This is a genomic window from Pseudomonas sp. AM8, assembly GCF_036346475.1.
In the GTDB taxonomy this organism is placed as follows: domain Bacteria; phylum Pseudomonadota; class Gammaproteobacteria; order Pseudomonadales; family Pseudomonadaceae; genus Aquipseudomonas; species Aquipseudomonas marginalis.
In genome coordinates, this window is sequence record NZ_JAOTNX010000014.1 from 112,453 (window position 1) to 166,249 (window position 53,797).

General features: G+C 55.5%; 61 protein-coding genes, 4 tRNA genes and 1 pseudogene (1 of these 66 cut by a window edge). 19 read left to right on the plus strand and 47 right to left on the minus strand.

The genetic code is table 11. The features are described from left to right. A protein-coding gene (locus V3W40_RS28390; RefSeq protein WP_330216120.1) for a GspH/FimT family pseudopilin crosses the window boundary here: on the minus strand, window positions 1-439 show its 5' portion. Its footprint begins 143 nt before the window's first position; only the first 439 of its 582 coding nucleotides appear in the window; the start codon lies at window positions 437-439; the stop codon falls past the left edge of the window. Between the two features lie 203 nt (window positions 440-642). On the opposite strand from V3W40_RS28390, the gene pilV reads away from it, so the two are divergent. From pilV to thiO, 5 genes are all read left to right on the plus strand, one after another. Beyond that, window positions 643-1,128 carry a type IV pilus modification protein PilV gene (gene pilV / locus V3W40_RS28395; protein WP_330216121.1) on the plus strand — a complete coding sequence of 162 codons (486 nt, stop codon included), beginning with the start codon at window positions 643-645 and terminating at the stop codon, window positions 1,126-1,128. Next, window positions 1,125-1,826 carry a prepilin-type N-terminal cleavage/methylation domain-containing protein gene (locus V3W40_RS28400; RefSeq protein WP_065924076.1) on the plus strand — a complete coding sequence of 234 codons (702 nt, stop codon included), beginning with the start codon at window positions 1,125-1,127 and terminating at the stop codon, window positions 1,824-1,826. Before pilV ends, V3W40_RS28400 begins: the two co-directional genes overlap by 4 nt. Window positions 1,827-1,833: 7 nt before the next feature. After that, a complete protein-coding gene (locus V3W40_RS28405; RefSeq protein WP_065924077.1) occupies window positions 1,834-2,364 on the plus strand; it encodes a pilus assembly PilX family protein in 531 nt (176 codons plus the stop codon). Between the two features lie 11 nt (window positions 2,365-2,375). Further along, the gene (locus V3W40_RS28410; RefSeq protein ID WP_065948457.1) at window positions 2,376-2,777 is read left to right on the plus strand and encodes a type IV pilin protein; all 402 of its coding nucleotides are present in this window, start codon (window positions 2,376-2,378) and stop codon (window positions 2,775-2,777) included. Between the two features lie 62 nt (window positions 2,778-2,839). Further along, window positions 2,840-3,949, plus strand: coding sequence for a glycine oxidase ThiO (thiO, locus tag V3W40_RS28415; protein ID WP_330216122.1), 1,110 nt, complete (start codon window positions 2,840-2,842; stop codon window positions 3,947-3,949). Here the strand turns inward: thiO and V3W40_RS28420 are convergent. Together V3W40_RS28420 and V3W40_RS28425 are read right to left on the minus strand one after the other, a co-directional pair. Next, window positions 3,936-4,169, minus strand: coding sequence for a PP0621 family protein (locus tag V3W40_RS28420; protein WP_027606845.1), 234 nt, complete (start codon window positions 4,167-4,169; stop codon window positions 3,936-3,938). The genes thiO and V3W40_RS28420 overlap by 14 nt on opposite strands. A gap of 125 nt (window positions 4,170-4,294) precedes the next feature. After that, window positions 4,295-5,320: an outer membrane protein assembly factor BamD gene (locus V3W40_RS28425; RefSeq protein ID WP_027606844.1), complete on the minus strand. Its 1,026-nt coding sequence runs from the start codon at window positions 5,318-5,320 to the stop codon at window positions 4,295-4,297. Window positions 5,321-5,469: 149 nt separating this feature from the next. On the opposite strand from V3W40_RS28425, the gene rluD reads away from it, so the two are divergent. The 7 genes from rluD (at window position 5,470) to V3W40_RS28460 (ending at window position 10,676) form a co-directional block, all read left to right on the plus strand. Further along, window positions 5,470-6,432, plus strand: a complete 963-nt coding sequence (gene rluD, locus V3W40_RS28430; RefSeq protein ID WP_027606843.1) for a 23S rRNA pseudouridine(1911/1915/1917) synthase RluD — start codon at window positions 5,470-5,472, stop codon at window positions 6,430-6,432. Further along, the gene (gene pgeF / locus V3W40_RS28435) at window positions 6,429-7,154 is read left to right on the plus strand and encodes a peptidoglycan editing factor PgeF (RefSeq protein WP_065924078.1); all 726 of its coding nucleotides are present in this window, start codon (window positions 6,429-6,431) and stop codon (window positions 7,152-7,154) included. Before rluD ends, pgeF begins: the two co-directional genes overlap by 4 nt. A 146-nt stretch (window positions 7,155-7,300) precedes the next feature. Further along, a complete protein-coding gene (clpB, locus tag V3W40_RS28440) occupies window positions 7,301-9,865 on the plus strand; it encodes an ATP-dependent chaperone ClpB (RefSeq protein WP_027606841.1) in 2,565 nt (854 codons plus the stop codon). Between the two features lie 303 nt (window positions 9,866-10,168). Next, window positions 10,169-10,244 (plus strand) — tRNA-Asn (locus tag V3W40_RS28445). Window positions 10,245-10,253: 9 nt separating this feature from the next. Then, a tRNA-Pro gene (locus V3W40_RS28450) sits at window positions 10,254-10,330 on the plus strand. A 5-nt stretch (window positions 10,331-10,335) separates the two neighbouring features. Continuing rightward, window positions 10,336-10,411 (plus strand) — tRNA-Lys (locus V3W40_RS28455). 188 nt (window positions 10,412-10,599) lie between these two features. Continuing rightward, window positions 10,600-10,676: transfer RNA gene (locus V3W40_RS28460), tRNA-Pro, on the plus strand. 171 nt (window positions 10,677-10,847) lie between these two features. Here the strand turns inward: V3W40_RS28460 and V3W40_RS28465 are convergent. Both V3W40_RS28465 and mobH read right to left on the minus strand, forming a co-directional pair. Beyond that, window positions 10,848-12,182: a site-specific integrase gene (locus V3W40_RS28465; protein WP_330216123.1), complete on the minus strand. Its 1,335-nt coding sequence runs from the start codon at window positions 12,180-12,182 to the stop codon at window positions 10,848-10,850. Further along, a complete protein-coding gene (mobH, locus tag V3W40_RS28470; RefSeq protein ID WP_442962870.1) occupies window positions 12,179-14,077 on the minus strand; it encodes a MobH family relaxase in 1,899 nt (632 codons plus the stop codon). The genes V3W40_RS28465 and mobH overlap by 4 nt, the downstream gene beginning before the upstream one ends. Before the next feature lie 193 nt (window positions 14,078-14,270). On the opposite strand from mobH, the gene V3W40_RS28475 reads away from it, so the two are divergent. Next, window positions 14,271-14,759 (plus strand): hypothetical protein, encoded by a 489-nt coding sequence (locus V3W40_RS28475; RefSeq protein ID WP_033899063.1) that lies wholly within the window; start codon window positions 14,271-14,273, stop codon window positions 14,757-14,759. Window positions 14,760-14,994: 235 nt separating this feature from the next. Continuing rightward, entirely contained in the window at window positions 14,995-15,336 is a 342-nt protein-coding gene (locus V3W40_RS28480; RefSeq protein WP_033899060.1) for a hypothetical protein, read from the plus strand. A gap of 28 nt (window positions 15,337-15,364) precedes the next feature. On the opposite strand, the gene V3W40_RS28485 is transcribed toward V3W40_RS28480, so the two are convergent. Genes V3W40_RS28485 through V3W40_RS28505 form a run of 5 tightly spaced genes read right to left on the minus strand, consistent with a single transcriptional unit; the run spans window position 15,365 to window position 20,012 of the window. After that, entirely contained in the window at window positions 15,365-16,876 is a 1,512-nt protein-coding gene (locus V3W40_RS28485) for a conjugal transfer protein TraG N-terminal domain-containing protein (protein ID WP_033899058.1), read from the minus strand. Then, the gene (locus V3W40_RS28490; RefSeq protein WP_033899055.1) at window positions 16,873-17,253 is read right to left on the minus strand and encodes a hypothetical protein; all 381 of its coding nucleotides are present in this window, start codon (window positions 17,251-17,253) and stop codon (window positions 16,873-16,875) included. Before V3W40_RS28490 ends, V3W40_RS28485 begins: the two co-directional genes overlap by 4 nt. Window positions 17,254-17,263: 10 nt before the next feature. Beyond that, on the minus strand, window positions 17,264-18,625 hold the full coding sequence (locus V3W40_RS28495) for an integrating conjugative element protein (RefSeq protein ID WP_033899053.1): 1,362 nt from the start codon (window positions 18,623-18,625) through the stop codon (window positions 17,264-17,266). 20 nt (window positions 18,626-18,645) lie between these two features. Continuing rightward, window positions 18,646-19,587: a TIGR03756 family integrating conjugative element protein gene (locus V3W40_RS28500; protein WP_033899051.1), complete on the minus strand. Its 942-nt coding sequence runs from the start codon at window positions 19,585-19,587 to the stop codon at window positions 18,646-18,648. Then, on the minus strand, window positions 19,584-20,012 hold the full coding sequence (locus V3W40_RS28505) for a TIGR03757 family integrating conjugative element protein (protein ID WP_082461571.1): 429 nt from the start codon (window positions 20,010-20,012) through the stop codon (window positions 19,584-19,586). Before V3W40_RS28505 ends, V3W40_RS28500 begins: the two co-directional genes overlap by 4 nt. 348 nt (window positions 20,013-20,360) lie before the next feature. Here V3W40_RS28505 and V3W40_RS28510 point away from each other — a divergent pair, with 348 nt between their 5' ends. Both V3W40_RS28510 and V3W40_RS28515 read left to right on the plus strand, forming a co-directional pair. Next, window positions 20,361-20,534 (plus strand): hypothetical protein, encoded by a 174-nt coding sequence (locus V3W40_RS28510; RefSeq protein ID WP_184744837.1) that lies wholly within the window; start codon window positions 20,361-20,363, stop codon window positions 20,532-20,534. Then, window positions 20,534-21,139 carry a hypothetical protein gene (locus V3W40_RS28515; RefSeq protein WP_082461568.1) on the plus strand — a complete coding sequence of 202 codons (606 nt, stop codon included), beginning with the start codon at window positions 20,534-20,536 and terminating at the stop codon, window positions 21,137-21,139. The genes V3W40_RS28510 and V3W40_RS28515 overlap by 1 nt, the downstream gene beginning before the upstream one ends. 182 nt (window positions 21,140-21,321) lie before the next feature. On the opposite strand, the gene V3W40_RS28520 is transcribed toward V3W40_RS28515, so the two are convergent. The 20 genes from V3W40_RS28520 to V3W40_RS28615 form a co-directional block, all read right to left on the minus strand. After that, window positions 21,322-21,969 (minus strand): DsbA family protein, encoded by a 648-nt coding sequence (locus V3W40_RS28520; protein ID WP_033899048.1) that lies wholly within the window; start codon window positions 21,967-21,969, stop codon window positions 21,322-21,324. After that, window positions 21,966-22,262 carry a hypothetical protein gene (locus V3W40_RS28525; RefSeq protein WP_033899046.1) on the minus strand — a complete coding sequence of 99 codons (297 nt, stop codon included), beginning with the start codon at window positions 22,260-22,262 and terminating at the stop codon, window positions 21,966-21,968. The genes V3W40_RS28520 and V3W40_RS28525 overlap by 4 nt, the downstream gene beginning before the upstream one ends. Further along, entirely contained in the window at window positions 22,259-25,222 is a 2,964-nt protein-coding gene (locus tag V3W40_RS28530; protein ID WP_033899045.1) for a conjugative transfer ATPase, read from the minus strand. Before V3W40_RS28530 ends, V3W40_RS28525 begins: the two co-directional genes overlap by 4 nt. After that, a complete protein-coding gene (locus tag V3W40_RS28535; protein WP_051422035.1) occupies window positions 25,222-25,659 on the minus strand; it encodes a TIGR03751 family conjugal transfer lipoprotein in 438 nt (145 codons plus the stop codon). The genes V3W40_RS28530 and V3W40_RS28535 overlap by 1 nt, the downstream gene beginning before the upstream one ends. After that, window positions 25,637-27,127: a TIGR03752 family integrating conjugative element protein gene (locus tag V3W40_RS28540; protein ID WP_033899041.1), complete on the minus strand. Its 1,491-nt coding sequence runs from the start codon at window positions 27,125-27,127 to the stop codon at window positions 25,637-25,639. Before V3W40_RS28540 ends, V3W40_RS28535 begins: the two co-directional genes overlap by 23 nt. Continuing rightward, window positions 27,117-28,016, minus strand: a complete 900-nt coding sequence (locus tag V3W40_RS28545; RefSeq protein WP_442962871.1) for a TIGR03749 family integrating conjugative element protein — start codon at window positions 28,014-28,016, stop codon at window positions 27,117-27,119. The genes V3W40_RS28540 and V3W40_RS28545 overlap by 11 nt, the downstream gene beginning before the upstream one ends. After that, window positions 28,016-28,669 carry a PFL_4703 family integrating conjugative element protein gene (locus tag V3W40_RS28550; protein ID WP_033899038.1) on the minus strand — a complete coding sequence of 218 codons (654 nt, stop codon included), beginning with the start codon at window positions 28,667-28,669 and terminating at the stop codon, window positions 28,016-28,018. Before V3W40_RS28550 ends, V3W40_RS28545 begins: the two co-directional genes overlap by 1 nt. Beyond that, window positions 28,666-29,046 (minus strand): TIGR03750 family conjugal transfer protein, encoded by a 381-nt coding sequence (locus V3W40_RS28555; protein ID WP_027606826.1) that lies wholly within the window; start codon window positions 29,044-29,046, stop codon window positions 28,666-28,668. The genes V3W40_RS28550 and V3W40_RS28555 overlap by 4 nt, the downstream gene beginning before the upstream one ends. Before the next feature lie 12 nt (window positions 29,047-29,058). Beyond that, on the minus strand, window positions 29,059-29,397 hold the full coding sequence (locus tag V3W40_RS28560; RefSeq protein WP_027606825.1) for a TIGR03745 family integrating conjugative element membrane protein: 339 nt from the start codon (window positions 29,395-29,397) through the stop codon (window positions 29,059-29,061). Window positions 29,398-29,415: 18 nt separating this feature from the next. Then, entirely contained in the window at window positions 29,416-29,655 is a 240-nt protein-coding gene (locus V3W40_RS28565) for a TIGR03758 family integrating conjugative element protein (protein WP_027606824.1), read from the minus strand. After that, window positions 29,652-29,960, minus strand: a complete 309-nt coding sequence (locus tag V3W40_RS28570) for an integrative conjugative element protein, RAQPRD family (protein ID WP_241495499.1) — start codon at window positions 29,958-29,960, stop codon at window positions 29,652-29,654. The genes V3W40_RS28565 and V3W40_RS28570 overlap by 4 nt, the downstream gene beginning before the upstream one ends. 158 nt (window positions 29,961-30,118) lie before the next feature. Beyond that, window positions 30,119-30,430 carry a hypothetical protein gene (locus tag V3W40_RS28575; protein ID WP_033899032.1) on the minus strand — a complete coding sequence of 104 codons (312 nt, stop codon included), beginning with the start codon at window positions 30,428-30,430 and terminating at the stop codon, window positions 30,119-30,121. Between the two features lie 39 nt (window positions 30,431-30,469). Next, window positions 30,470-31,945: a UvrD-helicase domain-containing protein gene (locus tag V3W40_RS28580; protein ID WP_033899030.1), complete on the minus strand. Its 1,476-nt coding sequence runs from the start codon at window positions 31,943-31,945 to the stop codon at window positions 30,470-30,472. 9 nt (window positions 31,946-31,954) lie between these two features. Beyond that, on the minus strand, window positions 31,955-32,710 hold the full coding sequence (locus V3W40_RS28585; protein WP_033899028.1) for a TIGR03747 family integrating conjugative element membrane protein: 756 nt from the start codon (window positions 32,708-32,710) through the stop codon (window positions 31,955-31,957). A gap of 18 nt (window positions 32,711-32,728) precedes the next feature. After that, entirely contained in the window at window positions 32,729-34,957 is a 2,229-nt protein-coding gene (gene traD, locus V3W40_RS28590; RefSeq protein WP_033899020.1) for a type IV conjugative transfer system coupling protein TraD, read from the minus strand. 11 nt (window positions 34,958-34,968) lie between these two features. Beyond that, complete coding sequence (locus tag V3W40_RS28595; RefSeq protein WP_033899017.1) at window positions 34,969-35,211, minus strand: hypothetical protein; 243 nt, start codon at window positions 35,209-35,211, stop codon at window positions 34,969-34,971. A 9-nt stretch (window positions 35,212-35,220) separates the two neighbouring features. After that, window positions 35,221-35,724 carry an integrating conjugative element protein gene (locus V3W40_RS28600; RefSeq protein ID WP_033899014.1) on the minus strand — a complete coding sequence of 168 codons (504 nt, stop codon included), beginning with the start codon at window positions 35,722-35,724 and terminating at the stop codon, window positions 35,221-35,223. Beyond that, window positions 35,721-36,278, minus strand: a complete 558-nt coding sequence (locus tag V3W40_RS28605) for a lytic transglycosylase (protein WP_033899010.1) — start codon at window positions 36,276-36,278, stop codon at window positions 35,721-35,723. The genes V3W40_RS28600 and V3W40_RS28605 overlap by 4 nt, the downstream gene beginning before the upstream one ends. Then, window positions 36,263-37,051: a TIGR03759 family integrating conjugative element protein gene (locus tag V3W40_RS28610; protein WP_330216126.1), complete on the minus strand. Its 789-nt coding sequence runs from the start codon at window positions 37,049-37,051 to the stop codon at window positions 36,263-36,265. Before V3W40_RS28610 ends, V3W40_RS28605 begins: the two co-directional genes overlap by 16 nt. 10 nt (window positions 37,052-37,061) lie before the next feature. Then, a complete protein-coding gene (locus V3W40_RS28615; RefSeq protein ID WP_033899006.1) occupies window positions 37,062-37,772 on the minus strand; it encodes a hypothetical protein in 711 nt (236 codons plus the stop codon). A 177-nt stretch (window positions 37,773-37,949) separates the two neighbouring features. On the opposite strand from V3W40_RS28615, the gene V3W40_RS28620 reads away from it, so the two are divergent. The 3 genes and pseudogenes from V3W40_RS28620 to V3W40_RS28630 all read left to right on the plus strand — a co-directional run. After that, the gene (locus V3W40_RS28620) at window positions 37,950-38,312 is read left to right on the plus strand and encodes a hypothetical protein (protein WP_027606813.1); all 363 of its coding nucleotides are present in this window, start codon (window positions 37,950-37,952) and stop codon (window positions 38,310-38,312) included. Window positions 38,313-38,338: 26 nt separating this feature from the next. Then, on the plus strand, window positions 38,339-38,890 hold the full coding sequence (locus V3W40_RS28625; protein ID WP_033899001.1) for an N-acetyltransferase: 552 nt from the start codon (window positions 38,339-38,341) through the stop codon (window positions 38,888-38,890). A gap of 28 nt (window positions 38,891-38,918) precedes the next feature. Next, window positions 38,919-39,205, plus strand: a pseudogene (locus tag V3W40_RS28630) (site-specific integrase); the annotation flags it as partial. 52 nt (window positions 39,206-39,257) lie between these two features. Here V3W40_RS28630 and V3W40_RS28635 read toward each other — a convergent pair. The 17 genes from V3W40_RS28635 to V3W40_RS28715 form a co-directional block, all read right to left on the minus strand. Beyond that, on the minus strand, window positions 39,258-40,349 hold the full coding sequence (locus V3W40_RS28635) for a hypothetical protein (RefSeq protein WP_033898998.1): 1,092 nt from the start codon (window positions 40,347-40,349) through the stop codon (window positions 39,258-39,260). A 275-nt stretch (window positions 40,350-40,624) separates the two neighbouring features. Further along, the gene (locus tag V3W40_RS28640; RefSeq protein WP_330216127.1) at window positions 40,625-41,323 is read right to left on the minus strand and encodes a hypothetical protein; all 699 of its coding nucleotides are present in this window, start codon (window positions 41,321-41,323) and stop codon (window positions 40,625-40,627) included. 41 nt (window positions 41,324-41,364) lie between these two features. Beyond that, the gene (locus tag V3W40_RS28645; RefSeq protein ID WP_033901315.1) at window positions 41,365-42,111 is read right to left on the minus strand and encodes a hypothetical protein; all 747 of its coding nucleotides are present in this window, start codon (window positions 42,109-42,111) and stop codon (window positions 41,365-41,367) included. Window positions 42,112-42,213: 102 nt separating this feature from the next. Continuing rightward, a complete protein-coding gene (locus V3W40_RS28650) occupies window positions 42,214-42,453 on the minus strand; it encodes a hypothetical protein (protein ID WP_156717507.1) in 240 nt (79 codons plus the stop codon). A gap of 322 nt (window positions 42,454-42,775) precedes the next feature. Beyond that, entirely contained in the window at window positions 42,776-43,786 is a 1,011-nt protein-coding gene (locus V3W40_RS28655; protein ID WP_330216128.1) for a hypothetical protein, read from the minus strand. 9 nt (window positions 43,787-43,795) lie between these two features. Further along, window positions 43,796-44,122 carry a hypothetical protein gene (locus V3W40_RS28660; protein ID WP_033901318.1) on the minus strand — a complete coding sequence of 109 codons (327 nt, stop codon included), beginning with the start codon at window positions 44,120-44,122 and terminating at the stop codon, window positions 43,796-43,798. A 58-nt stretch (window positions 44,123-44,180) separates the two neighbouring features. Next, window positions 44,181-44,420 carry a hypothetical protein gene (locus V3W40_RS28665; RefSeq protein WP_033901319.1) on the minus strand — a complete coding sequence of 80 codons (240 nt, stop codon included), beginning with the start codon at window positions 44,418-44,420 and terminating at the stop codon, window positions 44,181-44,183. A gap of 298 nt (window positions 44,421-44,718) precedes the next feature. Further along, window positions 44,719-45,381: a tyrosine-type recombinase/integrase gene (locus tag V3W40_RS28670; RefSeq protein ID WP_033901321.1), complete on the minus strand. Its 663-nt coding sequence runs from the start codon at window positions 45,379-45,381 to the stop codon at window positions 44,719-44,721. Window positions 45,382-45,485: 104 nt separating this feature from the next. Beyond that, on the minus strand, window positions 45,486-45,683 hold the full coding sequence (locus tag V3W40_RS28675; protein ID WP_027606802.1) for a hypothetical protein: 198 nt from the start codon (window positions 45,681-45,683) through the stop codon (window positions 45,486-45,488). A 53-nt stretch (window positions 45,684-45,736) separates the two neighbouring features. Next, entirely contained in the window at window positions 45,737-46,378 is a 642-nt protein-coding gene (locus V3W40_RS28680; RefSeq protein WP_330216129.1) for an SOS response-associated peptidase, read from the minus strand. A gap of 27 nt (window positions 46,379-46,405) precedes the next feature. After that, window positions 46,406-47,695: a translesion error-prone DNA polymerase V subunit UmuC gene (gene umuC, locus V3W40_RS28685; RefSeq protein ID WP_330216130.1), complete on the minus strand. Its 1,290-nt coding sequence runs from the start codon at window positions 47,693-47,695 to the stop codon at window positions 46,406-46,408. Continuing rightward, the gene (locus tag V3W40_RS28690) at window positions 47,692-48,126 is read right to left on the minus strand and encodes a LexA family protein (protein WP_033901324.1); all 435 of its coding nucleotides are present in this window, start codon (window positions 48,124-48,126) and stop codon (window positions 47,692-47,694) included. Before V3W40_RS28690 ends, umuC begins: the two co-directional genes overlap by 4 nt. Before the next feature lie 139 nt (window positions 48,127-48,265). Continuing rightward, complete coding sequence (locus tag V3W40_RS28695) at window positions 48,266-50,506, minus strand: DEAD/DEAH box helicase family protein (RefSeq protein ID WP_159932929.1); 2,241 nt, start codon at window positions 50,504-50,506, stop codon at window positions 48,266-48,268. Between the two features lie 96 nt (window positions 50,507-50,602). Next, window positions 50,603-52,060, minus strand: coding sequence for a DUF6094 domain-containing protein (locus tag V3W40_RS28700; RefSeq protein ID WP_330216131.1), 1,458 nt, complete (start codon window positions 52,058-52,060; stop codon window positions 50,603-50,605). 22 nt (window positions 52,061-52,082) lie between these two features. Next, complete coding sequence (locus V3W40_RS28705; RefSeq protein ID WP_033902863.1) at window positions 52,083-52,682, minus strand: hypothetical protein; 600 nt, start codon at window positions 52,680-52,682, stop codon at window positions 52,083-52,085. A gap of 72 nt (window positions 52,683-52,754) precedes the next feature. After that, window positions 52,755-53,036 (minus strand): hypothetical protein, encoded by a 282-nt coding sequence (locus V3W40_RS28710; RefSeq protein WP_033902862.1) that lies wholly within the window; start codon window positions 53,034-53,036, stop codon window positions 52,755-52,757. A gap of 65 nt (window positions 53,037-53,101) precedes the next feature. Next, the gene (locus V3W40_RS28715; protein WP_033902861.1) at window positions 53,102-53,719 is read right to left on the minus strand and encodes a DUF3275 family protein; all 618 of its coding nucleotides are present in this window, start codon (window positions 53,717-53,719) and stop codon (window positions 53,102-53,104) included. Between the last annotated feature and the right edge of the window lie 78 nt (window positions 53,720-53,797).

A 53,797-nucleotide genomic window follows, 5' to 3' on the forward strand; every position in this document is an offset into this window, starting at 1 on the left:
GGCTCTGTACCGAGTCCGTGGCGCATATATGTACAGTGCCGGCACGAAAACCTCCCCCAGCAAATACCGGCTCGCCCAATCCGCTGAAGCGTACCTGGCTTTTGACCGGTCCATTCCCGACGATCGGCACCCGTCCGCTGCCCTGGCGCTCCAGTAACACCGGGTTGTCGTCGTCCAGATGGCCACGCCCGCTTACATCCAGCACGACCCGCCAACCCCGGCTCCAGTCATCGTTCAGTGCGTGGATGACCACCGCGCGGTTACGCGTGATGGCTTCAGTGCGTGCGAAGCGAAATCCGTTTGTCAGTGATTGCGCCGCGCTTTGTCGCTGCTGTGATTCCAGCAGGCCGGTGAAACTGGGCGTAGCCAGATGCGCCAGGATGCCGCTCACGATCAGTCCGAGCAGCAGTTCGATCAGGGTGAAACCTCGTTGCTCCATAGGCCGTCCCTCCGTGGGCGTGTGTACATACAGGGTTGAAACATAGGTATAGCGTCCGGCTCGGAGTGTCGAATGATGGCCTTTATGTCCAAAGTATTTCCCTTTGTTCCGTAACCGGCGCCGGCGAAAAACCGACGCTAGTCTTGGGTCTCACAGCAGGGTTTTCCTGCTTTTTTCGGCCCTCGACACGGATGACGACGGTAATGCCTGCCTGCCTGAAAACCTGTTTCTTCCCGACTTTTCCTCGGTACCAAATCGGCATGACATTGATTGAAGTGCTGGTGGCGGTGCTGATTCTCGCGGTCGGGCTGTTAGGTGCAGTGATGCTCCAGCTCAACGCCCTCAAGTACACCGACAGTTCGAGGATGACCAGCCAGGCCAGTTTCATCGCCTACGATATGCTCGACCGAATCCGTGCCAATTCCGGTGCCGACTACTCGTTGCGTCGTGGCGCTCGAGCGCCGGCCCGTACCGCGACCACCAGCGTGCGTGACGTGGACCTGCATGATTTTGAAGCCAATATTCGCGGTTTTGCCGGGGAGAGCGGCAAAGGCTCTGTGGCGGTCAGTGCAGATGAAGTGACTGTCAGTATCAGTTGGGATGACAGCCGGGGTGCAAACACGCCTGGCGCGCGGGAAACCTTCACCCTGACCAGTCGCATCGATAATGAGCCGGGGGTGATGCAATGAGGCATCGGGTTAGAGGTTTCAGCCTGGTGGAATTGTTGCTGGCCCTGGCCGTCGGTTTGGTGCTGGTGCTTGGCGGGAGCCAGGTGCTGATCAATTCCCGAGCGACCCACGCCAGCCAGCAGGCAGCCATGTTGCTGCAGGATGATGCGCGGTTTGTGCTGGGCAAGATGATCCGGGATATTCGCCAGGCGGGTATGTTTGGCTGTTTGGCCCCGGCCTTTATCGAGAATGCCCCGCCAGCCTTTGAAAGGCCGGTCAGCTGGAATGCCGGGGGCAGTTCAAAGTCGCTGACGCTGGTCACTGCCGATGTCGGTGGCGGCAGGCCTGACTGGACGGTGCTCTCCGACTGCACTGCTGGCGCCCAAGCCTATTCAGGCAGCTCACCTGCACCTGCTCCCGGGCAGATTCGATTTGCGATTCGGCAACTGACCTACACCTTCGAGGCGGGCCAGTTGAAGGTCAGCACGCTTGCGTCGCCGGCCCGGGCTGTGTTGGTGGATAACGTACGGGCTTTCGATGTCAGTTTCGGCGTGGCTGCCAGCCCGGTATCCGTTCGGGTTGTGCGTTATGACGCTATCCCGACCGATGAGTCCTTGATCCGCAGTGTGCGCATCCGCATGACGTTGCAAGACCCGACGGGGCGGGTAAAAGATCAAACCTACAGCGTCGTGGCGGCGCTGCGAAACCGCTTGGGCTAGGGCGACCATGGTGCTTGCTGGGGGTGTTTCTTCGCGGCAGGGGGGGATGGTCCTGCTGATAAGCCTGGTGTTTTTGCTGCTGTTGTCGTTGATCGGCCTGTCTTCGATACAGGGGGCGGTCACCCAGCAAAAGATCACCGGTAGCCTGTGGCACCGCAACCAGTCGCTGCAAGCCGCAGAAAGTGGCTTGAGGCTGGGAGAGCAAGGTGTGAGGCGAAAGGGCGCGGCCTTGCCGCAGTGCCAGTCGATCGCTGCCTGCGGGCCACCGGATGAAGCGTTTTCGGTGGTGGGTGCCGGGCCCCATCCTGTGTCATCGGTTAACTGGGTTGCCATCAAGGGTGGTCTCTACGGTATTCAGTCCCTGGGGCCTGGCGCAGGGCTGCCGCATGTGCCGCCGCAAGCCCTGGCGACGTTGTACCGGGTAACAGCGGTCGGGCTCAGTGGTCAATCGCGCACGGTATTGGAGAGCGTATATGCGCGGGTGGAGGAGGAGAGTGGCTCGCGGTTTCGGCGGGTTTCGTGGCGGCAACTTCAATAAGGAGCAATGGAATGGGCATGGACAGCCAGGGTTTTACCCTGATCGAGCTATTGATCACCGTGGCGATCATCGCGTTTCTGGCCGGAATCGCTTACCCCGGGTACACCGGCCATGTGAAAAAGGTCTATCGCACGGAAATTGTCGCGCTGTTGACCGAGCAGGCTCAGCGCCTGGAGCGGTTTCATATGAGGAACGGCACTTTTATTGACGCAAGCGGCGTCAGTACGGGCAATGATCGCTATAGAATCACCGCAGCGTTGAACCCTCAGGATTTCTACCTGGTTGCTACACCGGGCGCCGATTCGTTGATGGCCGGCGACCCTTGCGGTGACTTCAGCCTGGACAGCAGCGGTGCGCGTGGCAATCCGGGGGCGGCACCTGAAATGTCGCGCCAGACATGCTGGGGGCAATGATGAGGGTGCTGGATGATTGGGCGCCGGGGGCGTTTATTCCTATTTATCGACTGGATCAAATGATGGCTAAGCAACAGCAAGTGGTGATTGTCGGTGGCGGAGTCATCGGCTTGTTGACGGCGTTCAATCTGGCAACCCAGGGGCAGGCTGTGATCTTGCTGGAGCGTGCCGGTGTGGGGCAGGAGTCGTCATGGGCGGGCGGAGGCATTGTTTCGCCACTGTATCCGTGGCGCTATAGCCCGGCGGTCACAGCGTTGGCCCATTGGTCCCAGGATTTTTATCCGCAACTGGCTGAGCGGCTGTTTGCCGCTACCGGTGTCGACCCGGAGGTCCATACCACGGGGTTGTACTGGCTGGACCTGGACGATGAAACCGAGGCGCTGGACTGGGCTGCTCGTGAAGGGCGGCCTTTGAGCAAGGTCGATGTGTCTGCCGCCCATGACGCGGTTCCTGTCTTGGGTGGCGGGTATGCCCAGGCGATCTATATGGCCAACGTGGCCAACGTGCGCAACCCGCGCCTGGTCAAATCCCTGAAGGCCGCGCTATTGGCCCTGCCTGCCGTGACCGTTCACGAACAGTGCGCAGTGACCGGTTTTGTTCTGGATGGCGGCAACGTAGTGGGCGTGGATACGGCAGAGGGGCCGATTCTAGGGGATCAGGTGGTGCTTGCAGCGGGGGCGTGGAGCGGCGAGTTGCTCGGCACACTGGGCTTGGCGCTGCCGGTAGAGCCGGTCAAGGGGCAGATGATTTTGTACAAATGCGCGTCGGACTTCCTGTCGAGCATGGTCCTGGCCAAAGGGCGTTATGCGATCCCTCGGCGCGATGGGCACATCCTCATTGGCAGCACTCTGGAACATGAGGGGTTCGACAAGACGCCAACCGACACCGCGCTGGAAAGCCTCAAGGCTTCGGCTGTGGAACTGATTCCCGCCCTGGCCGACGCCGAAGTGGTGGGGCATTGGGCCGGCTTGCGGCCCGGCTCGCCGGAGGGCATCCCCTATATCGGTCGGGTACCCGGCTTCAGCGGGCTGTGGCTCAACTGCGGGCATTACCGCAACGGGTTGGTCCTGGCGCCGGCATCGTGCCAGTTATTTGTCGATTTGCTGCTGGAGCGTGCGCCGATCATCGATCCGGCACCCTATGCCCCCGAAGGTCGGATCAACGCTGGATAGACTTCGGTCCTTGCTCCAGATGCGCCTGGGTGCAATACCACTCCTGGCGCGAACTCAGGGCGCGATCCTGCGGCAAGTGCACACCGCAATGTGCGCAGCGCACCATCAACGCAGCGCCGGGCTCGCTGGTGCGTTGCTGCCTGGCGGTCGGGCTTTTGAATTTGCGCCAGAACCATACCGCGGCAGCAATAACGGCAATCCAGAACAGAAGACGAAGCATGATGGGCGGTTTCTCGATAAGGAATGCGCCAGTTTAGCCAAGGACGTGGCAGGCGCACAGCGCAATAATCCTTGCCCATAAAAAAGGAGCCCCGAAAGGCTCCTTTTTGCGTTGCGTCGACAGGCTCAGTCGAACACACCGAAGGTCATGTAGCTGAACCACGAGCGGTCCTGGTTGTTGCCCAGGGCCTGCGGCTCTTCTTCTTCGATCACGTCGCCGTTCTCGTCGTGCGGCTTGAGGTCCGAAGGAATGGCTTCCTTGGCATCCTGGAACTGCTTGATCACGTCCTGGTTGGCGCGAGTTTCGCCCGGCGGCAACGGCGGCCGCGACTCGATCAAGCCCAGGGTGTACTTGCTCAGCCACGAGCGGTTGTCTGCTTCGGCAACCTGAGGCACGAACTGGCCGTCTTTCAGGCTCGGGTGATCAGGGTAGTTGAGCTTCAGGGTTTCCAGGCTGGTGCTGGCCAAGTCGTCCAGGTGCAGACGTTGGTAAGCCTCGGTCATCACCGCCAGGCCGTCACCCACGGAAGGGGTTTCCTGGAAGTTTTCCACCACATAACGACCACGGTTGGCGGCAGCTACATACGCCTGGCGGGTCAGGTAGTAGTGGGCCACGTGGATTTCGTAGGAAGCCAGCAGGTTACGCAGGTAGATCATGCGCTGCTTGGCGTCCGGCGCGTAGCGGCTGTTTGGGTAGCGGCTGGTCAACTGGGCGAACTCGTTGTAGGAGTCGCGAGCGGCGCCTGGGTCTCGCTTGGTCATGTCCAGCGGCAGGAAGCGCGCCAGCAGGCCAACATCCTGGTCGAACGAGGTCAGGCCCTTCATGTAGTAGGCGTAGTCCACGTTCGGGTGTTGCGGGTGCAGGCGGATGAAGCGCTCGGCGGCGGACTTGGCAGCCTCCGGCTCGGCGTTCTTGTAGTTGGCGTAGATCAGCTCAAGCTGGGCCTGGTCGGCGTAGCGCCCGAACGGATAGCGCGACTCCAGGGCCTTCAGCTTCGCTGTGGCGCTGGTGTAGCTATTATTGTCCAAGTCTTTCTGTGCCAGTTGGTACAGCTCGACTTCGCTCAGGTTTTCGTCGACGACTTCCTTTGTTGACGAGCAAGCAGCAGTCATGGCGAGGATGGCGATCAGCAGCAGGTGTTTCACTTGCATGGCGGCTTGCGTCCCTATGACGGCCGCTGTCTTGGGCGGGGCCGTCCTGTTATGATGAGCGCCCCGTTGAAAGCCTCGGGGCAAAAGACGCCGTATTTAACCACAAGCGCGCAGCCGAAACCAAAGGCTGTGCCACGCCTAGTCTGAGCATGTCCGATAAAATTGAACTTCGCGCAGAGGTGCCGTCCGAATTGGGCGGCCAACGCCTCGATCAAGTCGCCGCACAATTATTCGCTGAGCACTCGCGCTCGCGCCTTTCCGCCTGGATCAAAGACGGCCGCCTGACTGTGGATGGAGCGGTTATCCGCCCGCGAGACATAGTCCATGGCGGTGCGATTCTTGAGCTGACTGCCGAGCAGGAAGCCCAGGGAGAATGGGTCGCCCAGGACATCGAGCTGGACATCGTCTATGAAGACGACGACATCCTGGTCATCAACAAACCCGCAGGCCTGGTGGTTCACCCGGCGGCCGGGCACGCTGATGGCACCTTGCTCAATGCCCTGTTGCACCACATCCCCGACATCGTCAACGTGCCGCGTTGCGGCATCGTGCACCGTCTGGACAAGGACACCACCGGCTTGATGGTGGTGGCCAAGACCATTCAGGCGCAGACGCAACTGGTTACGCAATTGCAGAGCCGTAGCGTCAGCCGTATCTACGAGTGCATCGTGATCGGTGTGGTCGTGGCTGGCGGCAAGATCAATGCCCCAATCGGTCGCCACGGCCAGCAGCGCCAGCGTATGGCGGTGATGGAAGGCGGCAAGCAGGCGGTGAGCCACTACCGCGTGCTCGAGCGTTTCCGTTCCCACACCCATGTGCGGGTCAAGCTGGAAACCGGTCGTACCCACCAGATTCGCGTGCATATGGCCCACATCAACTTCCCGTTGGTGGGCGATCCGGCCTATGGCGGCCGCTTCCGCATTCCGCCTGCGGCGAGCCAGACCATGGTCGAATCGCTCAAGACGTTCCCGCGCCAGGCCTTGCATGCACGTTTCCTGGAGCTGGACCATCCGACGAGCGGTAAGCGCATGAGCTGGGAATCGCCACTTCCAGACGATTTTGTCTGGTTGCTGTCGCTGCTCAAGCAGGATCGCGAGGCGTTTGTCGGATGAATGACTGGCTGATTCCTGACTGGCCCGCGCCTGTCGGGGTGAAAGCCTGTGTGACTACCCGTACGGGCGGCGTCAGCCAGGCGCCGTTCGACAGCCTTAACCTGGGCGATCACGTTGAGGACAGCCTTGAGGCCGTCCTTGAGAATCGTCGTCGCCTTACCGAAGCCTTTGATATTCAGCCGGCCTGGCTGCGCCAGGTTCATGGCGTGGATGTGGTCGAGGCCGACCCTGGCCGCACCGCCGAAGCCGACGGTAGCTGGAGCAGCACCCCCGGCATCGCCTGCACCGCGATGACCGCCGATTGCCTGCCTGCGTTGTTCTGCAACCGTGCCGGCACTCGTGTGGCTGCGGCCCATGCCGGTTGGCGTGGGCTGGCGGCGGGCGTGCTGGAGGCGGCCTTCGAAAGCCTCGACGCAGAGCCTTCGGACGTCTTGGTATGGCTGGGCCCGGCGATTGGCCCACAAGCTTTTGAGGTTGGCCCTGAAGTGCGTGAAGCCTTCATGCAGCACCTGCCGACAACTGCCGAAGCCTTTGTACCAAGCCTCAATCCCGGCAAATTCATGGCCGACATCTATCAGTTGGCCCGCCTGCGCCTTGCTGCGCGGGGCATCACCGCTGTTTATGGTGGTGGCTTCTGCACCGTGACCGACCCGCGCTTCTTTTCGTACCGGCGCAGCCCCCGCACCGGACGTTTTGCCTCCCTTATCTGGCTTGAACGCTAGACTCTGCTGATCTGGGTCAACGCTGATCCATATCAACCGCCGCTCGCTTGAATCTTCCAGAATCCACCCCATCTATAAGGGTATCTGGCAGGTTTCTTCATTCAGGATGTTTTATAGCTCCGGCCTGCTCAAAAGGAAGGTGACTAATGCGTATTGATCGTTTAACCAGCAAGTTGCAGTTGGCCTTATCGGACTCCCAATCCTTGGCGGTGGGGCTTGACCACCCGGCCATCGAGCCTGCGCACTTGATGCAGGCACTCCTGGAACAGCAAGGTGGTTCTATCAAGCCCTTGCTGATGCAGGTGGGCTTTGATGTCAATAGCCTGCGCAAGGAGTTGAGCAAAGAGCTCGACCAACTGCCGAAAATCCAAAACCCTACCGGCGACGTGAATATGTCGCAGGATCTGGCGCGCCTGCTTAACCAGGCCGACCGTCTGGCCCAGCAGAAGGGTGACCAGTTCATCTCCAGCGAACTGGTGCTGCTCGCCGCCATGGACGAGAACAGCAAGCTTGGTAAGTTGTTGCTCGGCCAAGGCGTGAGCAAGAAGGCCCTGGAAAACGCCATCAACAACCTGCGGGGCGGTGATGCGGTTAACGACCCGAACCACGAAGAGTCGCGCCAGGCCCTGGACAAGTACACCGTCGACCTGACCAAGCGTGCCGAAGAGGGCAAGCTTGACCCGGTGATCGGCCGTGACGATGAAATTCGTCGCACCATCCAGGTTCTGCAGCGTCGCACCAAGAACAACCCGGTGTTGATCGGTGAACCTGGCGTGGGTAAAACCGCGATTGCCGAAGGCCTGGCCCAGCGCATCATCAATGGTGAAGTGCCGGACGGCCTTAAAGGCAAACGCCTGCTGTCCCTGGATATGGGGTCGTTGATCGCCGGTGCAAAGTTCCGCGGTGAATTCGAAGAGCGCCTGAAATCCCTGCTTAATGAACTGTCGAAGCAGGAAGGGCAGATCATTCTGTTTATCGACGAGCTGCACACCATGGTCGGCGCCGGCAAAGGCGAGGGCTCAATGGATGCTGGCAACATGCTTAAGCCCGCCTTGGCGCGAGGTGAGCTGCATTGTGTCGGTGCTACCACGCTTAACGAATATCGCCAGTACATTGAGAAAGATGCGGCCCTTGAGCGTCGTTTCCAGAAAGTCCTGGTGGAAGAACCGAGCGAAGAGGACACCATCGCGATCCTGCGGGGCCTGAAAGAGCGCTACGAGGTCCACCATAAAGTGGCGATCACCGACGGCGCGATCATTGCGGCGGCCAAATTGAGCCATCGCTACATTACCGACCGTCAATTGCCGGACAAGGCCATCGACTTGATCGACGAAGCGGCCAGCCGCATTCGCATGGAGATCGACTCCAAGCCGGAAGTGCTCGACCGCCTGGATCGTCGCCTGATTCAGCTGAAAGTCGAATCCCAGGCCCTCAAGAAAGAAGAGGACGACGCGGCCAAGAAACGCCTGGAAAAACTCCAGGAGGAAATCGTCCGCCTGGAGCGCGAGTATTCGGATCTCGAAGAAATCTGGACCTCGGAAAAAGCCGAAGTACAGGGCTCTGCGCAGATCCAGCAAAAGATCGAGCAGTCGCGCCAGGAGCTGGAAGCCGCACGTCGTAAAGGTGACCTGAACCGCATGGCCGAGTTGCAGTACGGGGTGATCCCGGACCTGGAACGCAGCCTGCAAATGGTCGACCAGCACGGTAAGGCTGAAAATCAGCTGTTGCGCAGCAAGGTGACCGAGGAAGAAATCGCCGAAGTCGTTTCCAAGTGGACCGGCATCCCGGTGTCGAAAATGCTTGAAGGCGAGCGTGACAAGCTGCTGAAGATGGAGCACCTGTTGCACCAGCGCGTGATCGGCCAGGAAGAGGCGGTCGTGGCGGTGTCCAACGCGGTACGGCGTTCCCGCGCCGGCTTGTCCGACCCGAACCGTCCGAGCGGCTCGTTCATGTTCCTCGGCCCGACCGGCGTGGGTAAGACCGAGCTGTGCAAGGCCCTGGCCGAGTTCCTCTTTGATACTGAAGAGGCCATGGTACGGATCGACATGTCCGAATTCATGGAGAAACATTCGGTGGCTCGCCTGATCGGGGCTCCACCAGGCTATGTGGGCTACGAGGAGGGCGGTTACCTGACCGAGGCCGTGCGGCGTAAGCCTTACTCGGTGATCCTGCTGGATGAGGTCGAGAAGGCTCACCCGGACGTGTTCAACATCTTGCTGCAAGTGCTGGAAGATGGACGACTCACGGACAGCCACGGGCGCACTGTGGACTTCCGCAACACGGTGATCGTCATGACCTCCAACCTGGGCTCGGCGCAGATCCAGGAACTGGTAGGTGATCGTGAGGCCCAGCGCGCTGCTGTAATGGATGCATTGACCACGCACTTCCGTCCGGAATTCATCAACCGGGTCGACGAAGTGGTGATCTTCGAGCCATTGGCGCGGGATCAGATCGCGGGCATCACCGAGATCCAGCTGGGGCGTCTGCGCGGTCGCCTGGCGGAACGCGAGTTGTCGCTGGAGCTGAGCCGCGAGGCGTTGGACAAGCTGATCGCGGTTGGTTACGACCCGGTGTATGGTGCACGGCCTTTGAAACGTGCGATCCAGCGCTGGATCGAGAACCCGCTGGCGCAGTTGATCCTGTCGGGCAGCTTTATGCCGGGCACCAGCGTCGAGGCGACTGTGGAGAACGACGAAATCGTCTTCCACTGAGCCCTGATTGCACTGCAATAAGAGAAGGCCCTGCATCCCAGGGCCTTTTTTTTCGATAGGGCGTTGAACTGTAAGGCAAAGGCTTGTAAAGTGCGCCCCGCAGCAACGTCAGCCCACGGGTTTCTTCTCCCCAAGAAGAAATCAGAAAGAAGCGCAAATCATTGTCTTAAAAGCAATTTAAAGGGTTGACAGGGGTTTTTAAGATTGTAGAATAGCGCGCCTCAGAGACGCTAACGTAGCGATACGGACAGGGTCGAAGAGAAGGTTACACAGCAGTAAAAGTTGTACTTTGAAATATGTAGTTCCGTGATAGCTCAGTCGGTAGAGCAAATGACTGTTAATCATTGGGTCCCAGGTTCGAGTCCTGGTCACGGAGCCAATTTCAAACCGGGGTATAGCGCAGTCCGGTAGCGCGCCTGCTTTGGGAGCAGGATGTCGGGAGTTCGAATCCCCCTACCCCGACCATATTTGGGTCGTTAGCTCAGTTGGTAGAGCAGTTGGCTTTTAACCAATTGGTCGTAGGTTCGAATCCCACACGACCCACCATTTTTGAGACCAGTTAGCGCTGGAATCAAATCTTAGGATCAGAGGTTGAAGCTCTGATCAAGGCGGTTTTACGGTTTTGGAAAGTGTTACAGCACTTAGATATCGCCGTAGACATGCAGCCGTCTGAGGCGAACATTAGTTTCGCTTCGTAATGATGTCAATGTGCATCGGTTTTCCGCTGCACATTCCGGGGTATAGCGCAGTCCGGTAGCGCGCCTGCTTTGGGAGCAGGATGTCAGGAGTTCGAATCCCCTTACCCCGACCATTATTCAAGAAAAAAGGCGCCTTTATGGCGCCTTTTTTCGTTTGTGGATCAGATAGATACCTCGAATCTGCTAACTCGGTTGATTTTGTCCGCTAATTATTTGACAGGCACGCGAAAGCCTCTGGTTATCCAGAGCTCGCTACTGCGGTGCGGCTTGACCTAGGTGTCGTGCTACGGAGACGCCCGGGAGAACGATGTGCTTCCCATCGATCGCTCAGATTGGGTGCGTTTCCGGAATGTGCCGACGCCTAGCCCGCTTGCCATTAGCGTTAACAACAGATTCTGATCTATCTGATCTGATGGCGAATCTGTGGCAGATTCCATTGAGCCGCTATGTAGTTGTGCCGATGCGAACTCAAGAGCCTTCCTAAGCGCACTTGGGCCACTCGATCTGCTAGGTCTATCAATTATGACCTCTTCGATAGCCGCCTGTTGTTGTGGAGGCTGCAACGTTGTGGGCTTTGGATCGGCATTTTTTCGCGATGGCAATCTTATTTGAGCGAAAGGGGCTGTAATGGCTGAAGTCGGTGGTGTACCGCTTGAATCAACCCTTCTAACTCGGCTTAAAGCACCCTGAGCCAGACTTCTCTCGTGCAGAACAGCACGCATGTGGTCGTAGTCGACTTCGATGTAGTTCATCGTCGTTGCAATATTTGAGTGGTTCAGCAGACTTTTGGTGAGATGAATGTTCCGCTCTGGTTGTTTCATCAAGTCCGTGGCGAGGGTGTGCCTAAAGCGGTGAGGGGTCATCCGCACGCCGATTTTATCGGTGAGCTTGCGGTAGATCGACTCAACCTGATCGATGTTCATTTCCTTACCGTGATAGTGCCTCGAAAATCGGTTGACGTTAAACAGCTGATCGTCCGGTGAAAAACCTATCTTCTCCGCTTCTCCCAGGATTCTGCAAAGGTGTGGAGCAAGTCCCTCCATGATGGGTAGGAAAAACTCGCGATGGGTTTTCTCTGTTTCACCGCGAACTAGGATCATCTTGTTGTCCCAGTCGATATCCTTGTAGCGAAGGCATAGCAGGGCATTTAATCGAATACCGGTGTAATAAAACATCTCGAAAACGGTTAGCCAGAACCAAGCTGGTGTTATCTGGGTACGCTCTTGAGTACAGCGCTCTTGCCCAACAAGAGATGTGAGCCAGTTGCGAGCTCGTTGTATTGCTTCTCCATTGATTGTCTTACTGGCTCGCTTGGGTGGAATAACGCTTGTTTTTCTGAATGGATTGATCGTGGTGTGGGTCATCAGGCCGTGCTCAATTGCATAGCCCCAAACAGTACGCAGATGATTCGAATAGGTGTTCCAGCTTCGTTTGGATAATCCATTCTCAAGAATCTTCTTTCTCCATGCCAGTACCGCGCGATGATCAATCTCCTCAATCGGAGTTGTTCGGAAATGTTTAAGTAATGCTTTGGTCGATGCACGATAGATCTTCGCACTAGCATCGCGAAGGTCGTGAGCAAATATGTACTCCTCCGTTAACTTTAAAGGCGTGGTCATTCTGGCGATTCCAACATGTCTAATTTCAGAGACAAGCTTAAGTTGTCGAAGGGGACTTCAGAGAAAATCGTAAGCGGGTCAATAAGTAAGTACCCCTTGAGCTGCTTGGATTTTCGAGGCCCAACAACATTGCATGTCCAGATATTCAGGTGTTTTTCAGTTTTTTTATGGAGTTTCAGCTTCTCAAAACTCCGCTGAACCATCTGCCAAGCATTTACCTGCTGTGCTTTCGCCTGCAGTTCAATGTGAGGGAACTCCAGGACATAACGCTTGAATATTCCAGGCGTTACCAGCATGGCAGTCCCCGCCACCGTATGAACCTGTGCTTTGGCGTCATTTATGATGATGCTTCGGGATGCGATGCCTTTTTTAAGCCATTCAACAAATCCCTTACCGAAATCGGTGTTATTCCTTGGCATCGATGTTACTTCTATTGGAGTTGCGAGTGGCGAGACCCATTCATTGGTGCTGATGCAAGGCTGAGAATCATCCAATTGAAGGGGGGCGGTGTGTGCCGCTGAGACATTATGGTTATCATTGTTTGCTGGTGGCTCTTTGATATTACCAAGGAGGGCCAGTAGTTCGTCAAATTCAGCTGGATCGCTGGGAGAAGGCTGCGGGAGGTCAAATGGTATTGTTTCTGCCGGTGCTGAATCTGTATGCGCCCCGTTAAATTCATTGTCCTGGGGCAAGGTCTCTGGTCGCTTAGAGATGCTGCTTTCTGCCGAAGACTCTTCTACCGAATTGCCCGCTTCTACCTCAAGGGTGCCCGCGTATGCAGTTGGCCGATCGGTGGGGTCATTCCAGATCAGTGCCGGCGAAAGCTTCAACAGAGTGAAGGTGTTTCGCCAGCCGCGACCATTGTCGATCGTGGCCCTCCAGATCGCCTTGTCCTGGGTATTGGTCTGGATAACCCCCTGATCCTGCAGCATGTTGAAGAAGGGCGCATTCGAGCTGGGCACGCCCTCAACGCCCTGAGTCAGCAAGTAGGCCCGCAATTGATCTGCAATAGGTTTGCTAACCAGCCAAAGAGCATCCTGTGTCAGCCATCCATCTGACGGACCATCGGGTTGATTCAATTTGAATGTATCCCGGACCAAGTAGCGCAACCCTTCTGCCAATTGCCGCTGCAAAGACTGCTTGGGCGCGGACAATGCGCGGGATGGGTTTCCGCCCAGTTCCTGGGCTACGGACGCCTGGTCGGCCTTGACTACTATCTCTCCCAGAATTCCTGCGTGTTCGTATTGACCGGCCAATACAAAGACTAACTGCGACCACACTTCTGGGAAGTCACTGAGCCAGTCCAGAATCTCCGGGGAGAGGATCTGGGCGTAGATCAGTGCAGCTGCGGCCCCATGTAGTTGGTAGCTGCGTCCTTTCACGTAACGAAAGCGGTAAGGACGGTTGATTGGACCATGCCATGGGTGCCAGGTCTTACCTCCCTCCAGTTCGATATGCACGTCGACGGCAATCTTTCCAAGGTCATGTATCAGAGCGCCATAAGCTGCTGCGGCAGTCCACGCTTCAGCCTGTGCTGATTGAGATTCCGGTGGTGCGCCTATAGGGAGTAGATATGTCTGTCGGATCTTCAATGCATAGGCGACGATTTCAAGCCCGTGATCCAGCATGCCGCCAGGGTGTGCATGGTGGTGGTTTTGCGAAGCAGGGAGCTGCTGGACCAACTCCGCGTAGCGCTCAAGTGGAAGCCGATAGAGTTCTGCAAACTGAGAGCGGGATAACGATGCGCGTTGCCAAATGTTCTCCAGAAGTTTTTGTCGGCGCGGAGTTGCGAGCAAGTCCTGTGCCTGGGCTGGTTTCAGGTAGCCTTTCGGAGAAGAGGCGGCAGCAGGTAGCTTTTTGCTGCGGCGGAAGATTGAGAACATCGTCGGCTCCATTAATGAATCATGGGGCAGGCTTTTCTCCTATCAACGGGGGGGCGAGCAAGAGGAAAGGTTTACTGGTGGTCTCAGGTATTTCTTTTGGCGAAAAGCCATCTTTCTATGGTGGTGACGGAGAAAGGAATGCAAAATAATCGTCGTTTCGGTTTAAGGGCACGGTGCCGCAGATCGACCCGGTGAGGAAAAAATGATGGTTTCACTTCGCTACGCTACGAAATCAACCTCAGATAATGTTTGGGCACTTTGTGATTTGATACGTGACAATAAGTGTGATGAGATCATTCTTTTTGCGAGCGTAGAAAATGATCTTGACGACGATGAAGCAAGGTATAATAACAACCTTCCTCTGGTTGTCGCTTTAGCTAAATATATTATTCCTCACGTTGATAGCGTGTTTGTCGTTTTCGATGGGGTATTTTTAACCGCCGCGCGTTACCCTCGTTACGGCGAAGTACGTGACTTACTGGATGTTGCCGTTGCGTCAGACAAGGTTTATTACTCCGGGCGGAGAGCTCCACTTACTAGCGAAATGACGCCTGACGAGGCGGTTTCAACTCTTATTGGGCTAGGTCCTATCCAACCTTTGACGGTTGATTCCAGAGCTAATTACTTTTCTTTGCTCAGCAGTTTTACAGAAGAAGAGTTAGTTGAAATTTATATCCCGCGAGAGATTCCTTAAGATTGGTCCTTTTACCCGCTAAAAGCGGCCCTTTCGGGTAGGGCTTTTACCCTTGTGAACCATTCCATTCGCTTCTACAAAACCTTTTACCCTTTGGGCCATTTTTGCAGTGAAAACGGGCGGGCGTTTGGTGCCGAGTGTAACGGCCGTTTGTCTCCTGATCTTGCGGCAGAGAAAAATCGGTATTATAAGTAATGTCAAATCGCCTCTAGAATGGGCATGAAGGAGACGCGCCATGACCACACAGACATCCCAGGGAGTAGCAAGTCGTTTGGGCTATGGCCTGGGCCAGGTTGTGCGCCTCGTTTGGTGCAGTCATAACCGCACAATGCGCTGGGTTAAGCGTCTGGCTCTGATCGCATTGGCCGTGTTTTTTTGGACATGGCTGGCTAACGCCTTCATTGCAGTCTTGACTATTGGTATTATTTTTCTGGCCCTGATGAAGGGTGCAATTTCCCCACGTCATGAGGGAGGTCGGAAAGAGGGATTTGCAGTCGGCTGGCGAGATGGTCCCGATGGGTGGGGTTATTATGACATGTACGGAAATTGCCATACGTTTGGGGATGCCGATGAGTAGCGCCCTGACGTAGGCACTACTCATCCTTTCAAAGCACATTCCTCAGTTCTTTGCTGCCTTGTGATCCTGCTTGTTTAACATCTTTTGTTCCGCTGCTAAGACCTTCCAGCGCATTCCCCGCACTAACCCCTGCCCATCCCAGCGCGCCTATCCAAAATACCGGCAGGATGATGAACATCGATCCCATCACGAAGTTCAAGATTGCGTCCTGGGTAGCAGTGTTCAAACCCATCACAGGATCAAATGATAAATGCGGGGAGCCGGCTCCATATAAAGCGTCCAGTATCGTGGTATCGACCCATCTTGCCAGTTGAAACCAGAAGTCCACGAAGATCAGAGCAAAAAACACGACGGACATAGTCATGGCCACTTTAAGTTGGTAAGCACCGACAATCAGCACCAACGGAATGCAAATTACCATCGCCATTTTTAAGAACGCCATGACCATCGGTAGCGCCTGGCGAACCATGTCCATAGCTGGGAAATAGGCCATAGATCCTAATGCAACTCCGAAAGTCCCCGCTGCCCGGGCTGCTCCATTCCAAACGGTTCCGTTGATTTGCCCCCCGTAGTCCGTATAAACATCCCCTTTCACCTGATTCGACGGCGAGACCAGTTGCCTAATAAGTGAGTCGGTCACTTCGTCCTGGGACATCCACTTCGCCCAACCAAGCATTTTGGTCATGAGATCTGGTGATACTTGATCCTTGATGCGATCCCGTAAGCCCACACCGCTATCGGACCACCATTGTTTGCAAGTCGGATACCCACCGCCTCCACTCACTTGTGGCAAGCCTACGTCGCGGGTAGCGCTGTAGGGCCAAGAACTCCTGGGTGTTTTAGAGTAATCCGTATCGTAATAGCCCGAAGTGTTCAGAAGAAAGTGGGAGCCGATCCAGCTGAGATCCTCCAAAAACTTTGGATCATTCGCCTTAGTTCCCAAGTCGGGTTGACGCATAAATAATCTAGCTCGGGAAGGACCATAACAGTCGTGCGTAAAATCTCCTATTTCCTGAGCCAGCAATGGGTTGTTTATTTTGGTGTTATCCACTTCCATCCGCATTTGCCGGAGATCAGTTCCGCAGGGTATGGCCGCGACAGCGCCGCTGGTCAATCCCTTTGATAACGCATGCATAAAGGCCCACCACATGGGCATTTCCGCACTCTTGCCTGCCAGAGTACTGAATGTTGTGTTCCAACCAGTGTCCGCGGGTTTAGGTAAGTTGTACTGACACTGCTGAGATCTACTTTGATCAAATGCCAACGTGTCAAAACTAACATTTACTGCTGGGACGCCGCAAAGCGCCACGACGACGTAACCGACGTAGATGTTGGTTTCGATTCGGGCTAGTGAGAGGACGCCTTTGTTACCCTCATCAGCACCTTCTCCACGAACTTTCAGCCACTCTTTGATGACAATGATGCAGAATGGCAGTGCAAATAATCCGGTATCTGAAATCATCGACCAAATACCGTTGTTGATAATCCATCCGGCCAGTGTTAGGTAGTACTCCAAATAATCATTGGTATAGAGCGTCATTGGACGCCTCCTGCTAGGAATACAGCTTTGCTCAGTTCAATCATTAACACCAGTATCATCAGCATTACTTCAATCTTTAAGATGCTTCTGCGATGCTTAGTGCGATCTGATTGTGGCAGTCGATACTTGAGCTTCAGCCAGGCGTAGGTAATTGCCATATAAAGCATCAATCGCCAACAGAGAAGCAGCCAGTAATTGTCAGTGCGCCAGGCTTGCCATTGCTCGGCGCTGTCGAACACGCTCATCAATACGCTGCTGATGAAGACCGCGACTGCGGTATTGGCGAGCAACACGGCAAGCGCGATTAGGATGCCCCTGCCCGCTCGACGAACCACCGAGGGGTTGGAGGCATTGCTAGGCCTTCGTTTATCGGTCATGGCCTACTCCTCACTGTTTGTTCTTGGCGGGCGACTGCAACTGCTCCAATCGATCCGTTTCAGGTGCCCCCTGAAACACGCCCCGAGAGTCTTCGGCCCGCGCTTTACCGCGCTCAATGATTGTGAGGGGCGAGTTTTTCGCGAGCTGCTGACGCATATCCAGTTCCATTTTCAGATTGCCAATTTCCTGCTGCAGCGAGGAACTCTGCTGACCGACTGCCTGGAGGGCGAGGTCATTAGCCGCGACGTTCGGCTCGCGACTGCCCGCCATCAACGTGCGCTGCAGGGTTAAGGCTTTCTCCAAAACGTCAGAAAGCGCGACTTCTGAGGCAAGCCTGCGAGCAAGTACGTCCTGATCACGCTCGTCCTTGAGCGCTGCTACAACGCCCCGGGTAATGGGCAGAGAGTTGCTACTCGCGGCTTCCAGGTTTTCGATGGAGAGGGTTTTTCCCCCGTTCAGCAGTTCCTGCAAGGCTTTCAGCTTGGTGTCGTAGGTTTCCTGGATCAGCGGCGTCAGACCGACGCCAGCAGCTGTAACCGTTTTAGGACAACTGTCACAGGTCTGCTGTTGTTGTTCCCCCAGCACACGATTGGCGAAGGTCGTGGCCTCTTGGGGTGATGACCAAACGTTGCACACCATGCCATTGTTGCAGTTGTCTTTACTAATCGATGAGGTGTCGCTTGCGGCTCGCTTGTTCAGCAGGTTGTAGCCCGCTTTGGTGACGTCACCTACGATGCGAATAGGCTTCTGACCGGAACCTCCTGCTCGATCACCCCCAACCCAAGTGACGCCGTCGTTGCCACCTTTTTTTTCGACTTGCTCCACCGCAGATACCGCGTCCGTGTTGGATGTCAGCGCCTGGCTCATGGCCTGACCCTCAGCGAGCTTGCCCCAGCCCATCTGGTTGCCGGCGATATCGGCCATTTTTTCTCCAATGGCGCGGCAAGTGCCTTTGGATCGATCAAAGTCGAGTCGGGCCTGCAGGATGCCGTTGGTGATGAGGTTGTATAGCGCCGGGTTCGCACGTTGAAGAATCAATGCCGGCAACGAAGCCACGGCGCTAGTGGCGTTCTGTACCACCGAGGTCATGATGTTCTGGAATCCAGAAGTGGCCCCGTTCAACTGATTTTGTAATGTGTTACTAAGGCTCATGTTTCCGCAGATCAGATTGTTGTTCCAACCGCCACCTACGGAAATACTGTCCATGTTGCCAGCGCTGCCCATGGCCACTGCGCTCCCCCCGCCGATGTTGTAGAGCACGTCGTCACCAATGACACTGCCGGAGGATGAGATGTTGATTGGGTCAGCAGAGAACGCTATTGCGCTGCTGAGGCAGCAGGCGAGCCCTATCGCCAAGGTGGTGAATTTCATGTTGTGCTCCGATCGCTGTGTCATAGGAAGTCCGTACTGCCGAGGAAGGTCTGACCACGACGTTGGCAGCAGGAATATGGGCGCCAGAGCGCCCAGGCGTAGCCGCCATCCTGCGCATCGATGTTGGGGCCGATAGTGGGAAAGGTTGCGCAAGTCGGGTTGAGGACTGGGGTCAGCTCTTGCCACTTGCCTGTGGAGGCGTCACCTTCGCGTAGTGGCCCCGCAGGCCAGTATCCGGCGTAGGGAAGGGCGAGCATTGGCAGATAGACATGTACTTGGCCTGGGCGGGTGACTACGTCACCGGCGCGCTGTGCAATGACGGCGCCGGTCTTATAGTCATCGGTCTGGTTGAGAAAGCCACTACGTGGATAGACATTCCCCCAAATACTGGCTGTGAATAGGCTGCCGACTTCGCGCATCCCCGGAATCAGTGCTTCGGGGTAGACGGACTCGGGTACGCCGTATCGCCAGGCAATCGGATCGAGGGTGCTCAGGAAGTAGGGTACGAGCGGTAATGTCGCGCCTTTGCAGATATAGCCAGAAGCGCTGGCAAATTGACTGAAAGTCGCACCGCCAGGGTGGCCTATGACATCGGCTTCCTTGAACTTGATGATGTTGTTTTCAGCGACGTGATTGGTGGTGCCGTCGTTTCCTGCTTGGGCCATGGGATTCGGTGCTCCCATAGGAGACATCTCTATCCAGGGGTTCATCCCCGTATTCGAATATGCTGACACCACCGCGTCTGGCACATAGTGACGAACCTTTGTCGAGGTTTTGATTTTGCAGCCGAAAGGCGTGCAGAGCAGCCAATAGCAGATACCTACAACCTTGTATTCCAAGCACGTCGGCGACAGCGTTGACGCAATGATGGATGCAGAGGTGATCGCAGCTGATGCGCTGAAGGACATGCTGAAAGTGATGGCCAGCGACAATGACTTGATCTGAAAACCTAATCGCCTCATCTAGAAAGGCTCCGTGCTCGATCAATCAGCGTGACGGCTTTAGCCACATCCGGCTCGCCGTACACTACGTAGCGACGGTCAACGACTACGGCCGGGAGCTTTTCGATTCCCAGGCTCCAGGCGTCTGTGACCCCCTGCTGCGCCTGAGCCAGGTCGCTTTGGAGACGTTTGCCGGCAGGGCTGGCTAAGTAGCGTTGGACCGTTGCTTCAGCCTGGCGCGGATCGGCAGGCAGTATCTGGGACAGTTGCTCCTCAAGACGTTGCTGATCATCCAGAAGAATGATGCGAGTGCCAGAGGGCGCCGATACCGGATGGGTCTGATTGGTAACGACCCAGGTTTCTGCTTGGGCAGCAGCGGGCGAGAGCAGTAGCAGTGGGAGCAGCCAGTGCCGCGGTTCGCTAAGGTGGGTAAGGATCTGGAGCATGGCACCGTACCTGATATGAGTTCAGGTACAGAAAACCGGATGGAGGTCTTGAGCGCAGCAAGAAATATAAACTTGGGTGCTTTGGGTATTTGGGAATGCAGAATGTTGAAGATTACTGTTCGAGGAGCGCAGGTCATGAGAGGTCGCGCACCGTCACGAAGTCAATGCTTCCTAGCTTCGAAAGGCGATTGCGGCATATCAGGCGCTTGGTGCTGCAGGCCTCTTGAATCTTCGGACGACGAAGCTCGTACGCGTGATGAAATGAGTGGCCCGAAAGCCAAACTGACAAAGCTTTCGATTGTCTATAAAATGAGCGTATACCCCCGCCTATGCCTCAAGGAGGTCGACATGATTGCAAAGGCCAAAAAGGTCAGCAAGACTGACAACCCGCATATCGAAGCTGCTGAGCGCTTTCGTCAGTTGGCTTTGATTCTTGCTGGGGATCCCGCTGAAGCCAAGGCTTTTCGCGTAAAAACTGGCGTTTATAACGTCAAAGGCCATCTCAAAGCCGCATATCGCTGATGTATCAACAGCTCCCTTCATTTGTTCTGGGCTTTCACGGATGTGATCGCAAAATCGGGGAAGCTGTTCTCGCTGGTGAGCATGTAGCGCACAGCGTTAATGATTATGATTGGTTGGGCGAAGGTGCGTATTTCTGGGAAAACAGCCCAGAGCGTGCGTTGAGCTATGCCGAACATATCAGAAAGCATTCCAAGCGCGGAAAGGGAGCGATAAAAGATCCATTTGTCGTAGGTGCTGTAATAGATTTGGGCTTATGCCTAAATCTGACAGATGAAGGTGCACTCGAGGAACTGCGAGGCGCTTACGACATCCTGGTCGCTTCCTCCGAGGAAATACCGACGAACGTCCCCGGGTTTCATGGTGATCATGACAACCTTAGGCGTCATCTCGATTGCGCAGTGTTCCAGACCCTTCATCAAGCTCGAGATGCTGTAGGGCTGCCAGATTATGACTCGATCCGCTCTCCCTTCTTGGAGGGGCCAGAGCTATACCCAGGCACTTTCTTCCGCAAGCAGACACATGTGCAACTCTGCATACGTCGTATGTCTTGCATCAAGGGCTATTTCCTTCCTAGAAACGCTGATGGCTCGCTTTTCCAGGTTTAGGCTTATATTCAGCGCCTATTTGTGAATCGGGCGCGCAGCAATAACTGCTTTGCCCGGTTAAATCTTACCCCTCTTCCCACTGTACGTATGGGACAGTACTGCCGTCCTCTGCGCGACATGGCTCATTGATAGGATTTCTGTCGGCGGCTAGCGCAAGGCTGCTTGATTCAACGGTCGACTTTTCAGGGGAGCTGTTGCTCCTTGTTTTGAGCTAACCAATCAATGGCCGAGAGTAAAGTCACACTATCGGCGGGGCCTTCAAGTTTTATTGTTCTACCCGTCATGTTGTCTTTAATTATCAAAGTGGGAGTTGCGGTGATTCCAGCTCTGCTTGCATCTTTTGCTTGTTGGATAATGTTCATGGCGATCTGTTTGTCATTCACCGCACAGGCCATCAGGCCTAGGTGATCAATTCCGTCGACATCCAGATGATCAGTGAACCCCTGACCGTTGCTGCCGGTGCGTTCAAAGATCTGGTCGATGGTTTGCCAGAAGGCAGTTGCACCACCTAGCTTTCCGGCGCATTCAGAGAGCCTTGCCTCATTTACCGCTGCCGCACCGTGGAAAGCCAGTGGCAGATGGTGCCACTGTAGGTTTACGTCCTTTCGTTGCAAGACCCATGCCTTCAGTCTCGGCGTATATGTCTTGCAGTAGGGGCATTCCAGGTCGGCAAACTCTGTCACAGTCCAACGCGCATCGGGTGAGCCGTATAGCCAAGGCCCTGTGTGTATAGGTGTTTTTATCTCGTTTAGAACAAGGGTAAGACTGGCCAGCGAGAGGCCTGCAAAAAAACAACCTAGAATAATCCAGCGTTTGCGCAGGCGTGTCATGCCCGAGCCTCCGCTGACTTCGATGAGAGAAGCGCTTGTTTTCGCAAGGCCTCAAGAAGCGCGCTCTCAGCGCTCTTGGGTTGCGGGTGCTTCCTAAGCCAGTCGGCTAGCACCGTTTGAAGCTGGGACTCGACGTCACGACGATCCACCGCTCGTATCACGACCTGTTGAAGTTGCTCTATCAATACTGGGGCGCACACTTCAAGGGTGTGAAGGGTTTCCTCTCCCGGCTGTTCAAGTAGGTGGATCAGACTTTCAATCAGGTTCTGGGTCAGGGAATCTAATGCTCTCATGCTTGGCGCTCCAAGGCCGTGGCTTGCTCGGGGAAATTGATGATTTTCGGTTCGATACCGCGATGACGGTCCAGCGCCGCTGCGACCTCAATGGCGGCATCAAGTTCGTTGCAGCCTTTGGCTTGCATGATGTCGAAGCGTTGTTTTTTCTCCTCTGGCTCTGTCATGGCCAGGGCCAGGTATAAACTGGGGGGCACCGCCCGGAACAACATTTCCATGCTTTTGGATAGCACCACGCCTTCGGTGAATTTCCCGCTTTCTTTGCGCGCTGACAGCATCATCGACTTCTGTGCTGGGGTCAGTTCACGAAAACGGGCGATCTTTTCCACTTCATCCGGCGGCATGTTCAAGCACATCCACCACTCGATCATATTCAGCAAAGCCGATGCCTCGGGTGGAACATCGTCGACGTTCTGGGTCGCCATCCAAAACCAGGCGCCGAGCTTTCGCCACATCTTGGTGATCTTGACGGAGTAGGGCGACAGCAGTGGCACCTTCAACTGAATGTGGCCTTCGTCGGTGAAGAAGATCAGGGGGCGGCCTTTGAATTGATCCCGCTCTGCGATGTTGTTGACGCTGTTTAGCAATGAGATATAGGCGATGGCCATCTGTGCGCTGTAGCCTTCTCGGGCATACGTGGCCAGGTCCACAATGGTGATGTCAGCTTCAGGCCATGGCGTACCAGGGCGGTTGAACATCTCGCCTTCAGTACCCATGCAGAACATTGACAATGCTTCCGCCATTTCCTGGAAACGTGAGCTTCGAGCAGCTGGGATACCCGGCTCTTGCCCCATCTCTCGCAGTGCCTCACGGATGTCTTCGGGAAGCACAATGCGTTGTTCCGCTACACATTTCTGTGCTGCATTGAGAATGCATTGGCGGATGGCGCTTCGATCTGCTCGGGTAAGGCGCGCATCTTCTTTTTCTTCCCCGCCAGTGATCATCAGCCTGGCTGTAATCTCCATTTCACCCAGGATGTCGCGTTGTTCATCCTCGGTCTGGCTGGCCAGGTGTTGATCAGAGGCTTCAAGATCATCAGCCTGCAGAACTTTCACGTTTTGGTCTGGTTCGATAAGTTTCACTGCATCCGCGAAGGGCGCCAGGCTGACGCCTGAGCCGGGGGCCAGCCGAACGCGGTTAACTGTCAGATCCAGCTTCCTGGCGAAATCACCGAGCAAGCCAAAGCTATTGCCGGCTTCCACGATGAACAGGCGAGGCCGATAGATGGCAATTACCTGACTGAGGATGTTCGTCGCGGTCGCCGATTTTCCCGACCCTGTCGGACCGAAGATGAAAAGGTGCGCGTTCATCTGACGGTCCAGCTTGTTCAGTGGATCGAAGGTAATTGGTGCTCCCCCACGGTTAAACAGTGTGATACCTGGATGTCCGGTTCCGGTCGACCTTCCCCAGACAGGGGCCAGGTTCGCAATATGCTGAGCGAACATCAGTTGCGCGTACCATTCCAATGCCCTTCGCGCGTTGGGGTCGAAGTTGCCAGGCAGCCATCTTAGGTATGAGTTGAGCGGTGCAACTTCATCCCGAGGTTCCACGGGCTCCATGCCAGCGCCTAGTAATGCACTGCTGAGTTGCAAACTGCGTTCCTGTAACTGCGCGTCGTCTTTCCCTCGCAAGTAAAACGCTACGCTACCTCGGTAAAGCTTGTGCTTACGGCCAAGCAATTGGCGGGCTGTGGCGACATCCTCGCGCGTCAGGATCGACGCTTGGGTATCTCCGACGGCCTTGCGTGAGAGCTGTTCCAGATGCCCTTCGAGGATGTCCTGCGGTGTGATGACGAGGGTGATACAGAGAGTGGTGTCCTCTGGCATTTTGTCGAACAGCGCATTAAGTGCATCGCCGCCCTTGCGGGTTTCGCCTGTTAGATGTCCAGTCTTTGGAGCTTCGCGCAGACGATCGAGCATCACCACGCGGTGGGGAAGACCGTCGAAATACCACAGGCCTTTTTCGATGTCCGACAGCGGTTCGCGGTAACACAGGTTTTGCGAAAAGTCTGTACCGCTGGCTAGCGGTAAATCACCTTCCTCCGAGGAAGGGGCCTGTTTGCATACCAGTTCATAGAAGCGTCGAATATCAGCATCGGCTGGGCCAAGATGATCTGGGCGTGGGTTGAACCAATGAATTAACCAGTGGCGGATGGCGTGGCCATCCATACGATGGGTTTTTATGCCTGCGTTCGCCAAGCCCCCCACCAAGCGATCGCAGATGATTTTCAGGTAAGGGCCAGGGGCTTGACCGCGAACGTCCGCCTGCGCGCCCTGGGTGCGTCGGTACACCACTAGACGGACTCGCCGTTGCTGGCCCCTCCAAGGCAATTGGCTGACCTTGGTATCTTCAAACAGCCCGCCAGGCTTGGAAATAGCTTCCAGGTGCTGCTTCATCAACTGCAAATAAAGCTCGGTGAAGGCACTCTCCTGCGCGCGAGGCTGAATGTAATCGTGCAACTGCTGCAGGTAGTCATCCCAACTGGTTTCATCCTGGGCGTACAACTGAACGACCCATGGGGAGGTTTCAAGTTCGTCAAACGAATCCTGCAGCGCGTTTTCCAGAGCATCCCGGGCTTTGCGCAACCATTCGGGATCTCGACCTTCAGTGCCAATTGGAATCAGCTCGAAAAAAGCAGCGCGAGAGACTCCGTCTTCCAGCAGCATCGCTTTTTCCCCCGGCAGGTAGTCTACCCAGGGCAGAAGGTCCACGAACGACGGGTTGACGTCATACAAGCGGTCGACGTCAGCAGTTGTAGCTGGCTTTTTCTGGGGATTACGCCAATCGCTCGGTGATGGAATGCCCATGGCTGCGAGGCGCTCGTGATAACGCTCAGTCGCAGCCTCAAAAGTCACGCTTGCTGATGGCTGCGCGTCGATAGACTCGGTCCCACTGGCTGAGAGGTCAGGTTCGACGCGGTCGGATGTCCGCCGTGCTTTGAGTCGTTCAAAAAGGCCCATCAATATGCCTCCGTGCGTTCACCGGGCATGGCGTACTGAACGCGCTGATACAGCGGAAATACCGTGGTGTAGCCTGGGATTGGAGCTGGATCAGAGCCCGCCAGGTGAGGAAACACGTACATCACCAGGTCCGGATTGGGCAGGCGCTTAAACTGGCTGTAGATCTCGTTTTGAGCAGTGCGCGTAAATTTTGCATTTTCGTCCAGTTCCGCCTGATTTGTTTGCAACGGTCTACGCAGGTCTTGGCGGGCATCGAGCAATTGGCGGCTACTTGCGCTGCTTGAACCACTGGATCCCTGATTCCACACGTCCATCATATTGCTGTCGCCGTGGGGGAGCAGTTCGTCCTTGCTGGTGGCGCAGCCAGACCCGAGCAGTGCGATCACCAGGTAGGTGCCAATTTTCAAGGCGTGGTTAGTCAAGCGCAGTCGATGCATGACGGGCTCCTGAGCGATAGTCGACCTTTCGGCCATTGAGTTCGTAGTCGATGGTCAGCTGTTGGTCCAGGTGTACGGCGATCTTGGCGCCTGGCTGCACGTACACCGCAGCGAAGGCTTGCCCGTAGAGTTTGTTTACCCAACTGGAGACATCATTGACGCCCTGGCCAATGATTTTGCCCATGGCCTCACTGCCTGAACCGCCGACAGAACCGATGGTTCCGGACTGCGGGTTTATAAACGAGCTGCTGTTGCCATCTGATTTAATCAGGGAGGCCGCACCGGCGCCGGCCGCAGTGATGAGTACCTGGGATCCGATGTATTGCGAGGCGTTGCTTTTACGATCACCACTGATGCAGGGAATGCCATAGGCATCGCTTATCCAGCCCAGTCCACCCTGGATAGTTGTCTGGTTGCCACTGTTCTGGTTGTTACTGTTTTGATTGCCGTTCGCTTCTTCCTGCGGCTGTGGCAACGTGCGAACAGTGCCATCATTGAAAACAAAGGTCAGACTTTTGATCTGTCCGCGTACGCAGGATAGGGTCCAATCACCTGATGCTGTTCCACTGGCCACCGCGCCGGCGACGTCGGGCAGGTCGATCCCGTTAGCCGTGAGATTGTCTGGTCCGATTAGGACCTTGAACGGGTAGGGGTCATTGACCGTGCCGTCTATAGGAACCCGGCCTATCAGCGCGGACATGGCCACTGAGCCCATCAATGTCGAGTTCTGCGGCAGTGTGTAGACTTTGCGCACTTGTTTGCGCGCCTCCTGCGGCGAAATTTCGTTGGTGACGGTTTGGGCACCCGTGCGAAGTGCATTTTGACCCCGGTCCATGGACTCGCCAAAGGAAGTCGGGAAGTTGAACCCACTGGCTGTTTGATTTGAGCCGGCAGCGATAGGTTTGCCGTTGATGTCGACGGGAGTCGCATCCTGCGGCTCTATCCATACAACGTCCGGCCCGGGGGCGTCTTTGAACGTTTGACCATCCCCTGGCTGAACGCCGAAGCCGATTGGCAAATCAGATCCAGACTGATTGCCACTGCCTGATTTGCTGCTCAGGGTGTTGTATTGCTGCTGCAGCGTGTCCAGGATTGTTTGGCTCTGTTGTTGAGACTCTTGCTTCAACGTTTGCTGAACGCTTTGCAGTTTGCTGTCGACGTTGAGGTCGATGGACTGCAGGCGCTTTTGCAGCTCTATGTTCTGTTGTTTGAGCTCATCATTGGTCTTCAGTGCATTGGAGACCTGGTCCTTGAGCTGTCGGCTTTCCGCAACAATAGTGCGCAATGTGTCGCTGGGTGTATCTCCGTCAACCCCAAGCTTTTTAGCCTCTTCCGTGCTAAGTACAACCGTGTCCGGTGCATGAACCTGTTGATCGGTACTTCCGCGATTGAATGATTTGACCACTACGTATATCGCCAGGATCGCGAACGGTATGATCAGGTATTTAACAAGTGGATTACTCTTCACGACGACCTCCCTTCGGATCGATCTGGCTGACGGCCGCCGGTAACAACGATTCGGCTAAACCATGGCCAAGGGTCACCAGATAGACCGTTGTGGTATCGCTGGCATCACCCTTGGCGCCCAGGTACGGATGCTGGAAGGTAGCGCTTACAAAATCGCCCATCAGATCCCGAGGGTCCAAGCTAAGGTGCTGAGCGCTCGTGTTGCGCAGCTTCACCGCTGTCACCCAGTAATCGTCCAGTCGCCACGATCCCAGAGCAGACGCTTCGACCGTTAACGTCGGCAGGAGCGTGGTGAGGTCTACACCTCGCTTGAAATTCACCTGGGCAATGCCTTCCACCGGTTCCACAGTGCGCAGAGGGGCGTACAACATCTGGGCGGCATATCGTGTGAGGACCACTGGCAATGGCGTTTCTCGGCGCGCCGCCGGTGTGGCTTCCTCTACTTCCTGTGTGGTGGCTTGTACCGTGGGAGCCCAAGCGTGGCTGCTCGTAGGTTTGGAGTTGTCCTGCCCGTATCGTGTTGAAGGGCTCTCGCCAGCAACAATTTTTGCCGGCTCGAATGCATCCTGATTTGGTTGCCCGGTGGTTGCGATGATATCCACGAGCATAATCTCGCCGGAGCTCATGTTCTGCAGCTGCAAGCGGCTTGGTTCAATGGGCTCTTTAGCCAACAAATAGAGGGCGCCGCCGGTGCTCTGTACGCGCAGCTTGTCGACCAGGTTACGAGGCACACCCACTCGAACATTCTGGTCGACAAAGACAATGCGTTCCTGGCCGACGATCAAGGGAAGTGCCAACGGAATTCGGTCCCAACGAAGGATTTCAACCGCGTTGGCCATCCCGAAGTGGTTGAGTGTGAGCAATCCGATAATCAGCAAGTAGCGCCGCATCATTTGCCTCCTGCCTTATTTTGCTCGACAGAGACTTCAATGCGTTGAGGGTTTCCGCTGTAGCAGTCCCAAGCCAGGCCGAAGGGGTTCTTTTCGGGATCGATATCCGAGCGAATGATGTGCAGGGGGTAGCGGGCCAGTGCTCTTTTCACTCGCTCGCCACCGTAATGCTCATCGGCAGTGATATCCAGGTTGACGGTCCAGTCGTTGATGCTGTTCTGCTCGATATGTTGCTCTGACTTATCGTCGATACCTCTTCCCGGAATCTCAAAAACACCACGTTCACGTTTACGCAGCTCGCCGCTGTTGCGACGTAGCTCGAAATCCTTCTGCAGATAAGCTTTGCAGCTAGGCGTCAGGTAACCACCCAGACGGGTGATGTTGTCCTGGTAGTCGACTTCACCGTCCACAGGCCAGCGGTTCATCTGCTGGAATATGTACAGTCCGAATGCATACACAGACTCTGGAGGAATATCCCACCACTGACGTGTACTACCCGAACGAAGGTCTGGCGGCACATGGATGGTCAAGTCGCGCGGTGCGCTCTGCCAGCCATAGGCCATGTAGATCCCCAGGATGATTAGCAGACCTATCACCAGGCGCAGGCTGTTGATATGTGCTAGTTGTGCATCAACTTTTTTACGATAAGTCATTGAACCCCCGTTCTTCGGCAGGTCCATGCACCAGTACGTGTGATTAGGTGGACTTTGTTCCAGGTCGGAAAATATCGTGCGATGCTCAACTGCATCTGGCGGTACAGCCATGTGTCAGGTCGACCGCGCTTCCAGCGGCGCAAGAAACGGCTGGCAAGCGTGAGCCCGAGAACCGCACAAAGCATGGCTGCGGCGATGATCAGCGCCCATATCTGGGTAAGTATCGCCACCGCAATGCCGAGGATCAGCCCGGCTGCGATACTGATCCCCAGTGTTGCCCACATCTCATCAGCGGTTAGACCGCCCATGATGACAGGCTGATTGTTCAGCCGCACTGGAAGGAATATCAGGGTTCCATCGTCAGAGAGTTCTGTCATGGCCTAGGCTCGTTAAAGAATATTGGTAGCCTTGGTGACCAGGAAAATGGCGACACCCAGGATGGCGACACCCACAGCGGCTGTTGCACCGAGGTCCATCCATTTCTTTTTGCCGTGCTGGATTTCGTGGTAGGTGCCAAAGGCGTGCCAGGCGACCCCAATGAAAATGACGGCGCAGACAATGAGACCGAGCAGAGAAAATCCGTCGAAGGCGTAGTTCTGCATCGTCTGCATCAAGTTGGAGCCTTCACCGCGAGTGGGGGGTTGAGACTGGGGCAGTGCCGCCATGGCCAACTGTGGAAGCGTAAGAATGCCGATCAGCAAGCGGCGTGGCCGTAGGCGCGAGGTCATGATGAATCTCCGATAAAGTCAACTGAGAACAAACGTGGTCAAAATCATGCAAAGCAGCAAGATGCGAACAACCGAGGTGGAAGCGATCGTGCGGTCAAGGTTTCCGGTGGCCCATCCTCGGTAGCAGCTCCAGAGAGCCCACGCCCCCCACAAAAAGATGATGGCCACCGCAAAGCCCACGAAGAACAGGTTGCTTGACGAAGCAGGGAACCCTGCAGCCGCCTGGAAGGCAGACGCTTGAGCGCCGCTCATGCTCATGGCTTGCGTCCTTGCTTTGTGTATTGGCCCGACAACTCCACTGTGTCCCGAGGCTGGGCTCGGCTTGGAGTGAGGTAATCCTCCAGTCCGTGTCGGATACGAGCGATATCGCCCGCCAGACGCTGGTAGTCGAAGAAGAAGCGCTTGCCCGGTTCGTCGCCCACTTGAGCGCTCCGGCGTGCAGTGTCCTCAAGGGCATTCAACTGACGGATCATCACATCCAGATTGGCCTGTTCGGATGCGGAGGCAGCTGCTGCACTGGAGACATGCAGGCAGCATCCAAAAAGTCCGATGAGGGCTGGCAAAGCAAATCGGTGAGTGAGTGCAGTGCTGCGCGGGAACTGGATCACGGCTGGGCTCTGGTAATTCCTGGTGCCATCAGCTTGCCGTTTTCATCAAGGCGCGCGCCGCAAGAAAACCATATTCAGGTCTTGATTGATTTCTTCAGACAGCCATCTTCCAGCTATCCGCTTTGGATCTGGCGCTTAAAGAACAGGAGGTAACCAGTAGGCAATGCAATGCCATAGGCCCAGCTTTGAGCGTTGTGATTGCCGATCTTTATCTCACCTCTGAACACCGGCTGGACGTTGATCAGTTCCCAGCCTTCGCTGCCTAATAGAGCGAGGCGGTGCTGACGCTCCGGATCATTTAGAAAGCTCTGAATGTCGGGTTCAGCCGTGGGCTCTACCGACTTGAACATCAAGAGGTTTTTGGTCAGAACGATGTACTGAAGCGGGGAGAACTCGGTGTGATACTCAAACGTCTGACGAATCATGGCGACCTCCTCAAGATATTGCGATTCCAGCCGCGGGGCTCAATTAGTTCTTTCGCTCGAACTCTTTAAAGATGACCGCGCATCCACATACTGCTGCATGATGGACAACACCATTGAGTTCAGCGCCAAGATCTTCATTGCTCGCGTAACCGCCACGTAGAGCAAATTTAACTCGTCATCTCGACGTCCCTGATCAATATCGGGCGAGAGCGGGTCAGCGCTGAAATCGTCATACAGGCTGACGAAGTCCCATTCCAGCCCCTTGGCCTTATGCCCTGTGGTTAGTGTGATTGTGGCATCCAATTCGTTATCGACTGATCGAGCGCGCAGTGTATGGATCCGCTGAGGCAGATCTGGGTAGGCCGCAATAATTTTGATCGAGCGCAGCATCTCGTTGTCCTGGCTTACCTCGGCAATTTCCACGAACTGTGAAAAGTCCCGATAGTCCCGCAAAAGCTTACGGTTCTGCACCTCCTGATTGCGGTTACGGCTGAACAGGTACAAATCTTCCAGGTCGCGTAGCGAGTAGCTGTCGATACCGCCAACCCAGAAGATTTTAGGGTTGCTCGCTACCAAAAATAGAGCGTTCTCAATAACGCCGGTCACGGTGCGATGGATAAAAGTCCGGTGCGGTAGATCTTCTGGCAACGCCCGTTTAACAAGAGTGTTGGAACCCAACCCCTGCAGTTTTCGGGTCTCCCCCTTGTAGAAGAGAATAATGTTGGCCACATGTGCGACCGCTGGACCGAAGCGAAAGCTCTGGGTTAGGTAATGACATTCAGCACCGACCATCCATTCGCTGTTGAGCGCATCCTCTGCACCGCGGAAGCGATAGATCTGCTGATGTGGATCGCCGACCGTCACTTTTCGGATCTTTTGAATTTTTACTAGGTCGGCAATAACCGGGTTAACGTCCTGTCCCTCATCTAGAAGGATGGCGTTAAACCGTTCGCTAAGGTCGGGCTTGCTTAGCTGATACAGCTTCAGGTAACCGTCGTGTGTAATCGAAATGCCAGTGTCTTGTAGATCTATCATCCGATTCCAGATGGATTTGGCTACGCCCAGGGCATTGTTGAGAAATCGTTCCTGTGCGCTCGTGAGCATTCGTTGACCTTGGAACCTGGGGAAATGCCAATGGGCTAGCTCGTCATCGGCGCTGGCCATGAAGTTGTTCAGCGTAGTGAGGACGTCCCGAACCAGCTCCCAGTCTTGGGTGTTGATGGCCCTGGCGATGTCAGTCAGGCGTAAGTTATTGGTCTGCTTGGCTGCGTACTGGCTCCCATAAACCGCATAAGCAAGCCCATGTGCTGTTTTGCAAACCACATTGCGAGGGAAGCGTCCCCTAGCTGCGAGCTCGACGGATTTGTTGTAGCAGAGGTACAGCATTTTCACCGAGGCATGATGAGTGGCGTAGCCGACCAGCGTTGTAGTTTTGCCGGTACCGGCGAATGCCTGGACCAGTAGCTTGTCAGCCGTTGAATGGATGATTGGCTGCTGTTCTTGAGTCCACTGCATGGACAGCTCCTAGAGGTATTTTTTGAAGCTTGAGACAGTGATGTTGACGGACACGCCCAACAGCACAGCGCAAGGCAGCAGGATCAAAAGTGGACTGATACTGACGGGGATGGCCAGGTAGATCGTCCAAGGCACGATAGTCAGCGGAATGATCGTCCCTCGAGCTTTGTGATACAGGTAACTTGACTCGCGACCGGAGCCGAATTTTCGTAGGTCACGTCGCACCAGGCCATCGACGAGTCCTGTGAATGCTGCCAGTACGAACAATGGAATCGTCAACGTCAGAATGACCATTCGGACGCAGAACGTCAGCACGGTGTACATCGCAGCTAAGCCGTAGTCTTGGAAGTGGATCATCACCCGACCGAGCTCATAGCGCAGATTGAAAGTGCCAGCTTGCTGCTGCGATGTGGAGCGCGTGTACTGTGTCAGCTCGTTTATGTTCTCCTGCAGACCGCTTTTCACCATCAGCCAGTCGTAAACCGTCTGTGCCAGCCAGGTCGCCGTACGCCCGGGTTCTTTGATGACCACGCTATGCAGCAGATCCTGTGACAGCCAACTCAACTCGTGCTCGAACATGTTTTGAGCGTGTTTCCAGCCGGCATCTGGCCAAAACACGTACATACACAGCCATTCAACGATAATGGCGCCTAGCAGGGAGCCAAACATCACCCCTAAAAAATGAAAAGGGGCCGAGAACAGCATGCCCAGAAAGGTTTTTGGGCCTTCTTGCTGCTGTTGGGCTTTTTCCGCGATATCGGCCATAGCCATGCTCCTCCAGGCTTATGCGACTTTCTCGTCTGCGGCCAATTTGCGGAAATCGTCTAATAGGTCATCTGGTAGCGATTCGCCCAATGATTGATACCCCGGCGCCTGCCACCAGCCATTATTTTCTCCTGCACCTTTCCGCATTTCCTCGGCCAGGGCCTGCAGGTCTTTGGGCATGACTTCATCAGGATCGTTTGCCGGCAGGGGCATACGAATCTTCCAAAGGTTGCCGCCTTCAATCAGGGCGAAGCATTGTCCCTTGGGTAGTGCAACCACGTGCGCCGGTTCGATCATCGGCACACTGACGCTTTGGATCTGGTCGTGGGTGTTGGAGGTGAAGGCGGCTTTGCCATTGATGGCATCGTTAGCACTGCTTGCCGGCGTGCTGGTGAACACCTGAACCTTAGGCAACTGGTTGGTCAACAGCTCTGCAGTTGCGGTTTCACGGACACGCAACATGAACAGATTGTTGAAGTTACCGATGACTTGGCCAGCTTTCGCGCGGTTACCAATCTTGGCCTCGATATCGCTCAAGGTCTGGGTGTAGGCCGTAACCTGCATGCCAGCGCCGCCGCCTTTGTTGATCATCGGAATGAATTCATCGCCCATTAATTCGTTGAATTCGTCCGCGTGTACGTTGATCGCGACCTTACCGGCGGTGGCTCCGGGCAAGCCGTCATCGATGCCGAACTTGTAGATGTGGCCCGCAACTGACACCAGGTCGCTGAACATCGAGTTGCCCACCGCTGCAGCCACCTCTGTATCGGACAAGGCATCCAGACCGACATAGACCACCGCCCGTTTGCGGATGACCTGCATCCAGTCAAAGATTGGTCGTGGGTCCTCAAGGTCCATGTAGTCTGGAGACAGCAGCTCTGCAATGCGCCCCGTGGTCAGTTTTTCCAGCAGTGGTAGCAGGCTGGCCACAATCTTGTCGAAATAGGTTTTGTCATAACGTACCGCTGATCGCAGGCCCTCCATCACAGGATCGGAGATGCGTTGCTGAGTGAGGTACATGTCCAGGGCCACCACGCGCAGCGGTCGGTCCTTCATAGCAAAACTGAGGTTTTTACGATCGATCTTGCCTTCCAATTCAACGATGGTTTGCCAGGCCTTGGGATCATGCTCAGCAAAGTACTTCTGTGCGTACTCGATGAAGAGCGCATCGATGTTGGTCACATGCTTGAGGATCTGCTCATAGTCTGGCCTGCGTCCGAGGGCGACCAAGGCGCGTGCGATAATGTTGACGAAACGCCAGGCGAACTCACGGAATGCGGCCGAGTTTCCTTCTCCTGATAGTTGACCGGCAATCCGGGTCGCCACCTCTGAGATCCGACCAAATCGTCCAACGGCGTTGTAACGAGCGGAGTGGTCGGGCCAGCCCAAATGGAACACGTAAAACTCATCCAGTCGGCCGGCACGCTTGCACTCTATGTACATGCGTTTCAGGAGGTCGGCATCGCCTTTGGGGTCGAAGACAATAACCACCTCGCGATCAAGGTTCATCTCATCAGTTTTATCGACGCTGCGCTGGCTCCGATGAACAGGCTGAACACGGCGACCCATCTGAACGCGCCGGCGGGGCCGCCTGCGGGTGCGCCTGATGTCTTGGGTGATAAACAGTTCGGCCAGGCGGGTTTTGCCCACTCGTGTAGTACCCAACACCAGGGAGTGCCCAACCCGCTCACCCAATGGCAAGCTGACGTCAGCCTCGTTCGGTTCTATGCCGTGTAAGCGCGGTAGGCCACCTACGGGTGGCAGCGGACGTGCTGGATTAAGCGCGACATCCCAAGAGGTGGCCTTGGCCAGAAGCTTGAGTGGGAAGGGGGCGAATTCCAATCGTTCCTCAAGCCGCCTTGCCCAGTTGTAGGTCGAGGTCGGCTCGACGTACTCGGCATATTTGGGGAGGTAAGTGTCCATCAAGCGCTGGGTATGTTTTTGAGTCCAGCGAAAGCCTTTGCCTATAAAAAGCCGCTCGTTGCTGACCGGAATTTCTTTGCTGGTCATGGTGTAGTGGGGGAGGCGCCGGATATTCCGTCGGTAGCGCAATACCATCAGGGCCTGCTTCAGGCGAACAAACCCAAGACCTAAAAAGCCAGTAGCGGCAACCACTCCAAATAAAGGCGTCAGTGCAAATGCCCAGGGCGCGAAAATACAAAGCAGCGCTGCAGCAGCACAAACCCAGACCGTGTAAAGCTCGACGGCAGGACGAAGCAATGACTCGATAGTAAAGGGGCTGGCCATGGTGCGTGCCTTTAAAGCTTATTGAGTTTTAAGGGGAACTGCTCGTCCAGCTCCTGTTTCACCAGTGCTAGCTCATGTTCCGGTATTCGGTCGGCTAGCTTCTCGCGCATAGCGATGGCGTCACCCTGTTCTGTGGACGTCACGCGGCCGCCATAAAGCCAAACCACGTAGGTCACTTGCTCCAAAATCAGCTGGCAAGTTCGCGGATCTTCCGGTTGTCTGATCACCACGGTGAGTGACTGAGGCGGTGGCATCCCTGTCTCCTACTGCTGAATGGCTGTTGCAGTAATGAGCAGTGGGTAGTGTTTGATTCCAAGGCGCTGCGCCAGGTCATTTGACGGCGCTGGGACCATCTGCAGGTCGCCTGCCCATCGTTGTACCTCTGCAAATCGTTCGGCACTGGCCACGTTCACTACCAGGCCTACCGCTTGCAACTGCTGCAGTTGCTCACGGCGTTGAGTCAGCCAGGCTCTGGACATTTCATCGTCACCCACCAGGAAAAGAGGTTGTAGGCCTGGCGCGTTTATAACCCGGCCCTGCTCTTGGCCGGGGACAAGCTGGTCTGAGTGCACGGGAAAAGACCCATGGCCACGTACCCCCATAGTTTCGATTGGTGCGGATTGCGCGGTAGGTTCAGGCGCTAAGTCTTGGTAGTAGGGCAGGGCTGAAACGCCGCCCCGGTCTTCAACTACAATCAACGAGCTTGCGTTCACCATAATTGGGGTGGCCAAGCACAGCAAAAGCACGAAACTCAACAGTCCATTCATGGGTTGTTCGCCATTAGGTTGATGCCGGTGACCCGGCTAAGATGTTTGGCAAATGCGCGGCGGTAGCGGGCAGCGGGTTCGCCGCCGGCCGGGCGGTGGTATCGGCCAGCGGCCGTGATCCAATCTCCGCCTTTGGCTTTTTGCTCGGCCAGGATCTGAGCCGTAACCGAAAGGTTTTTGTAAGGATCCAGTCCTTCGCAGGGGTAGCTGTAACGATGGCCATTGGCACCGATATTGGTTTGCCCTAGACCGACGTCGACCCGATTGGGGCCAGCGGTCTGAATCGCAAGCATCAGTGCCCTGCATGCATCGCTACGGGTCGCAAAGCGGTAGCCGGCACCGGCGACATTTAATGTCCATGGCCAGGGCACGATCTGGCCACGCAGTCGCGTACCGCTCTCCTGCAGTGCGACCGAATAGAGCACCTCGGATGGAACGCCGGCAGGCAACGCAATCAATTGATAGGCCGGTGGTGGGACCTCGGCACTGTTAGCCATTGCCGCGCCAATTAGAAGAAAGCCAGCCAGCGCTGCGCGTACTACTGACGCTGCCATTGCCCATTCACCTCGCGCACCAAAGCTGGTAGCTCGCCGCCGAGTCCAAGGCCGAGCCAGCGGCCGGCGTCGTGATTCAGTGTGATTTGGCGGTTGCGCACGTTGGTTGGCTCGATGCCAGCCAGGATGGCCCAACGGCGAATGGTCTCGTCGTCACCTTGGCTACCCACGAAGTACAGATCAAAGGGTTGTTTCTGAGTCTGAAGGTCTTTCACTCGAGCGATACAGGCGGTGCAACTGTCTTGAACAAAAACAGCTAATCGCCCTGTGCCTTTCAGAGCAGTGGCGGTGCCAGAGCCCGCCGCAGATGTTGGGCCAGACGATATTTGGATGACTTTTTCATTGGGATAGAGGCGAGCAAAGGCCTGGTCATAAGCTCTTTGGTAGGCAAGCTCTTTATCGATACGCTGTCGCTCGGCCTGCACCTGCAGTTCTGCGTAGCGTCTACGCTCTTCAGCCGATTTGGCTTCGATGCCAAGTGCGGTCAACGGATCCAGTCCTGGTGAATAGATGCCGCGTGGTCCCTCCATAACCGTTCGATAACGGGTCCACTCTTGGGGGGTTAACCCCCACTCGCGGGCGAGTTCTGTCTGGCTGGCACCTTGGGAAGGATTCTGGATGCCGAGCTCGTTGATTTGAGTGTTTGTAGTTGACGTAGCGTGTTCCGGAGCAGCATGGCAGCCATAGGCAAAGGCAAGGATAGCCAAGCCTGTAGTGAGCCGCGAGGTGCCCGTGGATCTCTGCTTTTTTGAGATGGCCGTTGGGAAATACATAAAAGAGGTCCTATTGCGCGACGGTTACAGTTTGCGGTGTTCCAGCCACGTCAAAGCGTGCTGACCTGCCGTCCAGTGTGTTGAGGCGCCACTCAGTACCCGCCACGGCGTCACCAGGACGAATTAGATAGATCTGGCTTAACTGTGTGCTGCCTGGCGGTGCTACGGACAAAAAGCGTTCCCCTCCCCGATACTCGATGCCGATAACGGTGAAGGGGGGCGTTTTCGGTGTAACGACGCTGGTACTGGGCTTCTGAGCGGGAGGTGGTTTACGGGTAATGGCTTTCGGTTTGGAGGGAGCCGCAGCAGCCTGCTTGATCTGGGATTGGCTTAGTTCGTGAATACGGCTATCGAGCGTTTCGACGCTGGCCTTGAGCACTACTAGCTCCCCTGCAGACGCGGCATTTAGCGAGAGTTCCTTGGCTGTTTCGGTAGCTTGCTTAGCGTAGGCCTGAGCTGCGTCGATCCGGTTCGACAAGGCCTGCTGACCGGAGCGGAAGTCCTCATTGGACACCAGGTGCTTGCCGTCTACCGTGTCCAGCCGCTCATCTACTTTGCCCAGCCGAGTCAGCAGTGCATCCAGCGACTCTTTGTCTGCAGTCGCAGCTAAGCTATTGCTGAGCTGGGAAAGTTGATGATGCTCATAGCCCAATATGCCCGCCATAATGACTAGGCAGACACTGAGAATTGCAGTGGTTCGAGTAGGGCGTGGTAGGTTCATGGGCATCCTCGCGCGAAAACGAGGCAACCCTCTCAAACGGGCTCATTTGGCGCAGCAGAAAATAGGTTTCCCAATGAATATGTTTTTCAAAGCTTGCTTGCCAGACTGCAAAAACTCTCCTTAAAAAATGTGACGATAAAATAGGTTATCACCCTAATCAGCCCTGGAAGGCTCACCATGACGTTTTACATCTCTCCGTCTTACGATTCGTACTATTCCTGCCCAAATGGTCATAACAACAACAGTGGCGCGACCCATCTTGATAACCAGACGTGGACATGCACTGAATGTGGCCAATTGATCAATATCACCATGACCGACTATTCCGGCGTCATGCATATCGTCCAGCGTCATCCTGCAAACACCATCCGCATTGGAAACTACATCGTGTGGGATAGAGGCAATAAGCTCCTGAACATTGGTGAGGTCTACGGCTCCAATGCCCCCACTGGTAAAAAGCAGGCCACGCACTGGAATTTGGTTGTAGAAGGTTACGGCCTTGGAACGGTTCCGGCTAACCAGTACATCAACCGGATCTGACACCCGCCCCCCGCGAGGATAGGCCCATGCTCCTATTTGACCCGCTACGCGACTTCTTCCAGCGCCGTCAGATCGTACGCCTCGATGCGTTAGCCGGCGGCGTACAGCTGGTGAACCTGCGCAGCGAATCCCCCCGGGGCAGCTTCGTGTTTCCCGGTACCGACTACCAGGACAACATCGAGGTCGGTGGCCACCCGGTTGGCCACGTCGATTACGGCATCAGTCCGCTGGGCGATCGCGTGTACATCAACATGATCGAAATCGAACGGGCGCAGCGGAGGCAGGGCATCGGCCTGGCAGTGCTATGGCAGCTGTGGCGCACACACCAGGTGCCGATTGTGCCGCTGGATCAGTGCACCTCATCCGATGGTTTCTGGTACCGGGCTCGCCGGCGATTCGCAGCGGCCGACGCCGTGCTCGGTGAGGAGCTGCGCGGCGACGAGCGACAAGACCTGGAAAAGCAACGCTGGCAGCACCTGGTGCCGGAATCTGTAAACGACCGCTCCCACCGTAAATACTGGGAATGGGTCGCCAGTGAGCACGCGGCAGGTCGGCCTGCAGGCCCGGGCATACGATGAAAGAACTCACTCCCCCCAGTCCACCGCCGTGCTGTTGCCGATCGGCGAATGCCCTCTAAGCGCCGGTGAATTCCAGCATTTGGCCAGCGTGCCGGCGGCGGTGGAATGGTGCGCCAATATCGACAACCCACGCCCCCGACGCGCTTATCAACACGACCTGGAAGACTTCTGCGGGTTTGTCGGGCTCACCGGCGCCGATGAGTTCTGCAGTCACCCGCGCGCGTGCTGGCCTGGCGCGCTCAACTGGAAACCTGAGGCCTGGCCGGCGCCACGATCCGGTGCAAACTGGCGGCGTTGGCCAGCCTGTTTGATCATCAAAGGCCGCCTGGAGCATCTGCGAGTCTTGGAGCAGCAATCCAAGAAGTCGTTAATGCCCCATTCGCTCGCGCAGGTAGGCGATTATGGTCTGTTCGTCGGTCGACCGTTTCGGTTTGGGCAGGTGTTTCGGCCAGCGACCATATTCCGCGCCGAAAAATCTTTTCTGTTGGCCTTCGTCCCAACGCAAAATCTCCCGGGAGGCTGATTCCCACCATTCATGACGGCACACTTCGAAGTACGGATGGTTAGGTGCGGCGCTTCCGTAAAGTAGATCACGGCAGACTTTTTTCATGCCTTTGCGTGTATTACGCAGTTTCCACTTGATCCGCAGGCGCTGCCAGGGTGACGGCACAGGTTTGCAGCGCGGCACTTCAGTGCAGAGGGCGGGCAGTTCAGGGTGAAACTGTTCACCATGTCGACTGAAAAAGTGCTTTTGCATAGCATGGAAGAAGCGCTTTTCGGCGAAGTAGTGATAAACGTAGTTTTTCGCTTCCTGAATTGGCTTGTTGCGCATCGCGAATGATAGGGCGATTTGCTCGATAGTATGGATATCGAATGATCCTTGAGTCCACTCGTCGATCAGTCGAATCGACTCTTCGAGCAGCGGCGTATCACTGTCATTGAGACCACACAGACCACTGTTGTACAGCTTGAAACTATTGCTGGCCGAGATACCGTATGCTTCTAGCCGCTGACCGAGCTTTACATAGTCTGGACGTTCGCAGACATAGCTCCAGTCGTATTCGAAGCGGTCCATCACATACCGTCCCGGTTCAATCCGTTCGAAAACACGATGAGGGGATTCCAGAAACAGCGTGTCAGTGTCAACGAACAAGGTTTTTTCGGCCAGTTTTAGCCCTTGCGCAATAGCGCAGGCCTTGCGTCGATGGTGGTAGCCGTTTTTACCTTGCCATTGGATCATGGTCTGATCACTCAGAGCGATGGTGTCAACGGGCCAACCGGCGTAATCCTCCGGGCGATCAGTCATTACCCGAATGCATAGCGACTCGCCTTGTTTGATATGGGTGAGTGCAGTGAGCATGCTGAATTTGGCCTCGAGCCGATAAACAGCCTGATTGCCATAGACGAGATAAAGCAACTGGTGCGATGTTTTTTTCAAGAGGGTAGGCGCAACGCGCATAAGTAGCTCCAGGCAGCAGAGGAAGCAGTTGTCCGTATTACCGTGCTTATAGAGGCTCAGCCCGCACGGCGGCAGGCTTGTGGGTGCAGCTATCTATCTCCTACCTATTCAGGCTCTTGACCCGTACCTGGCGGCTGACGCTTTTTAGGCCAGAACGTGATTAGAAAGAAAATGCAAACAAGCACTATACAAAGGATAAAGACCTTTCCGGTTGCAGGCATCTGCTGAACGTTTTTCCATAAACCTATTAGATAATCCATGTGCTTTTTCCTAGATCAATTCATCATCAGCCGAGGGGGAAGCTCTACCAGTGCGTCCATCGCATGGATGAGACATGCTCCGTGGATAAAATGGATAAGCCCAGCGTCTTGTCCAGCTCTGATAACTACACCGGCAAACAAGTGAGGGTCGCCTGATATGAAAACGGGTGATCCGCTCAAACCATCAATATCATCCACATGACCAAAATCAGTACGCATCGTAATTACCGCGTCAGTAAGCTCCCCTACCAACGGTCCACTGAACGCTGCCAAGTCAGCCACAAATCGCTTTGTATCGTAGTGAAATTCTCTTCGACATTGCGGGTATCCGACAGCCAGAAACACTGAACCATCTTTGAAATCTTCGGCCGGAACCACGAAGGAATTCAAATCAAACGCTCTCATCAGGGCTGGGGGGTTGCTGGCCATTATCTGGCTATCGACTCGCAGCACCTTTAGATCACTGCGCTCTTCGGGACCAAAAATGGCTTCATAATCGAACGGCAGCGCCCAATCATACCCAGGGATAAATATGCGAAAATTCTCAATCGTAATCCCCATATTTTCCCAAGTGTGACGGGCACAAATAACGAAAACCTGCCCTCTATACTGGCAGATAAAGGCTGTGCCACTGCCAATGAACTGGTAATAGTCGTCGTCGCAAGCAATTGTTATCGGCCTTATGAAAGCCTTCATAGCTGAATCAAAGTTCATCGCTTACGGCTCCTTCTTTTCCGTTGCCCATCGTGGCGCCCCTACTTCATGCAGTCGCGGCGAGATTCCGGGCTTACCTCGCAAATTTCCTTGCCGTCTTTGCTCAGTTTTAGGAAGTACTCGACCCGTCCCTCTCCTTCGACGATCTTGGTACGTGAGACGACCACGTCGCCAGGACCGCTCCAGTTCGTCCCGAAGTAATGGCCATCGACGTAAACCACTCGACCGTATCCGAAAAACTTTGCCCTCGGCGTCTCGCCCTGTAGAAGGGCCACCATATCGAAAGTAAAGATCGAGGACGAGTTGGCGCCGGTATGCGCCTCTATGTACGCGAGATTGCGCAGCTCGTCGTATCCGCCGATATGGAAGTCCTCGACCTTAAGCTCAGGGTCCATCGCAGTCGATACCAGGACGACCCTTTGGATAGCGTCTCCTTCTGCCTGGATCAGTACAATCGCAGCTTCTGTATCTCCGTCGTCAGGGCGCAGCTTGTTTGCGGCGATCAGCGCGACGTTGCTCAGGGGATGAATGCCGGATGTCATCGTCAAGCCTTGGCCGGCGGCCGCTTGGGACACGTCTTCTCCCAGGTAGCAGAGTCGGTCCCGGTATGTATTCAGGATGTCAGCGCCAGGTCCGTGGAGCGGCATGTTGAGGCCAAGGCGACCCATGCGATCCAAGTGCTCATAGATAGAGGCACAATCCTGCGTCACCTTATCCGTCGAAGCCAAAACTGGTCCAGCTGCTAGGACGGCGGCGGGGAGAAGGCAACAGGCGAGTGCTTTGAGCATGACTTTCCGTTGTTTGTGCAGCTGGTGGTGGACGGGGTGACGTGTCGCCCTGGACGAAAGCAGCCAGCAAGCCCATGGGCGCGGTAGCCGTTCTTTCGTATTTCAGTCTAATAGACCTTGCTGGGTCGCAAGCTCTTTTGCATCGCTGAATACACTCTGCAACACATCCGCCCGCGGCCCATCATCTACTGGCCAGCAGCGGAAGTCATTAACACCACTTCCATGGCGCGCTATCACTTCTGGAACAGGATGCCCATGAGGGTCAAAATACAAGTCGAACCTCCCCTTGGTGCCAAGAAATTTGCAATCACCTGGGTGTTCTGCATGTTTAGGTCGAGACATGTGGATTTTTCCGTCAATTAGTATTTTTCGAGGCTTCGCTTTGCTGAGCTGACGCAATCGCCGTATCTGCTAGCGTCCTCGCTGTCAGCGTAAACTTCATCGCAGATCTGCTTCGCTTGCTGCGTCGAGGATGCTGTATGTGCCGGTGGATTGCAGGCTGAAGTATTCGCAGCAATTATGGCGGCGATAATCAAACCCAAAGCTATCAGCGTATGACGGGGCTCCATGCTTCGCTTTCCTATGCCGATCTGCGTTTGCCGATGCCCTTGCGAGCCTCACAGTCGTACCGAAGGTATTTGGGTATTTCGCAGAGTCACAACGACTACTGCGTTCGTGATCTCGCCTGAGCTCTTCGATGACGTTTACGCTCAGCTTTTTCCAAGCGAGCTATGTCGCTCATAGTCATTGGGACAACCGAAGCGTGGCGCTGCATATCAGCCGTGGTGTGGGAGTGCTTTTCAACAAATGGGCTCACCATTATCCATTCGTTAATGATCGCTATGTGGCCATAGCTTTTAAAGTACTCGTGCCACTGCATGAAGAAATCATTTTTAGTACCTGGGGCCTTGGCCAGATACGCAGTCTCGCAAGCTATTGCGACGTTGAGTAACGAGTCCCCGCGATTAGCCGTAGCTGGTAGTTTTACATCTAGATCCAAGACGTCGCCTGGCATGGCCTGCATGGTGGTCAGCTTGAGCAGGATCTGAAAGAAACGCTCAGAGAATGATGGATGGACTCCTGCCCCGTCATTCGTGTTCGGAAATGTTCTTATGATCCAGAACAGCGCGTAAGTGACATAGCAACGAATATCGATGTCCTGGATGCCTGGGAGCCATTGCTGAACAGCGCGGTATACTGCTGCCGCAGCGCATAGGTCAGCATCATGTTCGAAAGCACGTAGCACATGGTCATGGGATCCAAGTTCGATTTGGACCTGATGATGTGCGCGGAACAAATGAGCGTATTCGTGCGCCAAGACCCATGTGAGGCCTATTTGAGGAAACAAATCTGGCAAGCCATCCAGATAGTCCTCATTCCCTGCTTTGACCTTCGATGATGGTATGGCCGTATCAAAGCAGTGCTTAATCATGCCTTGGCTGACCACAATAAGGCCAAGCGGATTGGCCTGAGCCTTGATTTGATCTGTTGTGAGCACAAAAAATTCTGGGACCGGTACGTCCACAGAAAACCTTACGCGCATTAGTTCCAATGCTGACCGCGCTTGCTCAAATACAGAGGCTATAGTCGCACGCCGCAAAGGATCTGTGACGCTTTCGAGATACTCACTTACAGGTATCGTCCGGGCATCGCTAATCTCCATGAAGTTTTCCATCAGCTTTTCCTATGACAAGTTAGCCGCGATGTATCGCTCTCCGCGTGGGGTGTATTCGCCTTCAGGGGTCACGGTGACTTTCAGCATCCGCACAGGTGCGGGAACATCGCCCTCGACGCTGTTCTCAATGGCTAAAAGAGTTTGAAGTACGCAGCGTTTTTTCATCTTGCACGCAAGGGCTTTGGCTTGGGATGCAATGCTCGCCAAACTCTTTTGCACCTTGCCATCTTCGCCCCTGGCTGGCAGGTAGATACCAATCGCGCCCGACTCTCTCTTGAACAGCTCTTTGAGAGCCACGGATTCCAGCTCGATGAAACGACTGCTCGATTGCTGCATTTGCGTTATTTCCCTAATCCCTGAACTGGTGAGGTTGCCCGGCGAACCGGGCTTCCGATCAATTGTCAGCGGGGCTGACGAATCCCACAGCCACAATAGTGCGCTCTTGATTGCAAGCCACTACGCGGGCCAGTCGCTCGCTGTGGTGTTCCTTGAGGCCGCTCTGAACGTCCACAAAATCAACGTCAAACCCGCAGATGGAACGAGCCTCAAAATCGACATTACCCATTGCAGCAGCGGCGATATATTCCACCGCGACTGACTTTGAAATGTGGTCTGAAACCGAGATATCGCGCATGCTTCTGTCTTCCTCATTGAATCGTTTCAATGAGTGAAATGTACGCCTCTATAGGCGTACACGCAAACACATTTCTACCTTTTTTTAACGTCGAAAACTTCGCAAATTTCCCGGTACGCATCCCGATATCGCGCTACGGCGTCACCTACCGTTGAGCGCGTTGCGCCCGTTTCACGCATTGCATCAGCCTGAGCTATACCGTCAACCAAAACGCGCTTTGCAGCACGGTTTGCGGCACTCTCTGGATTACCGCGCATGAGCTTCACCAGCACGTCGTACTGGCTCCCCTTCATCACCATTAAATAATTCTCCGAACTATGTCACCCAAGCTGGCTGGATCGCCCACACAGAGCTTCTTGACCGCTTCCAAACTCTCGATGCCCAGTATCTCGCTGATATGCCGCAAGTTGATGCCCCGACGCTTGAGCTTGACCGCGAGTGTCCGACGCCCTGACTGCGCGCTGGCCCCCTCGATCCCAGCAAGACCGAACAACCGCGTATAGAGTCGGCTGAGTTGGTTAGCGCTGTAGTACGTTTTACCATCGCGCCGTTGAGCGCTGATCTTCAACCCTTCGCCAGTGCGACCGTATACGAACAACGGCGAGTCAGGATCAAGGCCACGAAAAGCCATTACCCTGGTTGAAACACCGTGACCGCGTACAAGGCTTTTGGCAAGGTGCGCGTCTATGGCATTGGTCAATTTCTTGCTGGTCCAGCACAACGGCCTAGAACGATTGTTGTAGGCGATTTCTGCACGCACCTGGGAGTCGATCAGCACAGTGCCTGATTCGGTGAGGTAGTCGCTCACGCGCAGGCGGCAAATCTCTGTCACGGTCATGCCGGTGCCAAGGCATGTAAGCAGCAACGCCGCATCACGACCGCCGTTCTCGGGGCTGCTTACTTTGGCGACGCTCACAGCGTGTTCTAGCTGCTCATCCTCAATAACAATCGCCTTGGGCATACATCACTCTAAATGCTTATTTGACATCAATCCTGACATATTTCGTCAACAGAAAGGCCGGAGATAGCCCCGGCCTGCTCGGTGTACTTGGTGTTCACGGAAAATTAAACTTTGGCCTGCAGTTCTTTTTCAATCTCGGCCAAGTCCTGAGCAAAGGCTTGATCCAGCAGGCTGGGTTTCTTTTTCCAAGGTCGTGTTTCCGGTTCCGGCTCTGCCGCATAAAGCGTCACAGCATCGGGATTCGTCTGAAGATGCTGCTCAAATTGCTGCTGCAGCTGTTGTCGCAGTTCATCTTTGGTCATTCAACCACTCTCATTTATATCAGGTCGGGTCATGTGGTGGGTTGCACCCAGGACTACATGGCGACGGCCATGCGGTCGGCCGGGTACTGGCTCATAAACTCCATGCTATCCACGGCTGGGGCTTTCAACCAATCGGTGTACAGCCCTTTAGGCAAAATCACCACCATGCGCTTTTCATCCTGAGGCTTATGGTAGTTACGCATAAAGGGGTGGTCGTCCGCATTGATGGTCAACATAGTGTAACTGTGCAGGATCTTCCCGGTACCGGGATCGCGCCATTGCTCCCATAGCCCCGCGATGCCCAATAATTCGCCGTCCGCGCGGGTGATACGCGTTGAAATTGACTTCCCCGATCGCCAATCAGGCTCATAAATAGCTTCTGCAGGGATGATGCAATGTTGGGCCTTACGCCAAGCCGTGCGAAACGATGGTTTTTGACTGGCCGTTTCCGATCGGCAATTGTAGGTGTGCCGAGCGATTTTAGTGTCCTTGCTCCAGGACGGAATCAGTCCAAACGAGCCTGCCAGCCCTTCCAACGGCGCCGGCGAATCCGCCTCGAGGTCGACGTGCTCCACCTGGCGAATGAAGGGGCCGGTGTAGCCTGGGTACAGTTCCAACTTGCCCTGCTCGAAAGGCTCGATGCCGAATGTCTCGGCCACTCGCTGGGGCGCCGGTGCTTCGTAATGGCTGCACATACACAAATTCCTCCGGATCCTGACGCCTCAATTGGCATTTACCGTCCATAACTGGTCGAGCCTGGTCGTGTAACTCGGGCTTTTCAATTCCCGACGCATTGCCCAGGCCGGCGCCGCTGGCACAGCCGCGGCGCGCAGCGTGCCGCGTCCCCATCGGTTGTTGATTTCGTCCAGGACGCTCATCACCTTGTCGGCCGCAGCCGGCTGGGTATGCGCAAATAGATCATCGGTAAATTCACCTGGTTGACGCAGATCCATCAGCAACACCTCAGCCTTGCTGTATCGGAACCCTGGGCGGAAAAGACGTTCCACGGCCTGCGTGGCGGCCTTGGTGATCAAGCGCACGTCGTTGGTAGGGTAAGGCAGCTCCACCAGCACGCCGTTAGCGTAGCGGGCTTCGTCGGGGTTAAACATGCCGGTGCGGATGCCGACGCGGATCTTCTTGCACAGCGAATGCTGGGCCCTGAGCTTTTCCGACGCACGCTGCGCATAGGTGGCCACCGCCTCTTTGATCGGCTCAATCTTCTCCAGGCGCACGCCGAACATTCTGCTGCAGCAGATCTCCTGCTTGGCCGGCGCCGCTTCCTCCAGCGCCAGGCACGACGTGCCGGCCAGCTCACGCACGGTTTTTTCCAGGACAACGCTGAATTTGCGGCCGAGCAAGACAGGATCCGCCTTGGCCAGGTCCATGGCCGTGTGAATGCCCAGGGCCTGCATGTGCGCCGTCATGCGTCGACCTATGCCCCATACCTCCTCAACAGCGGTGTTGCGCAACACCCAGTCGCGTTTGAAAGGGTCGCACAGATCCACAACGCCCCCAGTTTGCGCCTGCAGCCGTTTCGCGGTGTGGTTGGCCAGTTTCGCCAGGGTTTTGGTGTGGGCAATGCCCACACCCACGGGGATCCCGGTGTGTTTTAGGACTTTGGCACGGATCTTTCGGCCGAATTCCGTGAGGTCGCCAGGCATGCCTGTCAGGTCGCAGAAAATCTCATCAATTGAATAGACCTCACTGCCACACACCATGGCTTCGATCAGCGTCATCACGCGTTCTGAAAGCTGACCATACAACGCATAATTGCTGCTGAACGCCACGATCCCGTGCCGCCGCAACGTGTCCTTGATTTGAAAATACGGTGCGCCCATTTTAACGAAGGGCTTGGCGTCGTAGCTGCGCGCAATGACGCAACCATCGTTGTTGCTCAGAACGACGATGGGCGTGCTTGACAGGTCTGGCCGGAAAACACGCTCGCAGCTGGCATAGAAACTGTTGCAGTCCACGAGCGCGAAAACCGGCAAGGTAGGATCGAGGGCGCTCATGATGAATGCTCATGGTCGCGCACGCTGTAGCTGACCACGCCCCATATCACCAACTCGTCCCCTTCCATCACGTGTCTGGGCGGGAATCTTGGGTTTTCGGCCATCAACACTACCTGGCCGTCACGCATGTGAAGGCGCTTGCAAACGGACTCGGTGTTGAGGGCTGCAATTACGATATCGCCATGGCGAGCCGTTTTGCTTCGATCGACGATCACCAGGTCACCGTTGAAAATGCCGGCTCCCTGCATGCTGTCGCCCGAAATCTTCGCCAAGTACACGTGCGGCGCTCGGATCTCAAAAAGCTCATCCAGCGATATTAATTTTTCTAGGTGGTCGGCCGCCGGCGATGGAAAGCCGGCCGAGACCTGGCTGGAATACATCGGTAGAGAATGGCCACCTGTGGAAATGGGACCAAGAAGGGTCGCGCTCATAACCTGGCCTGAATTTAACTGTATGGATAGCCAGTTAACTGTTTGCTTGATGCCACGTCAATTCGATCCGACCGAATGCCGGTTCTGGGTCAGTGACAGTGATGGCATAAAAATGGCCACCCCGAAGGTGGCCTTGTGGTCATACAGCAATTAATTGTCTAGCAAGTGCCATTTCTACGGAGTCGCCATCCTGATTTAGAGAGTCGAGACCAGACTCCGGTACGTCTCCCGACGTGCTCTGAGCCACCGCGATCTTTTTGGCCATCAACTGCAAGCAGGTAATCTGCGAGCTTTGCGCATAGCCAAAAAACACCACCCGCACCGGGTGTTTCTGCCCGATCCTCCATGACCGCCGTGCTGCCTGCTGAAGGGTATAGACGTTATACCCGGTCTGCATGAACGCAATGGTCGGGAAGTCGAGCAGATCCAGTCCAGTTTTTACCAGCTCCGGGTTGGTGATCAGCACGTCGACGCCGCGATCAACCTGATCCAGGATCCAGTCCTCGCGCCTGGACGTGTCGACCGAGGCTCTAAGGACTGCCACTTTTAAGCCTGCTTGTTCCAACAACCGCTTGAGTCTGCTGGTGGTGTCTCTCGTCCCGGTGTACACGGAGTAAGCCAAAACCTTCCGATTCTTTGCTTTCTCCGATAGGCACAGGTCCAACAGCGCCTTCTCCTTCGGCATCAGTTCATCGTCTGCGAAAATCGAAGGAACAAATGCCAGTGTTTCCTTGGAGCGGGGGTGTTTCACCACCTCCGGCCGGAAACAGCAGTCAGGCCATGCCAGCAGCACGTTGAGTACCACACCCAAAAGTGTGGTATCCCGGCGAGCAAGTGCCTGGCGAAGTTCAACAGCCAATGTTCCGGCTAGCTTCTGGTAAGCCGATCCCTGATCCAATGCCATGGGTACGTCGACCAGTTCCTCCTGATAATCGGGCAAGATGTTTCCACCGATGTCTTTGAGCTTCAAAAAGACGGTGAACGGCAATACGAAACGGTGAATACCTTTCGGGCCGAAACCCGGAGCTTTCACTGTACGCACTGAGAGTTTTTTACCCTTGGCGGTTTTGTGCGACTGATTGTCCCGCTCGCTGTAAATATCCTTCAGCACGCCATGATCACGCATGAACGACATGGCTGCAGGTGCCATGCTGCCGCGTGAGTTTGGTCGGTAACCGTCCTCGATCATGCGGCAGGTAAGGATACGAAACAGAAGGTAGAACAGATCGTCGGCATAGCCCCCCATGAGCGTGCCCGTCAGCAGCACGGTTTTACGTGCTTTTGCTGCCAGCACTCCCATGGCTTGGCCCTGGGCAGAGCCGCTGTTCTTGTACTCATGCCCTTCGTCCACCACCAGCAGGTCAAAATATCCATCAGGCAAGTAGCGTTTGATGAATTCCGTAGGTTGATAGCCGCCTTCACCAAAGCCAAACTCAATGTTGGCCATGGCACGCTCCATGCGTTTGGCCTGCCGGTCGCTGAAGATGAAGTTGCCCTTGGCGTCCATTAGATTGATGAATTCGCTGACGTTATCGATCAGCATCGAGGCGAGAAAATCCTCCCCGAAGTCATTCAGCAATCTGTCTGCACGTATTGGGCCGATGGTCGGAATTCGGCACATCGACTTCAGTATGGTTGCTCGACGTGTTCCGTTTTCGGCCTTGCCTGGACGCATCAGCGTCCAGAGTTGGCCATGACAGTGAGGGCAGCTTTGACGGCGTTCCTCTCGGTGAAACTCTTCGACAGTGATCCTGTTGCCTTCTAGATCCTCCAGAAGACGGCCGCAATCTGGGCAGCCTGCAAAGCGGTGTCCGCCGGCTGAGCGACGTGACCAGCACGCGGGACGCCAGTGAAACCCCATCCGCATGCGCACGCGCCCTAGGATGAAGAACTCTTGCCGACCATCGTAGGGATCTCCCAGTTGATCACGCAGCTTGAGCAGTTTGACTAGGGTATCGGGGCCGTTGAGCACCCAAACCCGAGCATCTGGGATGGTTTCAAGAATCTCTCGCCGCCATTTATAGACCAGGTGAGGAGGTGATACGACCAGGGTGCGGCGGTAGCCAGCGCCGTGCATCACGGCCGCAACAGCAATGGCCATCATGGTTTTACCTGTGCCCATTTCGGCGTTGATGACAGCGGCCTGCTCGTTGTGGTCCAGCAGCAGTGCGGTTACGGCCTGGACAACCTCGGCTTGCGCCGGGAACGGTTGGCGTTTGAGCGTGTTCATGATCCGTTGCCGGATTTCGTTGATGTTGCCAGCGTAAACCGGTGGGTTAGAGCGGTTGAGTGAATCCAGCAACTCATCACCGAACTCGTCGATGAATTCGGTCAAACTGATGGTCAAAGGTGGGCATGCGGTGTGTGATAGGTCGTTCATGTTTGTTTCTCCGTAAGGAATGAAACAGGGCATGCACGACACCCCGACGGGTATGGTGAATACCCTGGGGTCTGTTAAGGAAATACCTTATAAGTGTCAGTAGTCCGATGGCAGCAACACGGTCGTGCTGCTCCGGTCCGCTTCCGTGATGATCCACAACCGTGTTTCATCGCCGGCATCGACGTTGTAGCTGGAAAACAATCGCTCCCCGGTAGTCAGTGCGCGCTGATTGCTGGTCCAGTCTTCATCGGGCAGTTCTCCCCAGTCACCCGAGAAATGGCGTCGTAAGTAAAGGCTAGGGTCGAGATGTCCTTGCTCTACTAGGTATTGCACCGAGTGGGTCATCACTAAGCGTCCGGGTTCAAATATCATCCGCGGTGCTTGGTTAGGAGTGGGAGTAGCTTCTGGTTCTTCAGGCCCAGTCTGTGGATCCGCCGATGAACTGATGGTGATCACCTTGCCGAAGTTGGTGGAGCCTGGCGTCATGTCCCATGCCCGAATAATGGGTACGAAACGATCTGTCAGGATCCTTACCTCTGAGACGTTGCCGTCCTGGTCTTCGGTGAACTCGGTCTTGCGGACCTTATCTTTGTAGGTGTCGCCCTTGAGTGCCAATACGCGACCGGTTTTGGATGTCACCACGCCGGATATCGCGCCGGCAGCCAAGGCCAACGCCAAGTGCCAACGCGAGAGTTCCCTTACGGGAGGTCGTGGCTGAGCGCCGCTTTGACCAAAATGCAGTGTGAAGTCCGGCCACATGCCACGAAGGCGTTTGACCTCATCGCTGAGCTGTTCAGGTTCAAGGCTGATACGGTAGAAGTGTTCCAGCTCAGTGGATGTCGGGAGAACCCTGTAGGGCTCCCATGGCCAACTCGTTGGTAACGCTTCCGCACTCAATGTGCCGGCGCCAATTGCCTGGAGGCGTGCGCGTACGTATTTGACCTCTTGCGGTCGAGCCAGGTCCTGGCGGCGAATACGAACACCGTAGATCACCACCTGTTTGAAGGTTGGATCAGCGGCATTGTAGATCCGCAGTTCAGTGAAGTGGTTGCACAACCATCCGCATAGCTCATCGTCCAGCACGTAGTGCGGAACAATCAGCACCATGACCCCACCGTACTGCAGCAGTGGAAGCGCCCGTTGATAGAACATCTTCTCCAGGCGCCGACGGCCGTTACCTTGGTACTGTGACGCACCTGCATGGTCAGCGACCAAGTCACCGTAGGGCGGGTTGAGCCAGAGCAGGCCAAAGGCTTGGCGGCTGATCATGGTGTCCATCAGATCGCTATGCAGCACGCGATCCAGCAGTTTCTTGCAGTGATTGGCACGTTCCTGGTCGTACTCGACTGCGTAAGTCTCTACGCGGTCACGTCCGAGCGCATGAGCCGTTTCAGCCAGCGCAACACCCTCACCAGCACAGGGATCAAAGATCCGCATCTTGCCAGTGGGAGAGGGTGCCAACGCCTGCAGGGTCCGTTCCAGCGTTATTTCGTCAGTGGGGTAGTAGCCATTGCGAGCGAAGTTGCGCGCCAAGCGTGGGAACATCAAGGCCATGATGAGGCTCCTGAATCAAGGCTCAAAACTGAGCGTGGGTTGAGAGTTGCCCTTGGCGAATGAGATCGCCTAAAGCAGGTTCGAGGACGTCGAGTTGCAACGACAAACGCCATGCCGCGACAGCGCCGGATGTTCCGGGCAAGAGCTGCAACATGTCGTGTTGGGTGAGCCAGTCCATCACCGGCTTCTGCCAATGTGGCAGCAGTGGTAAAGGGCAGGTGTCCTGGATCAACGGCCAAAGCCTTTGATGAGGTGACTGCCCGTTCTCAAGAAGGGCGTAGGCGAAGTGGTTGGCTCGATCCGGCTGCACGCAGCGTCGGTCGAACAACCAGAGGTGAATCAAGCTGCCGAACAAAGTCCCGCGCATTTGACGCGTGGTGCGTTTTTCCAGCAGATCGATGTTGGGAAAGACGGGGAGACTTCGACCGTCCACAACAAGGTGAAACTGACTCAGACCATCCTCGGCAGCGCCGAGGGTCAGCCTGGCCATGAACTCCTGCAGTGCCGTGTCACGGCCCCATGCAGAGAGAAACACCAAGTTGCGTTGCTCGTCACACGCGCAAGCGTCGACGAATAGGTCATTGCACTCCTCGATTGGGAAGAGCGGGGTAGGGCTGGGCATGGGAACCTCCATTATGAAGAGGGAACCCGCCCGGAGGGGCGGTGAGCCCCTCGGGGGTGTTATCAGTGAGTGTTATTGCTTGGGAAACAGCTCTCCGTCCGATTTGAACGTTTTATCGTTCGGGTCGAACGAAACCGTGTCGTTATGAAACAGAGGGCTGTGCCCAGTCAGAAAGATTTTTCCCAGGTACTGGGAGCGGAGTGCCACGGCGGCATCAGCTTGTTCAGCCGTCATGTCGAGCTCTTCTATGAAGAAATCCCACAGTTCCTCATCCGTCGATACTTCGTTGTTGGCAAGTTGATCGTCGATATTGTTCAGAACTGCAGCGGTCAGGTTGCTGAAAATTGGGTTCATATAGTGCTCCGTAAATGCGAAGGAGCGCCCATGAGGGAGCCCCTCAAGGGTGGGTGTTGAAACAATCAGAAATTGGAGATCGTCCAGACTTGTAGTTTGAAATCCAGCACGTAGCCGAGCTCGCCCAAGCGAGTGCATTGCTGACGTAAGCGGTGACGATCAACGGTGGTGTCAAGCTTGACGGTATCGCCCAGAGGCCAGATTGTGCCGAACAGGTCCGCATCTTGTTCTGCGCTGCTGGTCATGTTCGGCAGAGGCATCCCAAAGGGGGCATTCTCTGCTGCAGATGGTTCGACAGCGCCGTTTGCTCCCTTGGGCGACGCCAGCTTTTTACGTTGTTGGAGAGGCCTTGGCGGCGCTGAAGAGGTCTCTTCATCAATGGGGTCGGGCTCACTCGCAGAGAGCGTGGCAGCGTCTTCCGCTGTCAACTTATCCACATCGTCCAAGCTCATGCTTTCGAGTTTTGCACGAATCTCGACGACTAGCCGACCCGATGTCGAGTAGTACGAAGGGCGAATTTCTGTGATCAGGAAATCGCCTCGGTATTTACCCTCATTGTACTGATCGAGGAGCGCGTCTTTGATGACGAACTCACCGATTGAAGTTGAAAGTCGTCCTACGTTGAAGTCGCCGTTACGGCCGCTGATGGTACGGATGGCCAGTTGGCCTGGGATGTTGATCATGTGCAGCTCCACACTGCTATGAATGAAAAAAGCCCGACAAATGTCGGGCTTGGGGGAGTGCTGTGAATGCCGAAGCGG

What these genes read in the sequence shown, in the direction of transcription:
- V3W40_RS28545 (WP_442962871.1), bottom strand. Translation starts at nt 28,016, where the DNA reads ATGCGGCGCTACTTGCTGATTATCGGATTGCTCACACTCAACCACTTC.
- pilV (WP_330216121.1), top strand. Translation starts at nt 643, where the DNA reads ATGCCTGCCTGCCTGAAAACCTGTTTCTTCCCGACTTTTCCTCGGTAC.
- V3W40_RS28420 (WP_027606845.1), bottom strand. Translation starts at nt 4,169, where the DNA reads ATGCTTCGTCTTCTGTTCTGGATTGCCGTTATTGCTGCCGCGGTATGG.
- V3W40_RS28680 (WP_330216129.1), bottom strand. Translation starts at nt 46,378, where the DNA reads ATGTGCAGCCATTACGAAGCACCGGCGCCCCAGCGAGTGGCCGAGACA.
- V3W40_RS28400 (WP_065924076.1), top strand. Translation starts at nt 1,125, where the DNA reads ATGAGGCATCGGGTTAGAGGTTTCAGCCTGGTGGAATTGTTGCTGGCC.
- V3W40_RS28615 (WP_033899006.1), bottom strand. Translation starts at nt 37,772, where the DNA reads ATGAACCTACCACGCCCTACTCGAACCACTGCAATTCTCAGTGTCTGC.
- V3W40_RS28425 (WP_027606844.1), bottom strand. Translation starts at nt 5,320, where the DNA reads ATGCAAGTGAAACACCTGCTGCTGATCGCCATCCTCGCCATGACTGCT.
- V3W40_RS28705 (WP_033902863.1), bottom strand. Translation starts at nt 52,682, where the DNA reads ATGCCCAGCCCTACCCCGCTCTTCCCAATCGAGGAGTGCAATGACCTA.
- V3W40_RS28695 (WP_159932929.1), bottom strand. Translation starts at nt 50,506, where the DNA reads ATGAACGACCTATCACACACCGCATGCCCACCTTTGACCATCAGTTTG.
- V3W40_RS28710 (WP_033902862.1), bottom strand. Translation starts at nt 53,036, where the DNA reads ATGAACCCAATTTTCAGCAACCTGACCGCTGCAGTTCTGAACAATATC.
- V3W40_RS28575 (WP_033899032.1), bottom strand. Translation starts at nt 30,430, where the DNA reads ATGATTCGTCAGACGTTTGAGTATCACACCGAGTTCTCCCCGCTTCAG.
- V3W40_RS28405 (WP_065924077.1), top strand. Translation starts at nt 1,834, where the DNA reads ATGGTGCTTGCTGGGGGTGTTTCTTCGCGGCAGGGGGGGATGGTCCTG.
- V3W40_RS28585 (WP_033899028.1), bottom strand. Translation starts at nt 32,710, where the DNA reads ATGGCCGATATCGCGGAAAAAGCCCAACAGCAGCAAGAAGGCCCAAAA.
- V3W40_RS28525 (WP_033899046.1), bottom strand. Translation starts at nt 22,262, where the DNA reads ATGAGAGCATTAGATTCCCTGACCCAGAACCTGATTGAAAGTCTGATC.
- V3W40_RS28670 (WP_033901321.1), bottom strand. Translation starts at nt 45,381, where the DNA reads ATGCCCAAGGCGATTGTTATTGAGGATGAGCAGCTAGAACACGCTGTG.
- V3W40_RS28600 (WP_033899014.1), bottom strand. Translation starts at nt 35,724, where the DNA reads ATGAATGGACTGTTGAGTTTCGTGCTTTTGCTGTGCTTGGCCACCCCA.
- V3W40_RS28650 (WP_156717507.1), bottom strand. Translation starts at nt 42,453, where the DNA reads ATGTCTCGACCTAAACATGCAGAACACCCAGGTGATTGCAAATTTCTT.
- V3W40_RS28675 (WP_027606802.1), bottom strand. Translation starts at nt 45,683, where the DNA reads ATGACCAAAGATGAACTGCGACAACAGCTGCAGCAGCAATTTGAGCAG.
- V3W40_RS28480 (WP_033899060.1), top strand. Translation starts at nt 14,995, where the DNA reads ATGACCACACAGACATCCCAGGGAGTAGCAAGTCGTTTGGGCTATGGC.
- umuC (WP_330216130.1), bottom strand. Translation starts at nt 47,695, where the DNA reads ATGAGCGCCCTCGATCCTACCTTGCCGGTTTTCGCGCTCGTGGACTGC.
- pgeF (WP_065924078.1), top strand. Translation starts at nt 6,429, where the DNA reads ATGAATGACTGGCTGATTCCTGACTGGCCCGCGCCTGTCGGGGTGAAA.
- rluD (WP_027606843.1), top strand. Translation starts at nt 5,470, where the DNA reads ATGTCCGATAAAATTGAACTTCGCGCAGAGGTGCCGTCCGAATTGGGC.
- V3W40_RS28475 (WP_033899063.1), top strand. Translation starts at nt 14,271, where the DNA reads ATGGTTTCACTTCGCTACGCTACGAAATCAACCTCAGATAATGTTTGG.
- V3W40_RS28535 (WP_051422035.1), bottom strand. Translation starts at nt 25,659, where the DNA reads ATGCATCGACTGCGCTTGACTAACCACGCCTTGAAAATTGGCACCTAC.
- thiO (WP_330216122.1), top strand. Translation starts at nt 2,840, where the DNA reads ATGGCTAAGCAACAGCAAGTGGTGATTGTCGGTGGCGGAGTCATCGGC.
- V3W40_RS28410 (WP_065948457.1), top strand. Translation starts at nt 2,376, where the DNA reads ATGGGCATGGACAGCCAGGGTTTTACCCTGATCGAGCTATTGATCACC.
- V3W40_RS28655 (WP_330216128.1), bottom strand. Translation starts at nt 43,786, where the DNA reads ATGGAAAACTTCATGGAGATTAGCGATGCCCGGACGATACCTGTAAGT.
- V3W40_RS28515 (WP_082461568.1), top strand. Translation starts at nt 20,534, where the DNA reads ATGTATCAACAGCTCCCTTCATTTGTTCTGGGCTTTCACGGATGTGAT.
- V3W40_RS28715 (WP_033902861.1), bottom strand. Translation starts at nt 53,719, where the DNA reads ATGATCAACATCCCAGGCCAACTGGCCATCCGTACCATCAGCGGCCGT.
- traD (WP_033899020.1), bottom strand. Translation starts at nt 34,957, where the DNA reads ATGGCCAGCCCCTTTACTATCGAGTCATTGCTTCGTCCTGCCGTCGAG.
- V3W40_RS28505 (WP_082461571.1), bottom strand. Translation starts at nt 20,012, where the DNA reads ATGCTCCAGATCCTTACCCACCTTAGCGAACCGCGGCACTGGCTGCTC.
- V3W40_RS28565 (WP_027606824.1), bottom strand. Translation starts at nt 29,655, where the DNA reads ATGAGCATGAGCGGCGCTCAAGCGTCTGCCTTCCAGGCGGCTGCAGGG.
- V3W40_RS28580 (WP_033899030.1), bottom strand. Translation starts at nt 31,945, where the DNA reads ATGCAGTGGACTCAAGAACAGCAGCCAATCATCCATTCAACGGCTGAC.
- V3W40_RS28625 (WP_033899001.1), top strand. Translation starts at nt 38,339, where the DNA reads ATGCTCCTATTTGACCCGCTACGCGACTTCTTCCAGCGCCGTCAGATC.
- V3W40_RS28665 (WP_033901319.1), bottom strand. Translation starts at nt 44,420, where the DNA reads ATGCGCGATATCTCGGTTTCAGACCACATTTCAAAGTCAGTCGCGGTG.
- V3W40_RS28645 (WP_033901315.1), bottom strand. Translation starts at nt 42,111, where the DNA reads ATGCTCAAAGCACTCGCCTGTTGCCTTCTCCCCGCCGCCGTCCTAGCA.
- V3W40_RS28485 (WP_033899058.1), bottom strand. Translation starts at nt 16,876, where the DNA reads ATGACGCTCTATACCAATGATTATTTGGAGTACTACCTAACACTGGCC.
- V3W40_RS28495 (WP_033899053.1), bottom strand. Translation starts at nt 18,625, where the DNA reads ATGAAATTCACCACCTTGGCGATAGGGCTCGCCTGCTGCCTCAGCAGC.
- V3W40_RS28700 (WP_330216131.1), bottom strand. Translation starts at nt 52,060, where the DNA reads ATGGCCTTGATGTTCCCACGCTTGGCGCGCAACTTCGCTCGCAATGGC.
- V3W40_RS28690 (WP_033901324.1), bottom strand. Translation starts at nt 48,126, where the DNA reads ATGAGCGCGACCCTTCTTGGTCCCATTTCCACAGGTGGCCATTCTCTA.
- V3W40_RS28640 (WP_330216127.1), bottom strand. Translation starts at nt 41,323, where the DNA reads ATGAACTTTGATTCAGCTATGAAGGCTTTCATAAGGCCGATAACAATT.
- V3W40_RS28660 (WP_033901318.1), bottom strand. Translation starts at nt 44,122, where the DNA reads ATGCAGCAATCGAGCAGTCGTTTCATCGAGCTGGAATCCGTGGCTCTC.
- mobH (WP_442962870.1), bottom strand. Translation starts at nt 14,077, where the DNA reads ATGGAGCCGACGATGTTCTCAATCTTCCGCCGCAGCAAAAAGCTACCT.
- V3W40_RS28500 (WP_033899051.1), bottom strand. Translation starts at nt 19,587, where the DNA reads ATGAGGCGATTAGGTTTTCAGATCAAGTCATTGTCGCTGGCCATCACT.
- V3W40_RS28560 (WP_027606825.1), bottom strand. Translation starts at nt 29,397, where the DNA reads ATGACCTCGCGCCTACGGCCACGCCGCTTGCTGATCGGCATTCTTACG.
- clpB (WP_027606841.1), top strand. Translation starts at nt 7,301, where the DNA reads ATGCGTATTGATCGTTTAACCAGCAAGTTGCAGTTGGCCTTATCGGAC.
- V3W40_RS28555 (WP_027606826.1), bottom strand. Translation starts at nt 29,046, where the DNA reads ATGACAGAACTCTCTGACGATGGAACCCTGATATTCCTTCCAGTGCGG.
- V3W40_RS28490 (WP_033899055.1), bottom strand. Translation starts at nt 17,253, where the DNA reads ATGACCGATAAACGAAGGCCTAGCAATGCCTCCAACCCCTCGGTGGTT.
- V3W40_RS28550 (WP_033899038.1), bottom strand. Translation starts at nt 28,669, where the DNA reads ATGACTTATCGTAAAAAAGTTGATGCACAACTAGCACATATCAACAGC.
- V3W40_RS28510 (WP_184744837.1), top strand. Translation starts at nt 20,361, where the DNA reads ATGATTGCAAAGGCCAAAAAGGTCAGCAAGACTGACAACCCGCATATC.
- V3W40_RS28620 (WP_027606813.1), top strand. Translation starts at nt 37,950, where the DNA reads ATGACGTTTTACATCTCTCCGTCTTACGATTCGTACTATTCCTGCCCA.
- V3W40_RS28605 (WP_033899010.1), bottom strand. Translation starts at nt 36,278, where the DNA reads ATGGCAGCGTCAGTAGTACGCGCAGCGCTGGCTGGCTTTCTTCTAATT.
- V3W40_RS28520 (WP_033899048.1), bottom strand. Translation starts at nt 21,969, where the DNA reads ATGACACGCCTGCGCAAACGCTGGATTATTCTAGGTTGTTTTTTTGCA.
- V3W40_RS28635 (WP_033898998.1), bottom strand. Translation starts at nt 40,349, where the DNA reads ATGCGCGTTGCGCCTACCCTCTTGAAAAAAACATCGCACCAGTTGCTT.
- V3W40_RS28610 (WP_330216126.1), bottom strand. Translation starts at nt 37,051, where the DNA reads ATGTATTTCCCAACGGCCATCTCAAAAAAGCAGAGATCCACGGGCACC.
- V3W40_RS28595 (WP_033899017.1), bottom strand. Translation starts at nt 35,211, where the DNA reads ATGCCACCGCCTCAGTCACTCACCGTGGTGATCAGACAACCGGAAGAT.
- V3W40_RS28465 (WP_330216123.1), bottom strand. Translation starts at nt 12,182, where the DNA reads ATGACCACGCCTTTAAAGTTAACGGAGGAGTACATATTTGCTCACGAC.
- V3W40_RS28530 (WP_033899045.1), bottom strand. Translation starts at nt 25,222, where the DNA reads ATGGGCCTTTTTGAACGACTCAAAGCACGGCGGACATCCGACCGCGTC.